This window comes from Haloarcula sp. H-hyl2 (assembly GCF_056934385.1).
In genome coordinates, this window is the sequence record NZ_JBRIIJ010000001.1 from 1 (window position 1) to 57097 (window position 57097).

At 56.6% G+C, this 57097-nt stretch carries 53 protein-coding genes and 4 pseudogenes (1 of these 57 cut by a window edge); 23 read left to right on the plus strand and 34 right to left on the minus strand.

Annotation, left to right across the window (positions count from 1 at the left end; translation table 11 throughout):
• Positions 1 to 18: 18 nt before the first annotated feature.
• A pseudogene (locus Hhyl2_RS00005) lies at positions 19 to 564 on the minus strand (IS6 family transposase); the annotation flags it as partial.
• A gap of 233 nt (positions 565 to 797) precedes the next feature.
• Here Hhyl2_RS00005 and Hhyl2_RS00010 point away from each other — a divergent pair.
• Positions 798 to 1628 carry a sulfatase-like hydrolase/transferase gene (locus tag Hhyl2_RS00010; protein ID WP_483548660.1) on the plus strand — a complete coding sequence of 277 codons (831 nt, stop codon included), beginning with the start codon at positions 798 to 800 and terminating at the stop codon, positions 1626 to 1628.
• Here the strand turns inward: Hhyl2_RS00010 and Hhyl2_RS00015 are convergent.
• Positions 1625 to 2566 (minus strand): NAD-dependent epimerase/dehydratase family protein, encoded by a 942-nt coding sequence (locus tag Hhyl2_RS00015; RefSeq protein WP_483548661.1) that lies wholly within the window; start codon positions 2564 to 2566, stop codon positions 1625 to 1627. The two genes, Hhyl2_RS00010 and Hhyl2_RS00015, sit on opposite strands and share 4 nt — an antisense overlap.
• A 263-nt stretch (positions 2567 to 2829) precedes the next feature.
• Here Hhyl2_RS00015 and Hhyl2_RS00020 point away from each other — a divergent pair, with 263 nt between their 5' ends.
• Positions 2830 to 3945, plus strand: a complete 1116-nt coding sequence (locus Hhyl2_RS00020; protein ID WP_483548662.1) for a glycosyltransferase — start codon at positions 2830 to 2832, stop codon at positions 3943 to 3945.
• Here Hhyl2_RS00020 and Hhyl2_RS00025 read toward each other — a convergent pair.
• Entirely contained in the window at positions 3942 to 5414 is a 1473-nt protein-coding gene (locus Hhyl2_RS00025; protein ID WP_483548663.1) for an oligosaccharide flippase family protein, read from the minus strand. The genes Hhyl2_RS00020 and Hhyl2_RS00025 overlap by 4 nt on opposite strands.
• 129 nt (positions 5415 to 5543) lie before the next feature.
• Between Hhyl2_RS00025 and Hhyl2_RS00030 the strand changes: the two genes are divergently transcribed.
• A complete protein-coding gene (locus Hhyl2_RS00030; protein ID WP_483548664.1) occupies positions 5544 to 6470 on the plus strand; it encodes a glycosyltransferase in 927 nt (308 codons plus the stop codon).
• A gap of 138 nt (positions 6471 to 6608) precedes the next feature.
• On the opposite strand, the gene Hhyl2_RS00035 is transcribed toward Hhyl2_RS00030, so the two are convergent.
• The 4 genes from Hhyl2_RS00035 to Hhyl2_RS00050 all read right to left on the minus strand — a co-directional run bounded on the left by Hhyl2_RS00035 (position 6609) and on the right by Hhyl2_RS00050 (position 13339).
• The gene (locus Hhyl2_RS00035) at positions 6609 to 8000 is read right to left on the minus strand and encodes a sulfatase (RefSeq protein WP_483548665.1); all 1392 of its coding nucleotides are present in this window, start codon (positions 7998 to 8000) and stop codon (positions 6609 to 6611) included.
• A gap of 29 nt (positions 8001 to 8029) precedes the next feature.
• Positions 8030 to 10987 carry a LamG-like jellyroll fold domain-containing protein gene (locus Hhyl2_RS00040; RefSeq protein ID WP_483548666.1) on the minus strand — a complete coding sequence of 986 codons (2958 nt, stop codon included), beginning with the start codon at positions 10985 to 10987 and terminating at the stop codon, positions 8030 to 8032.
• Positions 10988 to 11133: 146 nt separating this feature from the next.
• Positions 11134 to 12294 carry a glycosyltransferase family 4 protein gene (locus tag Hhyl2_RS00045; RefSeq protein ID WP_483548668.1) on the minus strand — a complete coding sequence of 387 codons (1161 nt, stop codon included), beginning with the start codon at positions 12292 to 12294 and terminating at the stop codon, positions 11134 to 11136.
• A gap of 22 nt (positions 12295 to 12316) precedes the next feature.
• Positions 12317 to 13339 (minus strand): DUF2304 family protein, encoded by a 1023-nt coding sequence (locus tag Hhyl2_RS00050; RefSeq protein WP_483548669.1) that lies wholly within the window; start codon positions 13337 to 13339, stop codon positions 12317 to 12319.
• 121 nt (positions 13340 to 13460) lie between these two features.
• On the opposite strand from Hhyl2_RS00050, the gene Hhyl2_RS00055 reads away from it, so the two are divergent.
• On the plus strand, positions 13461 to 14453 hold the full coding sequence (locus tag Hhyl2_RS00055; RefSeq protein WP_483548670.1) for a transposase: 993 nt from the start codon (positions 13461 to 13463) through the stop codon (positions 14451 to 14453).
• Between the two features lie 1486 nt (positions 14454 to 15939).
• Here Hhyl2_RS00055 and Hhyl2_RS00060 read toward each other — a convergent pair.
• Positions 15940 to 16083, minus strand: coding sequence for a hypothetical protein (locus tag Hhyl2_RS00060; RefSeq protein ID WP_483548671.1), 144 nt, complete (start codon positions 16081 to 16083; stop codon positions 15940 to 15942).
• 523 nt (positions 16084 to 16606) lie between these two features.
• Positions 16607 to 16801, minus strand: coding sequence for a hypothetical protein (locus Hhyl2_RS00065; protein WP_483548672.1), 195 nt, complete (start codon positions 16799 to 16801; stop codon positions 16607 to 16609).
• A gap of 94 nt (positions 16802 to 16895) precedes the next feature.
• Between Hhyl2_RS00065 and Hhyl2_RS00070 the strand changes: the two genes are divergently transcribed.
• The 3 genes from Hhyl2_RS00070 (at position 16896) to Hhyl2_RS00080 (ending at position 19727) form a co-directional block, all read left to right on the plus strand.
• Positions 16896 to 18308 carry a DUF58 domain-containing protein gene (locus Hhyl2_RS00070; RefSeq protein ID WP_483548673.1) on the plus strand — a complete coding sequence of 471 codons (1413 nt, stop codon included), beginning with the start codon at positions 16896 to 16898 and terminating at the stop codon, positions 18306 to 18308.
• Positions 18309 to 18430: 122 nt separating this feature from the next.
• A complete protein-coding gene (locus tag Hhyl2_RS00075; protein WP_483548674.1) occupies positions 18431 to 18811 on the plus strand; it encodes a DUF8163 family membrane protein in 381 nt (126 codons plus the stop codon).
• Entirely contained in the window at positions 18804 to 19727 is a 924-nt protein-coding gene (locus Hhyl2_RS00080; RefSeq protein WP_483548675.1) for a DUF7982 domain-containing protein, read from the plus strand. Before Hhyl2_RS00075 ends, Hhyl2_RS00080 begins: the two co-directional genes overlap by 8 nt.
• On the opposite strand, the gene Hhyl2_RS00085 is transcribed toward Hhyl2_RS00080, so the two are convergent.
• The 3 genes from Hhyl2_RS00085 to Hhyl2_RS00095 are packed head-to-tail and all read right to left on the minus strand — an operon-like array spanning position 19728 to position 22115.
• Complete coding sequence (locus Hhyl2_RS00085; RefSeq protein ID WP_483548676.1) at positions 19728 to 20747, minus strand: AAA family ATPase; 1020 nt, start codon at positions 20745 to 20747, stop codon at positions 19728 to 19730.
• Positions 20748 to 21839 (minus strand): DUF4350 domain-containing protein, encoded by a 1092-nt coding sequence (locus Hhyl2_RS00090; RefSeq protein ID WP_483548677.1) that lies wholly within the window; start codon positions 21837 to 21839, stop codon positions 20748 to 20750. It lies immediately after the preceding gene.
• On the minus strand, positions 21840 to 22115 hold the full coding sequence (locus Hhyl2_RS00095) for a DUF8044 family membrane protein (RefSeq protein WP_483548678.1): 276 nt from the start codon (positions 22113 to 22115) through the stop codon (positions 21840 to 21842).
• Between the two features lie 87 nt (positions 22116 to 22202).
• Between Hhyl2_RS00095 and Hhyl2_RS00100 the strand changes: the two genes are divergently transcribed.
• Entirely contained in the window at positions 22203 to 22760 is a 558-nt protein-coding gene (locus Hhyl2_RS00100) for a metal-dependent hydrolase (protein ID WP_483548679.1), read from the plus strand.
• 4 nt (positions 22761 to 22764) lie between these two features.
• Here the strand turns inward: Hhyl2_RS00100 and Hhyl2_RS00105 are convergent, their stop codons facing one another.
• Complete coding sequence (locus Hhyl2_RS00105) at positions 22765 to 24873, minus strand: hypothetical protein (RefSeq protein ID WP_483548680.1); 2109 nt, start codon at positions 24871 to 24873, stop codon at positions 22765 to 22767.
• Between the two features lie 207 nt (positions 24874 to 25080).
• Between Hhyl2_RS00105 and aglF the strand changes: the two genes are divergently transcribed.
• Positions 25081 to 25836: a UTP--glucose-1-phosphate uridylyltransferase AglF gene (gene aglF, locus Hhyl2_RS00110; protein WP_483548681.1), complete on the plus strand. Its 756-nt coding sequence runs from the start codon at positions 25081 to 25083 to the stop codon at positions 25834 to 25836.
• Between the two features lie 81 nt (positions 25837 to 25917).
• On the opposite strand, the gene Hhyl2_RS00115 is transcribed toward aglF, so the two are convergent.
• From Hhyl2_RS00115 to Hhyl2_RS00145, 7 genes are read right to left on the minus strand one after another with little or no spacing between them, the layout of a single operon-like run.
• On the minus strand, positions 25918 to 26853 hold the full coding sequence (locus Hhyl2_RS00115; RefSeq protein ID WP_483548682.1) for a hypothetical protein: 936 nt from the start codon (positions 26851 to 26853) through the stop codon (positions 25918 to 25920).
• Entirely contained in the window at positions 26850 to 27632 is a 783-nt protein-coding gene (locus Hhyl2_RS00120; protein WP_483548683.1) for a DUF8168 family protein, read from the minus strand. Before Hhyl2_RS00120 ends, Hhyl2_RS00115 begins: the two co-directional genes overlap by 4 nt.
• Positions 27633 to 28496: a hypothetical protein gene (locus tag Hhyl2_RS00125; RefSeq protein ID WP_483550537.1), complete on the minus strand. Its 864-nt coding sequence runs from the start codon at positions 28494 to 28496 to the stop codon at positions 27633 to 27635.
• A 12-nt stretch (positions 28497 to 28508) separates the two neighbouring features.
• Entirely contained in the window at positions 28509 to 29150 is a 642-nt protein-coding gene (locus Hhyl2_RS00130) for a zinc ribbon domain-containing protein (RefSeq protein ID WP_483548684.1), read from the minus strand.
• Positions 29147 to 29464 carry a hypothetical protein gene (locus Hhyl2_RS00135; protein ID WP_483548685.1) on the minus strand — a complete coding sequence of 106 codons (318 nt, stop codon included), beginning with the start codon at positions 29462 to 29464 and terminating at the stop codon, positions 29147 to 29149. Before Hhyl2_RS00135 ends, Hhyl2_RS00130 begins: the two co-directional genes overlap by 4 nt.
• Positions 29461 to 29931, minus strand: a complete 471-nt coding sequence (locus Hhyl2_RS00140; protein WP_483548687.1) for a hypothetical protein — start codon at positions 29929 to 29931, stop codon at positions 29461 to 29463. Before Hhyl2_RS00140 ends, Hhyl2_RS00135 begins: the two co-directional genes overlap by 4 nt.
• A complete protein-coding gene (locus Hhyl2_RS00145) occupies positions 29931 to 30143 on the minus strand; it encodes a DUF8118 domain-containing protein (protein ID WP_483548688.1) in 213 nt (70 codons plus the stop codon). The genes Hhyl2_RS00140 and Hhyl2_RS00145 overlap by 1 nt, the downstream gene beginning before the upstream one ends.
• 207 nt (positions 30144 to 30350) lie before the next feature.
• Here Hhyl2_RS00145 and Hhyl2_RS00150 point away from each other — a divergent pair, with 207 nt between their 5' ends.
• From Hhyl2_RS00150 to Hhyl2_RS00165, 4 genes are all read left to right on the plus strand, one after another.
• The gene (locus tag Hhyl2_RS00150; protein ID WP_006167228.1) at positions 30351 to 30599 is read left to right on the plus strand and encodes a hypothetical protein; all 249 of its coding nucleotides are present in this window, start codon (positions 30351 to 30353) and stop codon (positions 30597 to 30599) included.
• Between the two features lie 49 nt (positions 30600 to 30648).
• Positions 30649 to 31071 carry an HNH endonuclease gene (locus Hhyl2_RS00155; protein ID WP_483550538.1) on the plus strand — a complete coding sequence of 141 codons (423 nt, stop codon included), beginning with the start codon at positions 30649 to 30651 and terminating at the stop codon, positions 31069 to 31071.
• Positions 31068 to 31442 (plus strand): DUF7718 family protein, encoded by a 375-nt coding sequence (locus Hhyl2_RS00160; RefSeq protein WP_483548689.1) that lies wholly within the window; start codon positions 31068 to 31070, stop codon positions 31440 to 31442. The genes Hhyl2_RS00155 and Hhyl2_RS00160 overlap by 4 nt, the downstream gene beginning before the upstream one ends.
• Before the next feature lie 177 nt (positions 31443 to 31619).
• Positions 31620 to 32417, plus strand: a complete 798-nt coding sequence (locus Hhyl2_RS00165) for an SWIM zinc finger family protein (RefSeq protein ID WP_483548690.1) — start codon at positions 31620 to 31622, stop codon at positions 32415 to 32417.
• 69 nt (positions 32418 to 32486) lie between these two features.
• On the opposite strand, the gene Hhyl2_RS00170 is transcribed toward Hhyl2_RS00165, so the two are convergent.
• Together Hhyl2_RS00170 and Hhyl2_RS00175 are read right to left on the minus strand one after the other, a co-directional pair.
• Complete coding sequence (locus Hhyl2_RS00170) at positions 32487 to 32639, minus strand: hypothetical protein (RefSeq protein ID WP_483548691.1); 153 nt, start codon at positions 32637 to 32639, stop codon at positions 32487 to 32489.
• A 119-nt stretch (positions 32640 to 32758) separates the two neighbouring features.
• Positions 32759 to 33103 carry a hypothetical protein gene (locus Hhyl2_RS00175; protein ID WP_324759626.1) on the minus strand — a complete coding sequence of 115 codons (345 nt, stop codon included), beginning with the start codon at positions 33101 to 33103 and terminating at the stop codon, positions 32759 to 32761.
• A 94-nt stretch (positions 33104 to 33197) separates the two neighbouring features.
• Here Hhyl2_RS00175 and Hhyl2_RS00180 point away from each other — a divergent pair, with 94 nt between their 5' ends.
• Both Hhyl2_RS00180 and Hhyl2_RS00185 read left to right on the plus strand, forming a co-directional pair.
• Complete coding sequence (locus Hhyl2_RS00180) at positions 33198 to 33515, plus strand: hypothetical protein (protein ID WP_483548692.1); 318 nt, start codon at positions 33198 to 33200, stop codon at positions 33513 to 33515.
• A gap of 150 nt (positions 33516 to 33665) precedes the next feature.
• Positions 33666 to 34974: pseudogene (locus Hhyl2_RS00185) on the plus strand (RNA-guided endonuclease InsQ/TnpB family protein).
• Between the two features lie 141 nt (positions 34975 to 35115).
• On the opposite strand, the gene Hhyl2_RS00190 reads toward Hhyl2_RS00185, so the two are convergent.
• A complete protein-coding gene (locus Hhyl2_RS00190) occupies positions 35116 to 35526 on the minus strand; it encodes a winged helix-turn-helix domain-containing protein (RefSeq protein ID WP_483548693.1) in 411 nt (136 codons plus the stop codon).
• A 273-nt stretch (positions 35527 to 35799) separates the two neighbouring features.
• Here Hhyl2_RS00190 and Hhyl2_RS00195 point away from each other — a divergent pair, with 273 nt between their 5' ends.
• A complete protein-coding gene (locus Hhyl2_RS00195; RefSeq protein WP_483548694.1) occupies positions 35800 to 36786 on the plus strand; it encodes an NAD-dependent epimerase/dehydratase family protein in 987 nt (328 codons plus the stop codon).
• Between the two features lie 3 nt (positions 36787 to 36789).
• On the opposite strand, the gene Hhyl2_RS00200 is transcribed toward Hhyl2_RS00195, so the two are convergent.
• The 5 genes from Hhyl2_RS00200 to Hhyl2_RS00220 all read right to left on the minus strand — a co-directional run bounded on the left by Hhyl2_RS00200 (position 36790) and on the right by Hhyl2_RS00220 (position 41134).
• Positions 36790 to 37755: an NAD-dependent epimerase/dehydratase family protein gene (locus Hhyl2_RS00200; protein ID WP_483548695.1), complete on the minus strand. Its 966-nt coding sequence runs from the start codon at positions 37753 to 37755 to the stop codon at positions 36790 to 36792.
• Complete coding sequence (locus Hhyl2_RS00205) at positions 37748 to 38683, minus strand: NAD-dependent epimerase/dehydratase family protein (protein ID WP_483548696.1); 936 nt, start codon at positions 38681 to 38683, stop codon at positions 37748 to 37750. The genes Hhyl2_RS00200 and Hhyl2_RS00205 overlap by 8 nt, the downstream gene beginning before the upstream one ends.
• A complete protein-coding gene (locus tag Hhyl2_RS00210) occupies positions 38680 to 39855 on the minus strand; it encodes an NAD-dependent epimerase/dehydratase family protein (RefSeq protein WP_483548697.1) in 1176 nt (391 codons plus the stop codon). Before Hhyl2_RS00210 ends, Hhyl2_RS00205 begins: the two co-directional genes overlap by 4 nt.
• Before the next feature lie 113 nt (positions 39856 to 39968).
• Positions 39969 to 40820 carry a TrmB family transcriptional regulator gene (locus Hhyl2_RS00215; RefSeq protein WP_483548698.1) on the minus strand — a complete coding sequence of 284 codons (852 nt, stop codon included), beginning with the start codon at positions 40818 to 40820 and terminating at the stop codon, positions 39969 to 39971.
• Between the two features lie 152 nt (positions 40821 to 40972).
• Positions 40973 to 41134: a hypothetical protein gene (locus tag Hhyl2_RS00220; protein WP_483548699.1), complete on the minus strand. Its 162-nt coding sequence runs from the start codon at positions 41132 to 41134 to the stop codon at positions 40973 to 40975.
• Between the two features lie 159 nt (positions 41135 to 41293).
• On the opposite strand from Hhyl2_RS00220, the gene Hhyl2_RS00225 reads away from it, so the two are divergent.
• On the plus strand, positions 41294 to 43090 hold the full coding sequence (locus Hhyl2_RS00225) for an ABC transporter ATP-binding protein (protein ID WP_483548700.1): 1797 nt from the start codon (positions 41294 to 41296) through the stop codon (positions 43088 to 43090).
• Between the two features lie 95 nt (positions 43091 to 43185).
• On the opposite strand, the pseudogene Hhyl2_RS00230 reads toward Hhyl2_RS00225, so the two are convergent.
• Together Hhyl2_RS00230 and Hhyl2_RS00235 are read right to left on the minus strand one after the other, a co-directional pair.
• Positions 43186 to 44005, minus strand: a pseudogene (locus Hhyl2_RS00230) (IS5 family transposase); the annotation flags it as partial.
• Between the two features lie 83 nt (positions 44006 to 44088).
• Positions 44089 to 45030 carry an alkaline phosphatase family protein gene (locus Hhyl2_RS00235; protein ID WP_483548701.1) on the minus strand — a complete coding sequence of 314 codons (942 nt, stop codon included), beginning with the start codon at positions 45028 to 45030 and terminating at the stop codon, positions 44089 to 44091.
• 502 nt (positions 45031 to 45532) lie between these two features.
• On the opposite strand from Hhyl2_RS00235, the gene Hhyl2_RS00240 reads away from it, so the two are divergent.
• Positions 45533 to 46417, plus strand: a complete 885-nt coding sequence (locus Hhyl2_RS00240; RefSeq protein WP_483548702.1) for an IS1595 family transposase — start codon at positions 45533 to 45535, stop codon at positions 46415 to 46417.
• 16 nt (positions 46418 to 46433) lie between these two features.
• Here the strand turns inward: Hhyl2_RS00240 and Hhyl2_RS00245 are convergent, their stop codons facing one another.
• The gene (locus Hhyl2_RS00245; protein ID WP_483548703.1) at positions 46434 to 47648 is read right to left on the minus strand and encodes a glycosyltransferase family 4 protein; all 1215 of its coding nucleotides are present in this window, start codon (positions 47646 to 47648) and stop codon (positions 46434 to 46436) included.
• Between the two features lie 160 nt (positions 47649 to 47808).
• Between Hhyl2_RS00245 and Hhyl2_RS00250 the strand changes: the two genes are divergently transcribed.
• Positions 47809 to 48846, plus strand: coding sequence for a glycosyltransferase family protein (locus Hhyl2_RS00250; RefSeq protein WP_483548704.1), 1038 nt, complete (start codon positions 47809 to 47811; stop codon positions 48844 to 48846).
• Between the two features lie 5 nt (positions 48847 to 48851).
• Here Hhyl2_RS00250 and Hhyl2_RS00255 read toward each other — a convergent pair whose 3' ends face one another.
• Positions 48852 to 49871: an NAD-dependent epimerase/dehydratase family protein gene (locus tag Hhyl2_RS00255; RefSeq protein WP_483548705.1), complete on the minus strand. Its 1020-nt coding sequence runs from the start codon at positions 49869 to 49871 to the stop codon at positions 48852 to 48854.
• 22 nt (positions 49872 to 49893) lie between these two features.
• On the opposite strand from Hhyl2_RS00255, the gene Hhyl2_RS00260 reads away from it, so the two are divergent.
• Positions 49894 to 50823, plus strand: coding sequence for a class I SAM-dependent methyltransferase (locus Hhyl2_RS00260; protein WP_483548706.1), 930 nt, complete (start codon positions 49894 to 49896; stop codon positions 50821 to 50823).
• Here Hhyl2_RS00260 and Hhyl2_RS00265 read toward each other — a convergent pair.
• Entirely contained in the window at positions 50760 to 51917 is a 1158-nt protein-coding gene (locus Hhyl2_RS00265) for a glycosyltransferase family 4 protein (protein WP_483548707.1), read from the minus strand. The two genes, Hhyl2_RS00260 and Hhyl2_RS00265, sit on opposite strands and share 64 nt — an antisense overlap.
• A gap of 159 nt (positions 51918 to 52076) precedes the next feature.
• A pseudogene (locus tag Hhyl2_RS00270) lies at positions 52077 to 52838 on the minus strand (IS1595 family transposase); the annotation flags it as partial.
• Positions 52839 to 52959: 121 nt separating this feature from the next.
• Here Hhyl2_RS00270 and Hhyl2_RS00275 point away from each other — a divergent pair.
• The 3 genes from Hhyl2_RS00275 to Hhyl2_RS00285 all read left to right on the plus strand — a co-directional run.
• Entirely contained in the window at positions 52960 to 53952 is a 993-nt protein-coding gene (locus tag Hhyl2_RS00275; RefSeq protein ID WP_483548670.1) for a transposase, read from the plus strand.
• A 743-nt stretch (positions 53953 to 54695) separates the two neighbouring features.
• Positions 54696 to 56525, plus strand: coding sequence for a hypothetical protein (locus Hhyl2_RS00280; RefSeq protein WP_483548708.1), 1830 nt, complete (start codon positions 54696 to 54698; stop codon positions 56523 to 56525).
• Between the two features lie 68 nt (positions 56526 to 56593).
• Positions 56594 to 57097, plus strand: partial view of an alkaline phosphatase family protein gene (locus Hhyl2_RS00285; protein ID WP_483548709.1) — the 5' portion only. The gene runs 1041 nt beyond the window's last position; only the first 504 of its 1545 coding nucleotides appear in the window; it begins with the start codon at positions 56594 to 56596; its stop codon lies beyond the right edge, outside the window.

Sequence of the window (57097 nt, forward strand, 5' to 3'; positions counted from 1 at the left end):
AAGACTAGTTGCAAACTAGGATGTTCGTCGTTTTATTTCCCAAAAGACACGTTCGATAGCATTCCGATTTCCATGTGCAAGCGTCTGAAATCGGTAGCCATCTTCAGCCAAAACCGGTCCAAGATAATCAGCATCGTCGACGAGAAATACAACGTCGTCAAGCTGATACCGGCGATGAAGCTCGGTCAGAAACCACCGCGTCGTCTGTTTCGTCGTCGTCGGAAAGAGGCTAAAATGCAGGATTTCGTTCGTTTTAGGATCGACAGCGCCGTACAGCCAAAATTGCTGCCCATGGAAGCCGATCATCTTTTCGTCGACTGCAAGCTGATCCGCAGTCACCGTCAAGATTGGCTGTAAATCAGGTTTGTGAACCCATTCGTGGATCGAGGCATGACTGCGTTGGACTCCCAACTCCTCAAGAAACTGACTGGCATCCCGAAGTGACATACCCGCCAGATGACATCGGATGCCCACTTCAATCGCCCACTCGGGAGTCCGCTGTCGCTCCACAAACGACAAGTCGATCCACTCGATACATCCACTGAGACGGTCGAATTCGGACATAATCACTCAGAACTCGTCCGCCTCATTCTCTAACTTAACGCGACCGAGGAGATATGGTAAAATACTATATCCGGCTACTCCTTGACCCTACAATGGAATTTATCCGACGTACTAAAAAGTTGTTGTCACAGACAGGGACTCGGTTGAAACACCATGGTCCTCGTACTGCTACTGAGTTTGCAGCAGTACATCTCAGATACAATCTGTTACAGCGTCAAATTTTCGGCAGAGACGTGTTCACTGGACGACTCCCTTACGATAGAGACTGGGACCTTCTTGTCGTTCTGGATGCATGTCGTGCGGACCTATTCAACGATGTTGTAAACGATAATGTGTATGCATACGTTGATGACACTGACACGGTTCTTTCAGTTGGTGGAAAATCGGCAGAATGGATGCGAGTAATGTTTGATTCAGAAAATCTCTCTGAGGTCAACGATACGGCTTATGTGACCGCGAACCCACATACTGATATTGTCTTCTCGGAGAAAGCGACAGCGTCAAAAGACGACTTCAAACTTCTTGACGAAGTCTGGAAATACGGGTGGGACGATGACATTGGGACAGTGTTGGCTGAGACCATCACAGATCGAGCGATAGATGTAGGGCGCTCTACCGATGCCTCACGAGTTATCGTTCACTATATGCAACCACACTTCCCTTCAGTTCCGCGTCCAAGTCTCGGCTCAAAAATTGATATAGAAAAAGTCGGAAATACCTGGCCGGACTCAATTTGGGAGCAAGCAATTTACGGAGAGGTTTCGGAATCGGATATCTGGGATGCTTACGTTGCAAACACTGAATACGTAATGGACAGTCTTGAGACACTCCTAACGAATTTTGAGGCAGACGAGACGGTAATTACCGCGGACCACGGTAATGCAGTCGGCGAGAAGGGGTTTTACGGTCATGGAGGATATCCAGTCAGGGAGATACGGGAGGTCCCTTGGTGTCGTGCTTCTGCATCAGACGAAAATACGGTCCAATCAGAGATTAAGAAGGCCGAACAACAGATAGAGGATGACGTACAAACTCGTCTCAAGTCACTTGGATATGTAGATTAAATCGGGATATCCGTCTCCAAATCTACGTTATTCTGATACCACTTCTTGGTGTCATCGATACCGTCGCGTAAGTCGTACTTGGGTTCGTATCCCAATATCTGTCGGGCTTTGGAGATATCTGCAACGTAGCGGCTTACTTCGCCAGTCCGGTTTTCTTCCACGTGAATAGAGGAGTCGCTATCGAGGGAGTCGGTGATGATTTCCGCGAGTTCGATGAGGGATTTTCCCTCCCCGGAGGCGATATTGAACGTAGTACCCTTCGCTTTGTGGAAGTTGTCCAGTATTTTGAGTATCCCAGAGACACAGTCCGAGATATGAGTGAAGTCGAGGACTTTGTCTTCGCCGTAGACGGTAAGATCTCGGTCCTGCGACGCTAGAGCGAGGAACAGTGGTATCACACGGTCCGATACGTCGTACTTTCCGTAGACGTTCGAGAACCGCATAATTGCCATATCGATACCGTAGCACTCACTGTAGGATTTCAGCATAGCTTCGCCAGCGACTTTGCTGGCAGTGTACGGACTCTCGCACTTGTCGATGTACGTGTCTTCTTCGTTATACACCAACTTTCCGCTGTAGTTACCGTACACCTCACGACTACTGCTGAAGAGGACGTTTTCGACGCCGTGCTGGCGCGCATATTCGAGAACGTTGAATGTAGACTGGACGTTCTCGTGAGCGTCCTTCGGGTCCTTTACGAGGTCGTGCACTCTGGCGTTTGCGGCGAGATGGACGATAGTGTTGATTGAGTCCGGAATTTCCCCGAAGAAGGACTCGTCGGTGAGGTCCGCGGTTATACTTACATCCTCGACTTCTCTCGACCACTGGTTCGGTCTACTGTCGATACCAGTTACTTTTTCGTTTTGCTCGAGAAGTTTCTCAGACAGCAATGTTCCAATTGTCCCACTGGAACCAGTGACTAGGATTGGTCCGTCCATTATACGCACTCACTTGCGTTTGAAGTACTTAAAACCGGCGTGAGTCGGTGACAGCGGTTCGAGACCTTCGATGTCCTTGCCGACAGGGAGTAGGGGAGTTAACTTGTCTCCGAAGATGCGGACGGCAACCCTCGAACGAGAGACTACGGCCACGATGTTCGTCGGAACAGATACCGCTGTGCCAGTAGGATTATGTAGTGCGATTTCCGTGAGGACCGGTTGAAGCGACACAACTTTATCTTCCGAATTAAAACACTGCTTAAATGACTAATGTAGAGTCTAAGCGGATTGGCATTTTTCTTCCCGCATTAGTTACAGGCGGGGCCGAGCGAGTGATGATCAATCTCGCTAACGAACTGTCTTCCCGTGGACATGAGGTAAAATTCATCTTGGCACGGATGGAGGGGGACCTTATTTCCGATGTCGATAGCGGGGTGGAACTGGTGAACCTGGATTCCTACGAATTTCCACTCATCCCAACGGTAGGGGCGCTCGGCGACCTGACCCGGTATCTCCGGAAAGACGAACTTGACGTGTTAATATCAAACCTCTCGCATGTGAACCTCATTTCTATTATAGCGCATCGAATTGCGAGGAGCTCAATGGACCTTGTGGTCGTGGAGCAGAATACCATCAGTGCGCAGCAGGCATATAAAACCAAAATAGCGCTCCAAATGGCCAAATTTCTCTACCCGTATGCGGACGAGCGAGTCGGTGTATCGGACGGCGTCTCCGACGATTTATCCACCGCTGCGAACCTTCCTCGCGACAGTATAACAACCATCTACAGCCCTATCGTTTCACAGCAGGTCTACGACTTAGCGGGGGAGTCGGTGGACCATACCTGGTTCGCTGATGACGACATCGAAGTGGTACTGAGCGTAGGGAATCTTCGGAGGCAAAAAATGTATCCGACTCTCGTTCGGGCATTCGACCGCGTTGCGGCCGAGAGAAACGCGCGGCTTCTAATCCTCGGCGAAGGTGGAGACCGTGAGCGAATTGAAAGAGAAGTGGAATCACAAGGACTCGAAGACAAGGTTGAGCTTCCGGGCCAGGTCTCGAACCCGTTCAAGTATATGTCTGAAGCGGATGTGTTCGCACTCTCATCTGGATGGGAAGGGTTACCCACCGTACTGGTCGAAGCACTCGCATGCGGTTGCCCAATTGTCTCGACAGACTGTCCGAGTGGACCGGACGAAATCCTCAACGGTGGAGAGCTCGGGACACTCGTCCCGGTCGGTAACGAATCGGCTCTTGCAGAGGGAATTATCGAGGCGCTAAAAAGAGAGCACGATACAGAGATACTCAGGCGGCGCGGGAAGGACTTTTCCGCTGAAACTGCTGCGAAAAATTACGAAAACCTGTTATTCGAGCGCTAATCGCTCCGATAGCTCGCTACGATATTCCCCAGTTCCGAGAAGGTAACCGCTCCCGTGATAGAGGCGAGACTGACAAATATCAAAAATCCAACCGGCGGGACAATCAATAGCGAGAGGATATCTGACTGGAGATACGATGCGAGTCCGAATATTGGTATTGCCGAACCGAGAGCCGTCGCGAAGATACGACCGGGCCGAAGGTCAAGCAGTGGGTTAAATCCGATTTTGCGAGCCGCGATAATATGGAACAGCAACATCGATCCGTAACCGATACTGGTAGCTACGGCAGCCCCAACCATTCCGAATCTCGGAATCAGGAGTACGTTCAAGCCGAGATTTAGGATTGCTGACGCACCAGTCGCGACAATCAATACACGTAAATCCCCCTTCCCCTGCCCGATTGGGTAGATCTGCCGGATGAGTGCAAACCCAAACACTCCGGGAAGGAGTATCAAAAGTGGCACAACGCTGGCCTGAAATTCAGGGCCATAATACAGTGTCAAGAATGGTTCGGCGAGAGCAGCGAGCCCGATAATAAGCAAGGATAACACTAAGCTAGTGTATCTCGTGGACAAGCTCGATAGGCGCGTAATTTGTTCTGTGTCCCCCTCAGCCCAGAGCTGTGACGACTCTTGAAGAAAGACAGTTTGAATCGCTAATGGAACGAACCAAAGAAACTCACTCACGACCAAGGCAGCCTTGTAGTATCCGGTGATTTCACTCCCCTGAATAGGTTGGAGTAGTAAGATATCGGCGTGGTACATAGACTCCAAAAGTGCTGCGAGGATTATTGATTTAATATTGAAAGACATCATCTTGCTTCGGGATATCTCGGTTTTTTCTGATTTAATCGAAGTTTTGAAATTTATATACTCACGTACGATATAAAACGAAGCGAGTACCATCATGAGTAGACCAGCCAGGCGAGCGGCAAGCAAGCTACTCACTCCGAACCCCTGGAAAACCGCTCCGATGGCTAAAACTCCAAAAATAACTTGAGAAAGGGGCCGAAGCGGGTCTGCGTAATGCTCGAGGTTTAAACCATGGAGGGCGCTTCGGCAAAGAGAGAACAGTTGTCGCCCGAAAATAATCACACTCCCCAAGAGGAAATACACCCGAAACTCCCCGCCGTAAACTCGTGGTAGAATCGGACTGAGTGCAAACAGCCCAACGAGTATCGAGCCGATGAGACCAAGAGAGACACCATAACGGAAATACAGACCAAAAACCTCTGACCGCCACTGAACGGAGTCGGGATTCTCCGCAATGAACTTCCGTAGTCCGTCGAATATACCGCCATCTATGAAAATAAAGACGAGACCGATGAGAGACGTAACGACTGCGTAATCACCGTATTGCGCACTCCCAATCTGATTCACGATTATTGGCGTGGCAATCAACGTAACGAGGATGGCACCTATTTTTGAACCCGCAACGGCGATGACCCCCTGAATAACGCTGCGTGCCATGGATTATGGAAAAGGGTTTGAGCGTAGTGGTATAAAAATGGTAGAAGTGATGTTACGGCGAATCAACCGCTCTCGGCGGATAGCGTTAGTTACAAGCCGGTCAGTATCAGAAGCAACATTTACTGAATGATGGCAGGAGATGACGTTTCAATCATTATTGCGACGAAAGACAGGGAAGCGGATCTCCGGGAGTGTATTGACTCAATCGGGGCACAGACAACTGCTCCAGCAGAGGTAATTATCGTCGACGATGGGGAGTTATCGGAGGAGTACATACAATCACTCCGTCAGAAGTTGGATAGGCAAACGGACCTCGTGCACACGGAATCGGATGGGTCACCCGGTCTTTCTGTCGCGCGAAATACCGGGATACGGCGGGCTGTGTCAGCAATAACCCTTGTTCTGGACGATGACACGAAAATCGGGCCAACGTATCTTGAACAACTTGTCTCGTGGTATCGGGACATCGACGACTCTGACTTCATCGGGGTTGCTGGATACGACGACAGCCAGCGGGACCCGTCACGGGTAGAACTGTTGTTTCGACGAATATTCAATCTGGGAACCGGTCACTGGACGATTAACGGAGTCGGTATGCAGTCGTACGTGGCCAACGACGAGCCAGTGAAGGGACACTGGATGCCAGGATACAATTTTTCACATCGGCGGGATGTAATCCGCGAGCATCCGTTTCCGCAGTACAATGGTGGTCGCGAATCGCTGGAAGACATCGCTGTCGGCTGGGAGCTCAAGCAGGATGGAAAGTACTGTATTATCGACCCAGACTTGCCGATTGAGCATAACGAATCTGTCATCAACGAGTCCGGCTTCGGTGTCGGTGTGAAAAACGGCCGAAACCGCGTTCGGTATTTCAGGACATACGGCGAGAGGTACAGATGGCCACTGTTCTTGTGGGCGATGTTCGGCGTGATATTGCTCCAATTTGCGGTTCCGCTCGTTAATAAGCGGTTCTACTATCATTGGACGAAGTCACTTGGAATAATGACCGGGATGATAAGACAGATTCTCGCCGGTGAGGAGAAACCGGTGTACTGACGTCAGTTCGGCCAGCTGTCGGTGAATACTGTGGTTAGAACGGATAACAGTAGAAGAGATTCCGTAGGCATATATGTCGGTATCCAGTGACGATACCGGTACGGGAGAGTGACAGAGCAATAGCGCAGACGGTGCGAGTTATAGATATCCCAATTCGCTCAGACGTTCCTCAGTTTCCTCGTCGACCCCCTGCTCCGAACGGGGTGCGACAGCATCTGTCGAACGATACCAGTTCTGGAACAGTTCACGGAAGCGATCTTTAAGAGCCTCGTTTGTGTCCCCGATGTCTGTATCTTCAGCCTGTACGTCAAACAGTTTCTCACCACCGTTGAGCAACCGTACCAATTGTAACGCCATCGCCCGGGTCGGAAACAACCGGAGGTTCTGCCACGACGGCCGGTCGCCGGTCAGTCGCACGTACTTGTGGTTCTCGTCTCGTACGGAGTGATATCGGACATCTCCGCCGATGACAGAACTCGTGGAGTAGACATAGTCGTTGACAGTCTCGCCGTCAAGTGTGGGGAGTAGCGACTGTCCCTGGGCGCTCCCCCACGTCTCATCTAGAGCCACGTCGACGACTGTCGGGCCCACGTCGACGTTCTGTGCGAGCGCGTCGACGCGTTCGCCCGCGTGGGCCTGCTCCGGAAGCTTCAGCACGAGGGGCACGTGCAGGAGTTCGTCGTAGGGCAGTACTGCCTGGTGTCCGAGCCAGCCCTGTGGCTCAAACAGACGGCGCTGTTTCCGAATCGAACCCGGGACCACCGTCTCCAGTAGGCGACGGGTGATCCCATCGACGTGTTCGAGTCGCGCGTGTTCGTCGAACAGTTCCCCGTGATCCGACAAGAGGGCCAAGAGCGTTTCGTCGTAGATGTCGTTCTCCCGCAGCACTTGGAGGATACGGCCGAACTGTGCGTCGTTGTAGTGAATTGTGTTGTCGTAGAGATCACGAACTGCCTGGGCCTGGGCCGAGTCGGCGTCCTTCAGTGAGGGAATCGAACCAAGTTCTTGCTCATCCGGGTCGGCGAATCTGTTATGTGCCGGCGTCTGGTACGGGGTGTGTGTCCCGCTCGACCAGACAAACAGGAAGAAATCCCGGTCCGCGTTGGTGTCGAGCCACTCAACGACCTGGTCAGTCACCACTTCCGGCGCCCGCGAGTCAGTGGGCGACTCCGTCTCGAACAGGGTGATGAACTCGTCGAACCCCTCGTCGTAGCCGCCCTGTTGGCTGACGGTGGCCATCGTCGAAATCGCACAGGTGTGGATGCCCGCGTCCTGGAACGGTGTCGCCATCGTCTCCGCACCATCCGCCAGGCGGTCCTGCCAAGACAGCCGCCCGTGGCTCTCGGGGTATCGGCCAGTGAGGATAGCGCCCGAAGACGGCGTCGTCCAGATCGCCTGCGAGAATGCCTGCTCGAAGACGACGCCTTCCGAAGCGACAGCGTCGATGTTTGGGGTTGTCTGTCTCGTGTGGCCGAACGAAGAGACGTGATCCGCTCGCAGACTGTCGAAGACGAAGACGATAGCTTTCATACAGACGTAATATACTTTTATAGAGTGGCTTACTCGCTCTTTGTGGTTTCGTTTTCACCTTTCGGGCTCCCAAAGCTGACTGAATCGACGGTGCCAGTGAAGGAGTTGTCGCCTATCCGTTCTGCCCCGATGACAAGTGACGAGTCCACGGCCGGATCTCCGGCAATAGATGCGGAGTCGACAGTCTCGCCGTCGACTGTCAACTCGGCCCGGGACCCGTCCCAGACAACCGAAACGCGATACCACGTGCCGTCCGTCACTGGCGGTCCCCGGAGGATCTCAGTCTCCTGGTCCGTCCCGACGACAGCCCTGATTTCCCCGTCAACAATGGCCAGTTCGTAGCCGCGTTTCTCGTTCAACGGTGCCTTCGGGGCGTGAGACACTAGCCGGGGCGTGAACGAACTGTAATCCACAGACTCGTTGGCTCTGAACCGAATAGCAAGTTCGAATCCGTCGGTGCCGTTTAATGCGCCCGCCCGGTGAACCTCGACAGAATCACCCTCGTCGAATCGGAGGCCGGACCCAGTATCGTGGGTCGTCCACTCCGCGCCGGTGATGACACCATGGTTCCCACCCTCTGTGTCGAACGCAACATCTCCGGTGCCGGCATTGAACGGCCAGTTGGCCTGTGGCCGGTGGTCCGTGACAAAGTACCCCTCCTGAACGTCACGCTCTGTAACGGAAACATCCTTTGGGCCGGTGTATGATCCCGGATATGGGACCGTCACGGAATAAAAGCCGTTCTCAGTCGGGCGACTGCGGGCCTCAAACTTGAACATCTGGTCGGGATGCGATACCTGCGTCGTGTAGTTCACCGTGTGGTTGGCCGGGGCGCGGCCCACGATTCGGGCGCCTGGTACCAGAGCAAACGTCCGTACCGAATCCCGCTCTGCACCCGAGATGGCTCGGTAGTGTCCGACATTATCTGTCTCGTCAGTTGCGCTGCCGTAGTTCCGAAACAGTCGGTTGTACAGTGCTTCTGAGTCGTTAATACCCATCTCCACTGTCAATACCACAAATCCGACGCGACCCGCCAGCTCATCGTAGGTACCAGCGGGGTCACGGCTGGTGATAACGGCACTATATCTCTCACGGGCGAACCTGTAGCGTTGGTACTCGTCGTGGACCAGATAATTGTACATACGGTTCTGCCCCCACTGGCTGAGGACATAGTTCTCCGGATACTCCAGCCCGTGTTCGACGGCGTACTGTTCCATCTGGACCCCCGCATGATAGGCGTCATTGCCGACAGATATCTGGCTCTGCTTGACCGGTGTCTGAACGATACCTATCCCTGACACTAAAAGAAACAGTAGTATCCAAGAGAGTGCGACACGCGGCTCAGGGAGGACCAGTGTAGGTGCTCGACGCTCCACGTTCGTGCCGCCGATGAACGTCACCGGTTCTGCGAGATCAACCCTATTGGCGAGAATCAGGAACCCGAGGCTCCCGAAGAGCGTCATGAATATGGAGAGCTGGCCGAGAAATCGAATCCGAACCAGCGAGAAGAAGAAAAAGTACCATCCGAACACGACAGGGGCAAGCCAGCGGGCGTCAGCCCACTTGGGGAGTCTAGCAGTGATATAACCAAGAATTGGCAGGGCCAGAAAAAAGACGAGCCCGACGAGTAGAATGGGCCCGAAGATGCTACCTAAGCCGTGTGAGAAGACACTCGCGTTCTCTGCGATACCCTTCGATTCTAGCAGCAGAAGAGCTTGGCTTACGCCGTTAGCAATCGGGGGGACTAGATTATAGAGAGCAGTTGCCCCTGCAAACCCTACCACCAGTAATCCAGCCCCGGTGGCGCGAGCAGAGACACCGTACCGGGTGGCCCCTTCGGACAGTAGTGCCACCGACAGGCCACCACCAAGCAGAAGAGCAGGAGTGACCGTCCGCAACGGTTGTACGAGTCCAAACTGAGTTCTAAATCCAGCGATCATGGCAGCCGCAAGCGCGAATCCGACAAGCAAGGGAGCGGTTGATTTGAGAGGCGACCGGTCGCGTTGAACAGCAGTGAGAGTAAGGAGGGTGAGATAGGGAACCAACGGCAACAACATTAGTGGCGCACCCCGCCAAGAGAGCAGCTGTGCGACGATAGTGATTGCAAGTAGAACTGAGTACCCAAGCGGGAACTCAGAAATGTCGCCTGTTTCGGATGTATGAAAGTGGATGGCAAGTTTGACCAAGCAAAAGATGAGTGCGGAAAGGATGGCGTAATCCAACGCGTGGTGGTCTGTAAATCCCACACTGGACCGGTATGCGTGGTACGGAATTACCGCTAGAAGAGCTATTGCGACGTACCCAGTGCGGCGGTCGTCTGTGAGCAGGATCGCGGCCCGGTAAACGAACAACGCGGTCACCAAGGCAGCTAGAACTGGATACCACGCCAACAGCAATCGAGCAGTCTGTGTTGCCCCACCCAGAAGCGACGTTATCCACCAGATCCCTATGATGAGTAACGGATCGCGTCGGCGAACCGGGGCTGGTAATTCGGACAGCCCCCCGATATCGAACGCAGGATATGTCCCAAGCAGTTGCTCGATCCAGTACAAATAAAAGTAGGAATCGTTTCCCAGCAGTACAACGGCTTGGTCCCTGAACACGCTTCCATACGTGAGCGCCCGCATTAGTACTACAAAGAGAGAGAGTCCGACAAGGACGCCAATATGTCTCCGCGAGAGAACGTCGAGTTTCACCCGGTACGATGCCACGTACTCTCGGACGGTAAGCGACCCGTTTGTAGTCCGGGTAGGCTCAGTGTCGGTGACGGCGCGCCTGACCGCTTCGGGGTCGGTCAGCCGGTACGATTCCCCATCTTTCTCTGCGACTCCTCGGGCGACAAGTTCACCAAACCGGCCGGAGTCAAGCGAGGTGTCGCTGAAATCCCACGGCCCCTGCTCGTCCAGAGAGAGAAGTTCCAGAAGATGGTCTTCGAGACCGGGGTACTCCGTAAGGAGTTCTTCGACATTCTCGCGTGCGTCATCCATATTCGTATGCGGAGATAGCGGACTACAAAAAAGTATCGTCACTGAAATATGTCTTGTCCGGTTGTATTGAAAATCAGCACCTATTCATCAGCGTTCTCGAATTATTTCAAGACCATCAAGAGCAGAAGAGGGGCTGTCAAGTATATCTATGTTGAAGCAGCGACAGTTGACTCCAGAAGCAATTCGGTTTCTTCTGCGACTACTGCCCACGAGAATTCTTTCGCGTCCGCCCGGTTGCGTGATCGAATTGACTCAATGGTGTCCCGGTCGGCAAGGAGGGTCTTAATTGCGTCAGCGAAAGCCGAGGGGCTGTCGGAGACGAGCTTCCCGTTCTCCGGACTGTCGAAGAAGTCAGCATACACCGGCAGTTCTCGAGCGACTACGGGGAGCCCTGCAGACATCGCCTCCAGCAGGACGATTCCGAATCCTTCCTGTTTCGAAGCGAAGACGAACAGGTCGGCCTCATTTAACAGCTCAATCTTCCGGTGTTCGCTGACATATCCATGGAAAGTGACAGCATCTTCAATACCGAGGTCTGAGGATAGTTCACGGAGATCACTCTCCATGGGCCCTTTACCTGCTAAATCAAGATGGACAGCTTCGCCCCGGTCCCGAAGTGTCGCCACGGCCCTGAGGAGCAGACCCTGATTTTTCCGTTTCGTTAATCGGCCTAGTGTGAACAGACGGCCGGGTGTGCGGTTGGTTGTCTCAATCTGGTAGTCATCGTACCTAACACCGTTCGGTATGACACACAGCCGGTTGGAATCGAATCCCGAGTTGACGAACTGTTGTTTGATGTGGCTAGATGGGACAACAATAGCCCGATAATCAAAGTTACGCACGAACGTCTGGAGACCCAGCAAGATAGTAGCAGTCAACGGGTCGTACATTTTATATGACTTTCTGTCGAAAAACTCGTGTTGTACGGCGACAATCGGGACTGAACAGAGTTTGGCAACAGCAATCGCCAGTGTTGGGTATGGGGCCATATTTTCAACAATGATGTCGACATCGTGGCGGACAACAAGCGAAAGCAAAATTGGGAAGCTAAAGAACGGAAAGAGGTAGCGTGTCAGGAAAAACGATAGAGTCTCGAACCGAAAGGCAGCCTCAGGAATAATGGAAACATGCCGAATCTGGCGACTATCCCTGTCGGACCATTTTGATAGCTCTGGTGCAGTCTTACCTGTGATGACGATAACATCATGACCCCGGTCGGCCAACCGTTTCGTGACGGCATCGGCGCGCTCCTCCCCGCCACCGCCCCCCGCAAGTGGTGACGCCTTGATTGTATAAATTATATTCATAGATATATCTGAAATGTAGAAGTTAGCGTATCCATGTTACAACGATGGTCCGTAACAGTCCAAGAGCGTATCCAACTTGTGGCTTCTTTGTTTCACCTGCCTGTCGCTCCTCAATAGTAATTGGTATTTCTTTAACACGAAGATCGTTCTTCCGTGCCTCAATAATCAGTTCTGGTGCACTGAACCGTTCCTCCGTCAGACGAAGCTTCGATAGCTCTGACCCACGAATTGCCCTATAGCCGTTTGTACAATCGGTTATTTCAGACTTTGTCAATATATTGATTAGGAAAGTAAAAGCATGTATGCCGGACTGACGGGCGAACCCATTATCCGTATCATCCACACCCTTGTGGCGAGATCCCATCACATAATCAGCGTCACCACGTATGATTGGTTCAACCAAGCGTTCTAGCTCTTTTGCCGGGTGTTGTCCATCAGCGTCCATAGTAACCACAATGTCTGCTCCGTTCTCCTGTGCAATCTTGAACCCGGTCTGGAGGGCACCGCCCTGACCCTGATTGATTGCATGCTCAACAACAACGGTGTTCCCAACCTGTGCTTGAGTCGCCGTATCATCCGCTGAGCCGTCAGAGACTACGATTGCACAGATTTCATATCCTGATACCCTTTTTGGTAGCGATTTGATTACGGACTTGATAGTGTCTGCTTCGTTGTATGCCGGAATGACGATATTGATGCTCTTATGACCACCATCAGTCACCGTTGCTTGGTCAACCGACAACGTTCTAGTTAGTCTAGATATCATCTTCTTATTGTTTCGAATAGAAGTTATGAGATAGAGGATGATAACAAGAAGTCCGATGTTCGCAAACAGCGATATCGCGATGGGACGCCGCTGGATATTGAAAAAACTCCCTAGAGAATCGTACACTACCGGGGCAAGGACTATCAGTAAGAGTCCGCCTGCAATCAGAAACGAAAACACTAGATCAACTTTGGCGAACCGGGTCCGGTACCGCTCAAATCCCCAGAGTAGCACACCAGCGGCAACAAGTAATATCAATCCCGAAAATGTTAAGTCCATACTTGATAGCATGAATTGCGAGTTGTTTGACTGATTCGGTTAAGGGGTTATAATTCTATCTTTTTGAGAGGGTGTCATAGAACGAGTAGCACACCAAAGAGCAGGGTGAACGCTGAGGTGGATGAGTTCAGCGACCCTGCAAGATGATCCTTCGGTAGAGTCGTTCTTCAATGTCGCGGAAACCGAGACGCTAGCGTTGTTTGAGCATCTCTCCTTTGAGTTTCTCGAAGAGTTCGACGTGTTCGCCCCGGCGCAGACGGGGCGAACACGAGATCACGAACCACCAGAGCTGATGCGTGGCTTCCTCCATTGCTACTACCACGACATCTACGGCATTCGTCCCGTTGAGCGAGAGCTTCGGAACACGGTCGTTTGGCTGAGCTGTGGGTTCGATCGACCGCCGTCGAGAGACGCGGTCGATCGCTTTCTCACCGACCTCGAACACGTCGTCGACGAGGTCTTCGACCGACTCGTCGAGCAGGCCGCCCGGCGCGGCCTGCTCGATGTGACCTACTGTATCGATTCAACTGACGTGAGAGCGATGCCCGCCGATCAAGACGCGTCGAAGTGCTACGATCCAACCGACGACGAGTACTACTACGGCTACGGTTGCACGATCGTCTCGACCGGGCAAAAGATCCCGATTGCAGCCGAGTTCACAGAGAGTAAGCAAGCACCAGAGGAGACGGCGATGCGCGTCACACGTGACGCGCTCGCCGTCGCCAAGCCGATCTGGATGGTCGGTGACAGCGCCTACGACACGCTCGACTGGCACGACCACCTGCTGGCCGCAGGGGTCGTGCCAGTCGCCCCGTACAACGCACGAAACACTGACGACCCGAAAGACATCGAGTACAGGGTCGAAGACCGCATCGAACAACACAGCGAGGACGTTCAGCTGAAGCAGTCCACGTTGGATGAGACGTACAACCGCCGTACTGGAGTCGAACGAACCAACGAATCAGTGAAGGACTGCGGCCTCGGGCGAACGCACGCCCGAGGCCGCGTCCATGCACGAGCACAGGTCTTCCTCGCTCTGTGCCTTCGCCTCGTTGTCGCAATCACCAACTACGAACGCGGAGACAATCCGGGAAGCACGATCATCACGGTGTGACAAGAGTTCTATGACACCCTCTTTTTGATTCTATTGGTCCATGGTTAGTATGGGTTTCTGCCTACAGCGATATCTTCTATTTTAAATTGTGATATTTATTTTAATAATATTGCCTACATATTAAAATTAATATTTTATAATAAATGGGTAGACTAGTAATTATACAGCAATCAGAGATGGAACGGAATATTTGCTACAAAATTGATTTACTATCTCAAAATTGCTCGGTTGATATGAACTGGTCATGACTAACATTGTTCACGGTATGGGGCGGTGATAACACCGAATCGATCTCGGCGAGGGTCGTTTCAACGACAACAGCTGACACCGACCCATCTCCGGATAATCGTGCCTGCTCGTATAGTTCCGTCGCCCACTGGAGTGTCTCCCGGGTCGTCTGGTCGATATCATCGTCGGCATACTCCTGATAGAACTACCACGTAGTCTGGCCCGGAGTCCGCCCGATATCGGCACTGAGCTGCTACCGGAGGACAACATAACCAACTCTCGCGGCTGCCGCAGACTGCTGTACGTCGAGATAGCCGCGGGCAGTGTTCGAGCAGCGAGACTCTGTTCCCACGCGAGTCGATGTAGACGGCCGGTTCGGGGACACATTCCCAGCACCCAGAAGGCAGTTTCCTGCCGATGACGGCGATACCGGCGAGTACCACGACTAACCCCGGCACAACCCACAGACGAGCCCCCAGTGGAGCGTCGGGAGAATAACAGTCGCCCCAGTCCGTGCGCTCTGGGGGTTCGTCGCACTCCCGTCGTAGCGGAACTCGATTCCTATCGGGAGTGAAGACTCGAACACACCAGTTGACCCGACGCTCAGGGGGCAGTCAACGTCGTCTCGAAGGTTCCGTTGGGGCCCGTCGAAACCATCTATAGGGTCGTACAGTTGGCCGCCGTGGAGATGTCCTGATCGATGACCGACTGGCCGCTGTCGGTCAGGAGCGATCCGAATACCCTGATGGACCGGTCTGTTACGGGACTGCGTTCACATTGAGCGTCTTTGCCGTCTCCTGCAGGTCGATTGTCTTGGTCCGGTTCGCGCTCAGAAGTGCCTACCCGTCGAGGGACACGTCGACGCGGACCGGTCGGTCCCCTCCGAAACGGATGCGGGGACTGCCACAGTCGAGTTGTACGTCCCGTTCCTGTCGGTGGTTCCGGTCGCCAGTACCCGCCCGTCGAGCGAGATGGGATAGGGAATCCCGGCCGCACCGCCTGTTCAGCCCCGATGCGCCCCGAAACCGCCATCGTGTCACTGTATCGGACCGGCATCGGTGTCGCGTCGACGCTCATGTTCGGTCGGACGGGTTCGATACAGGTCGGGACGGTCCGCTGGGCACCGAGGTAGACTGATTCGTTTTCGGGGCGATACCTGACCGTGAGGTTCAACATGTTCGCGGCGACCGTCGTCGCCCGGTAGTTTAGGTCGAAGTGCCCGGTATCGGACAGTTGGTTCGAATCGTCTGGTTGCCGACTATGAACCGAACGGAGCGGTGAACACGGTACCGCCCGACGCCGTCGTCAACCGCTCCTCGATACCGAGCGGGGGCTGGAACGAGGCCCGTGTCCCGTTGGCCTCGATAGTAAGATTCTTGCCGACGAACTGGCCGTCACGCATGTCCTGCTGCGCCGCTTCGATCTCCCGACTGACGAGTTGACGCTGGGCAGTGACGCCGTGACGTTCTTGTCTGTCCTGTTGGCAAGCTCGCGCTGGGAGCGGACGAAAGACACATGACTTTCGTTGACCGTCTCCCACTCCCGTTCGAGATCGCGTGCCAGTGCCCGTTCGTCCGGGTCCGTCAAATTGAGTCTGGTGTTCAGCAGTTCAGGCGTGATACTGTCGTTGTGGAGGTCCGCTTGGAGCATGTGTGTCTGCAAGTACGTTTCGGCAACAGCAAACCTGAATAGCTCGTATGTCTCCCAGTAAGCCTCGACAGCGGGCAAAAGCGCTATCTGGTCGTGCGTACACGCTGGAACGCAAGCGCCCGTTCGCAATTGCCCGTCTCGGCGGCTTCGCCGTATTCGTCCAGCAGCGGCGAGTACTCGGAGTTGTTGAATGTCTCACGGGTCTGCTGGGCGTTCTCGCGGCTGATGTTCAGCGAACCACCTCTAGCTCGCGAAGCCAGCCGCTCGGCCAGCTTTCATTTGAGCGCGCTCAGGTCGCGCCCATCGTCGACGCTGTCGGGCTCAGCGTGGGCGCCCGAATCGCCGTCGACTCTACCGACAGCGGCACCAAGCACGACCGTCCCGAACACCGTGCCGGTGACGACGAGGAGGATACTCACAGCGACAAAGCCAAACAGGACACGGCTGCCGCCAGGGTCAGTTCCTCTCACGACAGGAAATCGGCCGGAGCGGTATAGACCCTATTTTCTTCCATCAAAAGTCAGACCGCTACCTTCAATTGCGGACCGCTGTTGGCAACGAGCAATGGAGATCACGCGGCGATTCACCGCGCTCGCGGGGACCGGACTCACGCTGGCAGCGCTGGCGCTATTGTTCGAACGTCCGGTGTTGCTCGTCGGATCGGCCGGTATCGGTGCTATCCTGCTGGCTGCCAAGCTGCTGTTCGTCGGTCGGCTTCGACAGCTCGAAGCGAGTCTCGCCGTCAACCTCTCGGTGCCACGGACGACCCTAACAGCCAATGAGACGACCTCAGTCACGCTCAGCGGTGCGGGGGCCGAGACACTGTTAGGAGTTACTGTAACGGCGACGGTGCCGGCCAGCGCTGAGGGTCCCGACGAGAACGCTCTGCAAATCGAAATTGACGGCCTCGAGCCAACCACGACGACCTTCGATACCAAGTGGCCGGTCGTCGGCCGGGCACGGTTCGACGAACCGACAGTGCGTGTGGCCGACCCGTACGGCCTGTTTAGCGAATCGTTCACGCGAGGCCCGGCTCCCGAGATCCGCATCGAACCACACGTCACGCGGACGCTCCACGTCGGGCAGGGCGGCGAACAGGCGGTCGCGACGTTCGGCGAACACGCGACCGGCGAACTCGGCGAGGGACTGGACCCAGCCGAACTCCGCCAGTACGTCGCCGGCGACTCTGCTGGAGACATCGACTGGAAAGCAACGGCCCGGCTCAACGAACCGTACGTCCGGGAACACGAGGTCGAGACCGACCGGCAGACAGTGCTGCTGATTGACCACCGCGAGCGGTTCGGCGAGGGGCCACCGGGTGAGACAAAACTCGATTATCTCAGGGAGGTGGCTCTGGCGCTCGCGGCACAGGCCAACGAGTACGGTGACCCACTCGGACTCTACACCGTCGACGGCGCAGGATTGAACACGGAGTTCGCGCCGTCGATGGACACGAACCAGTATCGAACAATCCAAGATACCCTATACGACCTGCGTGCGAAGACGGACGAACCAACCAGCGAGCGGACAGTCACTCGAGGACCGGGTGACGTACAGCGAGCGGAAGCACAGTTATCAGGAGACGGCTCCGCGTTCGGACAGACGCTCCGCCCGTTCTTCCGAGACACTGGCGGGCACGTCAAACGCATCGAGGGCGACAGCATGTTCAAGACGGTCGAGACGTACCTCTCTCGGTTGGATGGGACATCGTGGATACTGCTGTTTTCCGACGACCGAGACAAGACTGCGCTGCGTGAGACGGTCAAGTTGGCCCGAAGCGACGGCGACCACGTCGTCGTCTTCCTCACGCCAGACATTCTGTTCGAACCGGGTGGACTGGCAGACCTCGGCGACGCCTACGAGCGCTACGTCGAGTTCGAGACGTTCCGGAAGGAGTTGGCGGCGCTGGATCGAGTCACCGCCTTCGAGGTCGGTCCCGGTGACCGACTCGATGCCGTGCTGTCTGCCAGTCGCTGATCGGGAACTGTCCACGTCTCTGAGCATGACCAGCGGCAGAGACTCAGAACAAGGTATATTCGAAGAACCGACCGCATCGAGAAACAGAAGACGTAACACGCCGAGCGACACCACAACCGACAATGGCAGAGACGAGAGAGACCGATTCGATCGGCGGGTTCGCTCCGCCCGTTCTCGCTGTCGGAGCAGTCGCTGCCGTCCACGTCGGTTCGCTGGCCGTTCTCCCCGAATTTCCGCCCCTCCAGATCGTTGCGCTCATCGAGGGACTTGGTCTGTTGGCCGTGGTCGGCACTACCGTCCTGAGTGAGGGTATCGGCCGTCCGCTCGCTGTCAGTGCCGTGCTGTACGCGGTCGTGACGGGTGGCACGGTTGCGCTGATCGTCCTTGGGACAGACCTACTGGTCGCCACCGCCGTCATCGGTTCAGCACTTGCGCTCGTAAGCTACGGGCTGCACCGCTACGAACTGGTCATGCTCGGTCTCGTGGAGGCAGCCGATGAGTAGCAGTGACTCGGCCGAAGCACAGCGAGAGTACTCGACGACTGGCGACAGCCAGCGCGACGACAAGACCGAGCCGGAGGCACTCCGGACTCGACTCGAACTCCTCGAAGAGGAGAACCAGCGCCTCCGCGAGGAGTACGCCCGTGCACGGCGGACACGCTACCGTCGGACGGCCCTCTCGCTCGCGGGCCTGGGTGCCGTCGCAGCACTCGGTGGGCTCCTGTTTCCAGCGGCACGGACCGTCCTGTTCGCGCTCGCCGGGACAGGTGCGTTCCTCGGGCTGTTGATCTACTATCTCGCACCAGAACAGTTCCTTCCGGCCTCGCTGGGGGAGACAGTGTACTCCGCGCTCGCCGACAACGAGAGCAGTCTGGTCGCCGAACTCGGACTCCGTGAGACTCGCGTGTACGTGCCCACGTCCCAGAGCGTCCGACTGTTCGTCCCGCAGCACGAGGAGTACGAGGTGCCCAGCACGGACGACCTCGAAGACGCGTTCGTCGTGACCAGTGCCACAGGGACCCGAGGCGTTGCGCTGGATCCGACTGGAGACGGTCTCGCCGACGAGTTCGAGCGGGCCGTCACTGGCGTCCCCGACGATAACCCGGAAAGGCTAGCAACACAGACGACCGATGCGCTGGTCGAGCAGTTCGAACTGGTCGAAACGGCCACGGCGGACGTCGATCCGGCTGGCGGTCGCGTCACGGTCGCACTCTCGGGAAGTACCATGGGCCGTCCGGATCGGTTCGACCACCCGGTCGTCTCGTTCCTCGCGTGCTCGCTGGCGAGACGACTGGACACGTCTGTCACCGCCGATGTCGAAGCAACACCCGACGGACAGTACGACTATCGGGTGACGCTACGATGGGACGAGAACGGCGAGAGCGACGAAGAGACCGACGCGGCAGCGCCGGCTGGCTGATTACTCCTCAGCAAACTCGTCTTCTAACTGTCCGCCGTCGGCTGTCGCTGGCTCGGTTTCATCTGTGGCATCGAAGCTACTGCCGGGCGGTTCGACACGGCCGACGATATCCGTGATGACCTCGCGGGCCGTCCGGTCACTCAGTTCGGCATCGGTACTTAGTCCGACCCGGTGGGCAAGGATCGCGACAGCCAGCGACTTCACGTCGTCGGGGATGACGTAGTCTCGGCCCTCGATCGCCGCGCGGGCCTTGCTGGTATCGAGGAAGGCAAGCGACGCACGTGGCGAGGCACCGTGGCTGAGATCCGGACTCTCGCGCGTTTCGGCAACGATATCGAGGATGTACTCCTTCACCGTCTGGTCGATGTACACGTTCGAGGCGATCTCCTGTGCTTCGGCCACCGACTCGCTGTCGACGACCTGCGTGACTTTCGAGGGATCGAGATCCGGCTGTCGGTCGAACCGATCGAGCAGTTCCGCTTCCTCGTCGCGCTCGGGAATATCCGCGGTGAGTTTCAACTGGAAGCGGTCGCGCTGGGCCTCCGGCAGTTCGTAGGTTCCCTCCATCTCGATGGGGTTCTGTGTCGCGACGACCATGAACGGGTCGGGGAGGTCGAGCGTCTCGCCCTCGATGGAGACGGTCCGTTCCTGCATCGCCTCCAGGAGCGCGGACTGGGTCTTCGGCGTCGCGCGGTTGATCTCGTCGGCGACGACGACGTTGGCGAACACCGGCCCTTTCTGGAGTTCGAACTCGCCGGTCTGCTCACGGTAGATCGACGTCCCGGTGATGTCCGCGGGGAGGATGTCGGGAGTCATCTGGATACGGTTGTAGTCGAACCCCGTGACCTCGGCAAACAGGTTGGCAACGGTCGTCTTGGCGACACCGGGGACGCCTTCCAGGAGAATGTGGCCGTCGGTCAGGATAGCGATTGTCAACCCCTTGACCAGCTCCTCTTTGCCGATGAGGACCTGGCGCATCTCGTCGCGGATATCAGCGTAGAGGGCGGCAGGGTCGGTCATCTACTCTGATTCGTCTCGCCGGCGTATAATGTGTTGCGACACGCGCTCGACACGATCGGTATCCCACTCGGGGTGGCGGTCGCGGACGTACGCGACGATATCGGACTCACTGAGCCCGGTTGTCGTCTCAGGTGGCTCCGAACCCCGGAGTCGACTTAGCGTCGCAGGGATCGGTATCGACGGCCTGCGTGCCCACAGTGCGATTGTAGCTAGCGCAGCCGTCGCGATGAGGGCTTGCAGTACCGGGGTTCCACGGACGACGAGCAACGCGTATGTCAGCGGCGGCAGCGGTGGTCGGTGCGAGTAATCGAGCAGCGCCACCGACGCGTTCTGACTCACGCCGCGGACGAACGCTACGTTCCCCTCACGATCGAGCATCGAGTTCGTGAAGACGCTCGCGTCGCTGACGACGACGACACGGCCCTGGCCGACAGATTCGACCGTGGCGACGGGATACGAGCCGATCGGTTCCTCGTCGTCGAGCGTATAGTTGCGGTTGCGGTCGAGATAGGACGCCTCGGTTGTCCGGACGAGCACCTGCACGTCGCGCTGGTCCGTCCCGAACTCCCTGTCTGGGACATCGAGGACAGTCCCTCGGTTCAGCGTGAGTCCGTCGGTTCCGGCGACGAGCGGGTGGTCGGAGACGTTCGTCGCCACCGGGAGCGACGCGTTCCGGTAGCTGTTCTGTTCGTCCAGGACGAGTGTCCCGTTCACTCGCGTCTCGACGTCCAACTCGGCGAGCAGTCGATTCGTCGCGTTCGGCGATCCGTTCTCGCCGGCGACGACGACAGTCCCGCCGCTCGACGCGAACTGTCGCACGCGAGCGGCGTCCCGCGCGCTGTACTCGCTCGTCGGAGCGAGGATAAACGCGACACCCTCACCCCGTGCTTCGACGTACGGGTCGGTCGTCCGGGTCAACTGTGGGGCCGCGCCGGCCGTTTGCGTCGTCTCCCGCAACTCTGCACCGCCGTTCCAGTCGCTGTTGTAGGGGCCGTAGGCGACGCCGGAGGTACTCATCGCGACGACCAGCCCCAGGTTGGTCAACACCAGCAAGACGACGAGGACGACTCGTGGGTAGTCCGTCCAGTCCATCTATATCAGCCCCGAAGGGAGGATCTCGAGGATGCGCCTGATGACGATATATGCAAACCCGAGCAATCCGACGAGAATCAGCCACTTCAGACGGGCACGCCAGCGCGGGGTGACGTTGATCGGTGCCGTGAGTTCGACGACGACGAGGAAGCCGATGAGCGAGACGACGAAGAACAGATCGAGTGTCAGCGAGTTCAGCGCCGCCAGCACCAGCACTGTCCCGAGCATCCAGAGGGCTTGCCCGTGGACGAACTGCTGGCGGCGCCTGGTAGTCATCGTGGCGAGGTTGCCGACCGAACCCTTAGAAGGTGTCGACATACGGGAAGCGACAGACACAAGCGGCCCCCGACGAACTCGACTCGTATGTGGCCCTGGGGACACGCAGCGGTCGGGTACATCGCATACTCGTTGTACGTCCGTAGCCACGGTCGGCGACCGACCGCGGTGGCAGTGGTTGCCCTCGCGATCGGAACGCAGTTCCCGGACCTCGTCGACAAGCCCCTCGGGTGGACACTCGGTGTCCTGCCGGGCGGCCGAACACTCGCTCACTCACTACTGACGTTCGCCGTTGTCGGAGCCGCCGTGTTGTACATCGCCCGTCGATATCGCCAGCGACCACTCGGCGTCGCCTTTCTGGTCGGGTATCTCTCGCATACTCTCTCAGATGGTCTGTATTCGGCGGTTAAAGGAGAGTTCGCAGATCTGACCTACCTGTTGTGGCCGGTGCTCCCGTTGCCCGAATACGAGACAGCACAGAGCTTCCTCGCACACTTCCGAAACCTGGCGCTGGATTCGTCACTCGCAATCGAGTTCGGGTTAGTTGTACTCGCGGCGATCCTGTGGGCACTCGACGGGTACCCGATGCTGGCTGCGTTCCGGACCGCGATTCGTGATCGAGTATGGCGTACGGATACGAGGTGACGTCTCAGTCCCCCGCTGGCGATGACCCAGATGCGTCGCCCGCCTGTTCGACCGACTCGATGAGTTCCTGCACGGCCTCGGTCGCCTCTCGCTGTGATGTCGACGCGAACTGCACCTGTTCGTACAGTTCCGTGACCCGCCGAAGCATGGCGACATCCGTCTCATCCAACTCAGCGATCTCCTGACAGTGGCTGTAGAATTCCCACGGCGTGGCACTGGTGTCGTGTCCGACACGCTGTGCGAACTGCTGCCGGAGCGCCAGATAACCGAGACTCGCTGCTGTTTCCGGCGCGTCTGCCGCGAGTCGGTCGCGGGCTGATTCGAGGAGTGTCTCCGACTGCACAGTCGAATCTGGTTCGGTACCGAACGAAGGCGTCTCACTCCCAGACGGCCCGTCCGAGACAGCCGAACGCCGTCGTGCGAGAAGTCGACGGCCGACAACGACTCCGAGGCCGAGCAGGAGAAGTACACCGACCCCGCCAGCGGCCCACAAGCCGACAGGTGTCGTCGGAATCGTCACACTATCCGTAGTGGTGGCCTCACCAAGATTTGTCGTCGCCCCGCTGTACTCGATGGTGATTGTGAGCCCAGCGAGCGACTCGAACGGGCCGCTACTCCCGACATCTGCTGGGAGCGTGAACGTCTGTTCGAACCCGCCGTTCCGACCCGTCGAGGCCGTCCCCAGCGCCGTTTCGTTCACGCCGATACTGACCTGTTGCGCCGGGACTGGTTCACCGTCCTCCGTGGTGAGAGTGCCGCTGACTCGAATCGTCCGATCGGAAACGTGGGTGGCCGACGACGACAGCGCTGTTCGTGTCTCCGTAACGGTCAGTGGTGCTGACCCGTTGGCAGACCGCAGGGCCTGGTCCTCGAAGGGGACGAAGACGCGGACCGTGCGTTCTCCGTCAGGGACCGATGCCGAGATGGTGATGTTCTCCTGATACCGGCCTTGCGCGTCGGTTTCGTTCCGCACGGTCGGTTGTCCGTCGACCAGTACGAGATACGAGACGTTCGCAGCGCCTGCCTGCCCCCCGACGCGACCGGAGACGGTGACTGTCTCGTTGTATGCACGACGTTGCGGCTGCACGTCGACGGAGACCGACGGTCTGACCGGCTGGATATCGGTATCGATGGTTGCAGCCGAGCCGAGGTAGACCGACTCGTTGGACGGGAGATAACGGACCGTGACGGTCGTCGTGTTGGCGGGTATCGTCGTCGGCCTGTACGTTAGGTTGAATCGGCCGTTGCGGTCTGTCGTCGTCTCGAGGGTCTGGTTACCGACAGCGAATCGGTGCTGTCGGTTCGCGACCGGGTCACCGGTGTCGAGGGAGACTGTGCCGTCGATCCGAAGTGGATCTATGAAGGAGATCTCACTGTCGGTTGTCGAAACGGACAATCGAGTCGGTGTGAACTGTTCGTCACGCACAGTCTGCTGTGTCATGTTGATCTCCCGAACCGACTGGTTGATCGACCCGAGTTCAGTCGCGTTCTGGCTGGTTACGTTTGCGAGCTGCCGGTTCGAGTCGACGACCGCCTCGTGTCGGCGGTCAACACGCTGCCATTCTCGTTCCAGAACGCGTGCAGTCGCTAGTTCGCTCGTCGGCAAGCCATCTCCCTGACTCGCCATCCGAACACGTTGCTGGCGCGTTGCTGTCCCGTCTGCGAGGGCACGGTACCAGTCGTAGGTAGTCCAGTACCGCTCGATAGCAGCCGCAAGCACCACCTGGTCTGCTTTGACCGCACGGAACGCCATTGCCTTCTCTGTCTGGCCGGTCTCTTCGGCGACGTCCGCGTATCGGTCTAGCAATGCCTCGTATTCTGAACCGTTCAGCGACTCACGAGCCTGTCTGGCCTGGTCCCGGCTGATGTTCAGCGAGCCACTCCGAGCCCGCTCTGCCAACTGCTCGGCCATTCGGCGTTCGGTCGCGCTCAGATCCCGGTTGCTCTCGACTCCATCAGGATCAGTATGTGAGGTATTGTCCTCGGTGGTGACTCCGATCGCTGCCCCAGGAAGAACGGCACCAACGACTGTCCCGACGAGTAACAGGGAGAGAGTGACGCCGACGAGCACGAGGACGGCAAATCGCCCGCGGTCAGTCTCGGTGCCAGTCACGCGAAGGGATTGTACCGTGGCGATATATACGCTCTTCTGTTCACGCGGTCCCAGGCGCAAGAGAGTACTGCGGAAGGAGTCGAGTCAGTTAGGGCGGTAGAACTTGCGAAATCAGCCATAGCGACAGCAGGACAACCCTCGACACAGACAGCACCGCGAATTCTGAACGCACAATAACTTTGTACACCCGTCAAGTAGAGCGGTAGTATGAAAGCTGTCGTACTCGCCGCTGGCGAAGGCACTCGACTCCGCCCACTCACAGAGGACAAACCGAAGGGGATGGTCGAGGTCGCCGGCAAACCGATCCTCGCCCACTGTTTCGAGAAGCTCATCGACCTCGGCGCCGACGAGTTGCTCGTCGTCGTCGGCTACAAGAAACAGGTCATCATCAACCACTTCGAAGACGAGTTCGAGGGTGTCCCGATCACCTACACCCACCAGCGCGAGCAGAAGGGACTGGCCCACGCGCTGCTGACCGTCGAGGACGAGATCGACGAGGACTTCATGCTGATGCTGGGGGACAACATCTTCGAGGCGAACCTCCAGGACGTCGTCAACCGACAGCGCGAGGACCGCGCCGACGCGGCCTTCCTCGTCGAGGAGGTTCCCTGGGAGGAGGCCTCCCGGTACGGCGTCTGTGACACCAACAAGTACGGCGAGATCACCGAGGTCGTCGAGAAGCCCGAGGACCCGCCGTCGAACCTCGTGATGACCGGCTTCTACACGTTCACGCCGGCGATCTTCCACGCCTGTCATCTCGTCCAGCCCTCGAATCGCGGCGAGTACGAGATCAGCGACGCCGTCGACCTCCTGTTGCACTCGGGACGGACCATCGACGCCATCCGGATGAACGGCTGGCGCAACGACATCGGCTACCCCGAGGACCGTGACCAGGCCGAGGAGCGCCTCCAGGGCGAGGTCGACCCCGAACTGGCTGCCGAGAACCTGGCAGCCAGCGAGTAACAGTTGTTGGAAATGTGATCTACTTTATTCAGTCAGACCGACGCGGACACTGCGGAATCCTTGCCGGTCATTGTTCGTTTGTCAGTGCTCCGACTTCGGCTTTTCTATCTGTTTCTTGACGTTGGTTTCATCTGGAGTGACTGGTTTCACTCGAAGCTCTCCGAAGCCGTACTTCGAGTGGTTCCCGACGCGGGTGAGCCCGGAGATGGCGGTCTCCACCGGACGGTCGCCATCGTAGCCGACGACCACGCCGTGATCGACGGCCTCCAACTCGTACGTGTCGCCGCCCTCGATGACCTTCTCCAGCCGGTGGCGTAGCTGCGCTTCATCGTCTACGCTCCACCACCACGGCACGCCCACGTTGTTCGCCCTCGGGTACTCCGACCGGAGGACGAACGGCGTCACGAGTTCGAGTATGAACGCATCGCCGTCTTCAAGACGCGAGTAGTCCAGTACCTCCAGGTCAACGACCTGCGTGTCTTTCAGCGTGGTCGTCCCGTATCCGTAGTTCCGTTTGCCTCCGAACTGGAGGCCGTCAAGCACATCCTCGCTCAGCGGCAGGAGATCGGGGTCATCGGCGTGCAGGTAGGCGTTCACGTACCAGCGCGTGGTCTGCTGCTGTTTCCGAGCGTCGTCCGGCCGGCCCATGATGGTCTCGTGAGCCAGCGCCGGCATCCCGCTCTGGAACCGGATGTCGTGGGCGTTCAGCCCGTCGCGGGGTCGGGTATCGAGGAGCCACGGGTGGTCGGAATGCCGGAAGAGGAACAGGTCGTCGTAGCTCTCCACGTCGGGGAGCAACGACCCCATGTACGGGCGAATCCCGCTCTGCGAGTGCTCTTCGGGGAACGTCCCGAACTGGCCAGGGACAAACATCCCGTGGCTGGCGTTGATCTGCTGGTGGACATCGTGCTCCAGCTGCATCCCGAGCGCGTGGTAGATCGCGTTCCCCGAGACGTAGTACGGGTGCCCGAGGTAGTCCATATCGAGTTCCCAATGAACCTGCTGGATGTGCGTCACGCGTTCTCCCTCCGAGTTTCGAGATCTTCGATGTACTGTAGCGCGGTACTCCAACTCCAGATCCGCCGGAGGTTGGCATCGAGGGTCATGTCGTGCTTGTCGTGATTGACATCGAGCGGGTGCGCGGTGAGGCGCTTCCACGCCGACGCCCACGACCGCCACGGGCGGCTTCCAAGGCGCGCCCACGGCTGCCCGTTCGTGTTCTCGTCGATTCGGAGCGCAAAGCGGTCGCCCGCGTAGACCGTCCGATGGGGCACGACCTCCCCGGCGTCGTCCACGACCAGGAGGAGATCGGAGAACTCGTGACCGGCGAGGTAGTTGTCCAAGAGCGCCGCCACGAGTAGCGTGTGGTACTTCAGGCTCGTGTACGCGTAGTAGATGCTCTCGTTGAACCCGCTCGCTACGTCCGACGTGAGCCACGCCCGATGCATCGCCTCAGGGTCGGAGCCCGTCAGCAGGTCGTTGATGGCCTCAGAGAGGCGCGGGCGTGAGAACTCCTCCGGGTCGTAGTGGGAGTCGCCTGTCAGCAGCGACAGCCGGTAATGCGTCTCGTGGTTGTCCACAGTCTGCTCGGGCTTCCCGTCGGGCCGCGAGAGCGCCGACGCGTCGCCGTCCGCGCCGTGCGGGACGGTCTGGTTCACCGGGACGCCGTGGAAGGTGTCCGGGGCGTAGTCGTGCGTCTCGCCGTTCAGCTTGTGGGCGTCGTGGCGGTAGGCCGCGACCATCACGTCCTGTCCGGCGTCGCCCTGGGAGTCGCTGAGAGTGACGTTCTCTCCCATCTACGGGCCCTCCTCGATGCGCTCTTCCAGCGCCTCCACGAACGCCGGGCGGTACTCCTCGGCCCACTGGTCGTCTTTCTCGTCCATCTTGTTCGTGTTGCCCTTCCCGCGGTCGAAGACGCGCTTCAGTTCGCGTTCCTCGTAGAGCGGATTGATGAGGTGGCAATCGACGATCCCCGCGCCGAAGTTCCGCGCGCCACCGAGCTGGTGCATGAAGTCCGTCTTGTGCCCATCGAGGAAGTCGATCCCCTCCGCGAGCAGGCCGATGAACTCGGGCTTTGTCTCCCGGAAGGAGAGATGCCAGCAACCGTCAAGATTGGCGACGGCGTCCACCTCGGCGTTCCGCAGCGGTTCGCGGTTGTCCTCCCGATTCCGGGAGACGATGTTCCGGTTGAGCCGGCGGTAGTGGCCTTCGGCCTGTCCGCGTGTGTAGTCCACGCTGGAGCGGACGGGATTGAACTTGATCGGGCGACGCATCACCTTTCCCGGCTGGTTGCCGAAGCCGCCGAAGAGGTCGAAAATCACGCAGCCGTGGTCTTCTTTCGGGTATTCGACGCACGCACCCTTCTCATGGTAGCCGTCTTCGAGGTCGCGCTCGTAGATGTCTTCCTTCATGAAGTTCGCATTGGCCTCGCCGGGGTGGCAGGCGGTGCCGTCGTTCTCGGAGACGACGCGCTCCATCCCGTGGCGGAGCCAGCCCGAGAGCGGAAAGGCGGGGATGATGCCGCCGATCTGGTTCTGCGGGTCGTCGTCCTCGTAGTTGCCGTTCGAGGCGTGATGCCGGTCGGTCATGATGCTGTCCCCGACCACCAGTAGGTCGGTCTGAATCCGTACGAACACGTCGCGGTCGATGTCTTCAATCATCTGCATGTTAGGTTAGTTCGGTTTTTCAGCGAGATCGGCTCGCTGTGCGATACTGAGGGCGGCGCTCCCGTCTCTGGAGACCGTGCCGACAGGACAGTCTTCAGTGGTGCATTCCACAGCATCCTGGCCGACAGAGCCGAGGTCGCCGCAGACGTGGCACTGCTGAGTTGTGTACTTCGGATCGATGTACATCACCGGGATTCCCGCATCGCGGGCCTTCACCGCGATGGCGTGCTGAAGCGCCGGGACCAACCACGTCCCCACGTCCGAGGCCGTCCGCCGCTCCCACAACGAAGCCCCACAGAACGACAGGTCTTCGAGCACCAGCACCGGGCCAGCGAACTCCTGAGCGTAGCGAACCACGCGGACAGCCGCGTCGTAGACCTGCGGGCGGATCTGGTGCCAGAGAGCCGCGAACAGTTGGATCTGCCCCTCGGTACTGTCGAACTTCGCGCCCTGGAGCGCTCGCATCGCTTCTACGAGCGCCTCGTGGCGCGTCCGGATGTGGCTGCCCTCGATGGTGAACGCCGACTCCACGTCGCCGTCCTCCGGGGCTGCCGCGATGAGGTTCTTCACGCCGACGTCCACGCCAACGGACGTGAACCCAAGCGGGCGGCGCTGGCCGACCGTCGCCGGGAGTGGCGTGCTGCTCATCGGCTACTCACCCACTCGTCGCGGTCGGTCGGGTGGTAGGCCACAATCTCGTCAAGGAACTGTTCGACCTCGGGGATCGTCCGAAAGGCGTTGAGATTGACCGTCTTGACGTAGTTCTTGTCTGCGATGTAGACGTCGTAGACGCGGACGCCGTTCTCGTACTGGCACCGACTGTACAGCTTCAGCCCGTGGTAGTCCAGAACAACGCCGTCCGGGTATGCGCCTTCCATCATCTCCTGGAGGAAGTCCGAGGTCTCGTAGGGCAGATCGTCGCCACGCGGCGCGATTACGTCGGTCGGGTCGGGGAGCGTCATTCCGACTCCTCCAGTTCGTTCATCCGCCGCGTCTCCTCGTCGATGATGGTGGTCAGCTGGTTGCTGGCATCTTCGTCGGCGTCGATGCCGTTGTAGTTGATGTCGCAGGCGACCCACCCGGCGCAGTCGCTACAGAGCTGGCCCGCGAGCATCCCCGGGAGTTCAGCCGCGCCGAGTGGGAACGCCACCTCGAAGTAGTAGCCGGGCGAGACGTCGTCGCCACACTGCATGCACTGCCCGTCGCCGTTGTCGTGGTCTTGGACGTGCTGGCACGCCCGGCAGATGTCGGCTTCGAGCGGCGCAATGGTTTCGACGATCGTCCGTTCGACCATCTCAGCGGGCTTCTCGGCGCCACAGATGTCGCACACCTGCGTGTCCGGAGCTTCGTCGTCGGTCGGGGCTGCCGCTTCGACCGTCGGGAGCGTCGTGAGCGCCGCCGCAGCGCCGAGGAACGTGCGGCGCTGCATCACTCCCACCCACCGTTGCACTTGCACCTGCCGTCGCGGAGATCGTGGCGGCGCATCGCTTCGACGCCACAGCCGGTGCACCGGAAATAGTCGTGGCCGGTGTAGTCGTCGTAGCGGTCAAACTCCGGGATGGGGCCTTCGATGGTCGGTTCGTCGTCCGATTCGTCCGTCGTGCCGGAACGCTGAAGTCCGGCAGATTTCTTTATCGACATGGGTTCTCTGGCCATTTCCGAGAACCCGAGGCGTCGGTGCCTTGAACACCGGCCGCCTTCTGCGGCGTGCCTCGTGTTCTCAACTACACCTACAACCGGGTACTACTTAGTCTTTATGCTTAGCAAAATGCTTGGCCATATGTTGAGAAAATCATTAGGCGTATGGCTGAGAATTATGTCCTGTGAAGTAGAATGGTAGAACACACGATGGTCAACGAAAACTACGAACCGAATGATCGGGAGGAAGACGTCCTCAAGCAGTTCAAAGAAGGGCGTGATTCTGGCGACCCGTGGGGCCGTGTTAACCCTCTCTACTTGCGAGAACACTCTGAGTTGGACAAAGGACAGGTGGAGTACGCACTCCGGAACCTGAAGAATGCCGGATGGGTGGAGCAACTGAATCGAGGTGGACTCTACGAACTGGTCGAAGACCCTCGGGAGGAGGAAGATGAGTGAAATAGAGTGCCCATCTTGCAACAAAGACTGGTTCGATTCCGAAGCTTCGATGCGACAACACCGTGCGCAAGTGCATGACAAGAGTCTGGCTCAGACGCTCACATTCGTGTGCGAATGGTGTGGAGAGGAGTTCGAGCGCACTGATACTCAAGCAGATGGTGCCCGCTTTTGCTCTCAAGAGTGCAGTGCAGAGTGGCGAAGGGCCGACGGAGACTGGTCGGCACACAGCGAAGACGGGAGAGATGAAGCACTCGAACGCGACAATCACGAGTGTCAGAGGTGTGGCGAAGACACCGACATCGAAGTTCATCACCTCATACCACGGTCAGCAGGAGGCCCTGACAAAGCGGAGAATCTCGTTACTCTGTGCTCAAAATGTCACTCGTGGGTTCACGCCGCGGGGTTTTCACAGCTGCTTGAGGAAAGGAGCGATCTGTACGAGGAGCTGCGAGAGGCCGTGTGTGACGAATGACGGACCACGAGGTGACGCCGCCGCCGGATCGGCTGGCCGACCGCGTGCAGCTTCGTACCGCGTTCTCAACGGAGCGCGGCGAGGTGACGCGCTTCATGATCCAGTTGGAATACTGGCTGGAGGGCGACTGGGGTGAGGTCGTCCGCTACAATCACGACCGCGACGCACCCGGTGGCCACGACATCACCGAGGAAGGCCTGCATCGAGATATCTACCGCGACGGCAAGAAAATCCCGTCGGAAGATGTCTCGTCCCCGATTCCAGCGAACGAGGGGTTCGATGCCGCCGAAGAAGATTTACGCGAGAACGTCAAAAGAGTCATCAAGAGGTTTGAGAAATGGCACGGAGTGAAAGACAGGAGCGACCTGTGAGCGACGAAGAGTTCGAGTCGATGCCCGAGCGCATCAGCAGCCACTTCGACCGGGTACGCGACCTGGTGGAGCAGGAAACCGACGACCCCAACGACTCCGACGCCTGAGCGCGGCTTTTTTATAATATCACCCACATTTCCAACAACTAGTAAGCGAACTCCTTGTCCGCGATCAGTCATGCGAATCGACGAGTCGGGAATCCGTGAGCGCTGTACCGAGGCCGTCTTCGAGCGCGGACAGAACTACCGGCGTGAGGGACGGGTAAGTCGGCTCTCTCGATTCGAGGACCGGGTGACTGCCGACGTCCGCGGGTCGAAATCCTACGACGTGACGATCGACCTATCGACCGAGGCGTTCGAGGCGACCTGTACGTGCCCATACACCGGGCCGGGCGTATGCAAGCACGTCGTCGCTGTACTGCTAGAAGCCATCGAGGACCCACCGACGGACGAACGCGACCGGATCGACGAACTGCTCGACGAGACGTCGGACGACGAACGCCGGAGCTTCCTCCGAGAAGAACTCGCCCGCAGCCCCGAACTCCGCGATCGGTTTCAGGTACGGTTCGATGACACAGCACCCTCCGTCGAGGAGTACCGCGCCGAGATCGACGAACTGTTCGACGAGCACACGGCCGACTACCCCGTGGTCACAGAGGCGATCGACTTCTCTGACGTCTTCGAGCAGGCCGAACAGTACCGCTCGCGCGAGCGATACCGTGCGGCGGCGACGGTCTACCGGGCAATCGCCGAGGGAATCGAAACCAACGAAGGGGTCATCGACGCGGCATACGACCACTATGCGCAGGCGTTCCAGCGGGCGCTCGATGGGTGGGTTAGGTGCATACAGCAGGACGGGGTAGCTGAAGAGCACCGTCGTGACGCCATCGAAGCACTCTCGGCACGTCGCTCCGCGGCCGTCGGCCCGTATGCCGAACGATACGAGGAGGCGATCAGGCAGCTCGAAACGTCTTGATTTTCGTTGTGTGAAACCACACCGTTGCGGATTTGATAGTTTACTCTGAGAGTCAAGCGCGTATCGACTCTACACCCCTTCTTCGCGGAACCTGAGCAGGTCGATATTCAGAGATAACTCGTCGAAGTCATCGTCCGTTCCCGCAACCAGTGTTGCGTCACGTTCGTCGGCAAGCGCGACTGCGTACGCATCGGCCAGTGAGATGCGTCCGTCGGCTTTCACTGTTCCTCGCCGTCAGTCCACTCGTGGCGGTGGTGGTGGCCTGCGCCGTGGGTCAGTATAAACAAGGACGTCGCCATCCGCCTTCGATATTATAGGATACAAGCCTATAGGACATAAACCTATTCGCCGGCGACGTTGAGCGCGCTGTTGAGTTCGAAGAGTTCCTGGACGACGTCGCTCTTGGCGACGCGATACCGGCGGGGCGAGGTGTTTGGAACTTCCTCGACGATCTCGGTTTCCAGCAGGAGGTCTATGTAGTTGCTCACCGTTTGCCGGGTGACACCGGCGTGATCGGCGAACTCGGTCTTGTTGAACTCCCGGCCCGGAGGAAGGGTGAGGACAGCATCGATGAGGATCGGGACGCTCTCGTGCTGGAAGAGGTGAAGGACGCCGCTCGGGTTCTCAAGACGGGCCTCCTTGGTGTCTTTCTCCTCCGCGGGGTGCGTTGGCGTTGACTCACTCATACGTCTAGTGTGCCGATCAGCGTATATAATTGTTTCTTCTACCGTAAACAGCCGTTAACGTAGCCTTATAAGCGAGGGGTGAAAAGAGAGGCATATGCGTAAGCCGTCGGTGAAATGCGCTCTCCTCGCGGCCATGATAGCCGAGCACCGGTGGGGATCGCCGATCGTCGAGGAAAACCTCCTCTCCATCTCCGCTATCGAGCCGGGCGACTATCCGACCGCGAGCGAACTCTTCGATGGACTCCGCAGCAAGGACTATATCACATCGAAGGGGAGCCGTGGGATTATGCTGAACAACAGCGAGTTTGGAGCGCTCGCTGATGTGCTCTACGACGAGTGTGAGTGGGAACCGTTCGAGATCCGGAGTCGTCTGAAGCACTACGAAGGATGGGACCAGCACGAATGGGCGTGAGGCTCAGGAGACGCCCGATTCAACTGAAGCGGTAGCGCGGAGTCCCCTTCCTCAAGGAGCGACCGAAGGGTGCGAGTAGGGAGGAGAGGAGCGCGTTCGTATAGGCCACAGAAACTAATTTATAAGTAGCCACAAAATTACATTGAAGATGTGGCAGACGACTACGTGCGCCGGACAGCAATCACCCGCCTCTCGGTAGATAGCGAGCAACGCGAGTTGCTTGAGAAAACCATTGCTGAGTGGAAGTATGGTTGCCAGATTGCCACGGACATGGCGTGGGGCAAGTGCAACGCCAAGAGCGATGTGCAACCCCTCGCCTACGACGACGTGCGCGAACACACCGACCTCGGGAGTCAGCACGCGATTCTCGCCACGCACCAAGCCGCCCAAGCCATCACCGGCTGTATCGAACGCCGCGCCAAAGGCAAGAAGGTGAGCAAGCCCACCTTCACTGCACCCACGGTGAAATACGATACCCGGACCATGACGCTGTTTGATGATGATACGGTGTCGCTCTCCACAACGGAGAGTCGCGTCCGGTGTGACCTTGCTCTCCCTGACGCCGACGGCGGCTACCAACGACAGTACCTCGACTCTGACGAATGGAGCGTTACGGAAAGTACCCTCACCGCCCGCGACGGCAACTACTATTTACACATCGGCTTCCGCCGACACAAGACCGACACCGAACGGAATACCGCCGAGGACGGAACGGTTCTCGGGGTTGACCTCGGTATCGAAAACCTCGCCGTCACCAGTACCGCCTCCTTCGTCAGCGGGCGGGAGCTAACCCACGACCTCCGCGAGTTCGAGAAGGTACGCGCCGGACTCCAACAGACCGGGACGAGAAGTGCCCACCGAACGCTGGAACAATCGAGTGGCCGGGAACTTCGCTACGTCCGTGACGTCCACCACCAAGCGTCGAACGTGATCGTCGACGAAGCACTCCGATACGAGTGCGACGTGATCGCGTTCGAGGACCTGACGGACATCCGCGACCGAACGGGCGCGTCGTGGGGCCACAAGTGGGCGTTCCGAACGCTGTACGAACAAGTCGAGTACAAAGCCGAAGCGGTCGGCATCTCGGTGAAGCAGGTGGGTTCGGCGTACACGTCCAAGCGGTGCGCCGAGTGTGGATTCACGGCAGACGAGAACCGTCCGACTCGAAACGATTTCTGCTGTCAGAAGTGCGAATCGGAAGCGAACGCAGACTACAACGCGGTCGTCGGATTACATCCGACGGGCAGCAAAGTCGCGTGACGACTTTGCGACGGCGAAGAACATCGGAATGCGGTACGTCCGTCGGGGCCAACAGTCGTCTCGGCGGACGGGCAACAGTCAGCTTGCCCTACAGTCTGGAACGGTGACGCCGAGTGGCGGATTTACCGCCCACCCGGACGGGTTCGAGGTCGAGGACACGGACAAGCCCCACCCTCAACGAGCGAAGTCGTCAGACTGAGCGAAGTAGGGTGGGGTAGTTGACAGCCCGTCCAAAAGACTCGTCCAGAAGACAGTGAATCAGAGAATCGTTCACGGGAAGTGCTTTCACCAACAGTTGCGCCGAAATAGCCACTCAGTGTATCATCTGTACTGACTCGGATCATTCCGCTGTGCTGTCGTACATTTGGTCGAACTTCTGTTCGCCGCGGATCAACTCGTCGACACCCTCAGTGAGCGTCACTGTTCCGGATACAGTCGCCTGATAGTACGTGTACAGTCCATCCTGTCCCCGCTCTGTCTGCTGGCGCTTCTCGACGAGACCGACATCGACGAGCTTGTTCAGGTGGTAGTGGAGCGTACTGTCGTCGACCTCCATCGCGTCTTCGAGTTCAGCTGGGTTCATCTCGCCACTGCGGACGAGTCGGTAGAGGATCTCGTATCGGGTACGGTGGCCGACAGCAGCGTGCATACCGAGATACTCGTCCAGTGAGAGGATGCTGCTGTCTGGCAATAGATCGGCTGGGTCGGCGGGCAACTCTCTCTCAGAAGGCGCTGGTGGATCTGTCGGCATCCCATACTAACACCGACCGTACGGATACTTAATCAGTTCCGAGCCAGGAACTCTCGAAAATTCGGCGTTTTATAAGTATCAGAAGCAGTGCGCCGTTATCTCGGATATCGCCTGTGGTTTGGTCGACATGCTCTGACGATTCACAGGCGGCCTCATATACCGGAAACCTCGCGGTTCGTTTTAGTGGCTACATCAAGCAGTTCAATTTCAACATGGCTGACCCAACAGCCGAACCCGACGGCTTTTTGTCGCTTCCCCGACCCGCTTGGGGTAATGAGAATCCTCGTGACTGGCGGTGCGGGCTTCATCGGCGGCCACCTCGCCGAGCGGTTCGCAGGTGACGGCCACGACGTCGTCGTCCTGGACAACAGGGACCCGTTCTACGACCTGGACATCAAGTCCCACAACATCGAGACCGGACGGGCAGCCGCCGACGCCGGCGACGGGAGCTACGAGTTCGTCGAGGGCGACGTCCGCGACGCCGACCTCGTTACGGACCTCGTCGCCGACGCCGACTACGTCTACCACCAGGCGGCCCAGGCCGGCGTCCGCCCGAGCGTCCAGAACCCCCGGAAGTACGACGCAGTCAACGTCGACGGGACACTGAACCTGCTGGACGCCTGTCGCGACGAGGGCATCGAGCGGTTCGTCATGGCTTCGTCCTCGTCGGTCTACGGCGTCCCGCAGTACCTCCCCTACGACGAAGAACATCCGACGACGCCCGTCTCACCCTACGGCGCCTCGAAACTGGCGGCCGAACGGTACGCCTGTGCGTACAGCGAGGTGTACGACTTCCCGGCAGTCGCACTGCGGTACTTCACCGTCTACGGCCCGCGAATGCGCCCGAACATGGCCATCTCGAATTTCGTCTCGCGGTGTATGAACGACGAACCGCCGATCATCTACGGTGACGGCACACAGACACGGGACTTTACGTACATCGAGGACGTCTTGGAAGCCAACACCGCGCTGCTGGAGGAGGACGCCGCCGACGGCCAGGCAATCAACATCGGCTCGACGGACAACATCGAGATCAAGACGCTGGCCGAGGAGATTCGCGACCAGCTGGCGCCCGACCTCGACCTGGTCTACGAGGAACGCCACGACGCCGACGCTGAGCATACCCACGCTAGTACGGAGCGTGCGAGCGAACTGCTGGGCTACGAGGCTTCGCACACGATTCGGGAGGGCGTCTCGAAGTTCATCGACTGGTACCGGGAGAACCGCGAGTGGTACGAACCGCTGGTGCGGAACTCTTGAACGCTACTGGAACGCTTCTCTGACTGTTTCTTCGATCGTTCGCTCAGCTTCCCAGTCGAGCAGGTCACGAGCCCTGCTTGTGTCGACTGTGAACGACTCGACGAGCGTCTCGTCGTCGCCACGGGGGTTCTCGACGAGTTCGACCGGAACGTCGATCCCGGCCTGCTCGATGGCGATGTCCCGGACGAGGTTCGCCACCGAGTGGACGCTCGGATCCTCATCGCTTGCGAGTTCGAACTTCTCGACGCCGGTCTCGTCGGCTGCTCGCTGTTCGAGCAGCCGTTCGGCGCTCCGGACGTAGGCCTGTGCGATGTCTTTCACGTGGACGAAGTTGCGAGACTGTGTCCCCGGTTCGTACACAGTCAATGGCTCCTCTGCCAGCGCGCGCTGAACGAAGAAGTTGATGACGGTGCCCTTCGAGATGGTCTCACCGTTGACCTCGTGACTCCCGTATAGGTTCGATATCATGAACTGGTGGGCGGGGAACGCATCAACGGCGAACCCGTCAATGGCGCGTTCGCCGAGCAGTTTTGTCCGTCCGTACCAGTTCAGCGGGCCACGCGGCTGCTCGACGGTGATGGGGAACTCCTGGGGGTCGCCGAGTACCGCCATCGAGAAGGGAAAGGTCATGCCGGCGCCGGTCTTCCGACAGAACCAGGCGACGTTCTCTGTCCCCTGGACGTTCACCTCGTAGGCGAGGTCCTGGTGCTGGGTGCAGTCGTCGACGCCCGAGACTGCGGCCAGATGGAGGACGACGTCGGCGCCCGAGAGCGCTGCTTCCAGCCTGTCGCGGTTCCGGATGTCGACGTGATCGATGTCGATGTCGCCGACAGAGCGGGCCTTCGCCGCGTAGAAGTTGTCGATAGCGGTTATTTCCCAGTCTGGATGCTGTGCTTGCAGTTCGCCGAGGATGCGGCTGCCGATGTAGCCGGCCGCACCCGTGATCGCGATGTGTGGTGTCTCAGTCATCGGTGAACCTCGCTGCGATGTCGCGGACGCCCTCGCGGAGAGTCGTCTCCGGTTCGAACCCGGTCGTCGCCAATCTGTCGAACTCGACGTGGTAGGACGGGCCGGGGTGTTCGTCTTCGAGATAGGTGATGTCGACCGCGCCGACCTCCTCGTCGACGATCTCGGCGATCTCCGAGATCCGGTAGTTCTCGTCCGTGCTTCCGACGTTGTAGACGCGTTCGTCCCAGTCGTCTGGGGCGAGTGCGGCGTGCTTGTAGGCGCGAGCGGCATCCGAGACGTGGATGAATGGCCGCCAGTTCGAGCCGTCGCCGTAGACGGTCAGCGTCCGACCAGTCAGCGCCCTGAAGACGAAGTAATTCACGACGAGGTTGAACCGGACGCCGGGGGAGTAGCCGAAGTTCGTCGCCATCCGCAGTGCGGTCCCGTCCATCCCGAACTCCGCGCAGTATTCGGTAAGCAGCGTCTCCGAATCGAGTTTCGTCTCGGCGTAGGGGTTGATCGGGTCCGGATCGACCGTCTCGTCGATGTGCGTGCTCGTCGCCCGCCCGTAGACGTTACACGAGGAGGCAAAGACCACGTTCTCGACGCCGAGTTTCCCGGCGGCGTTGAGGACGTTCTCGGTGCCGTCGTAGTTGACCGCGAACGTCTCCTCGCGGCGGTCATGAGTACTATCAGCGCCGGTGATGGCTGCGAGGTGGACGACGGTGTCAGTCCCGCGCATCGCGCTCTCGACGTCACCATACTCGCGGACGTCGCCGCGCCGGAACGTGAGGCTGTCGTCGACGGCACCCATCAGGACGCGGGGCGACCCCGACGTGAGGCTATCGAGGACGACCACGTCGCCGACCCGGTCGTCGGCTTGCAAGCGTGGGATCAGATCGCTCCCGATGTACCCACAGCCGCCCGTGACCAGGACGTCGGTCGTCATTCGTCGTCGACGAGGACGCCGGGCAGGAACCGGTCTTCGTAGGATGCGATGGTCTCGTCGTAGCGGGTCAACGTCTCGAAGATGTCCCGAACTCCCTCCTCGAAGGTCTGGTCCTGCCCGCCGATGAGGTCGGCATAGCGGTCGTTCTCGATCTCCATCTTGTGGGTCTCGTCCTCATCGCGCGGATTCTCGAAGTGCTCGACGGCCACGTCGAGATCGAACTCCGAACCCACGTCGGCGATAGTTTCGGCGATCTCGACGATACTAATCGCGCGGGTGACCTGGTTGTAGACGGTCAGTCCTTCGGGCCGGTCGTCGGGGTCTTCGAGCGCGACCTGTGCCAGGCCCTCGACGGCGTCCTCCAGCGAGATGAACGGCTTGCGCTGCTCGCCCTTGCCGTAGACGGTGACCGGGTAGCCCGCGACCGCCTGTGCACAGAAACGGTGCCCCACGGTCCCGAAGTAGTAGTCGAAGTCGAATCGGGTCTTCAACCGGTCGTCCTCGCGGGTCTCGACAGTCTCGGTCCCGTAGACGATGGCGGTCCGGACGTCCGAGATCGGGATATCGAACTGTTTGTGTGCCAGTCGGAGGTTCGCCGCGTCGTGCGATTTCGTGAGGTGGTACCAGCTACCTGCCATCGCCGGGAACGGCACGTCGTCGGCTTCGCCCTGGTTCTCCATCGTCGCACCGCCCTCGGGGATGGGGAACTCCGGCGCGCCGTAGACGCCCGTCGTCGTCGTCTCGACGAAGTGTGTGTCGGTGAGGTCGTGTTCCTCCAGGCCCCACAGGAGGTTCCGTGTGGCCTGCATGTTGTTGTGCTGGGTGTAGTTGGCCCGCTCGCCGTTGATCTGGGAGTACGGCGCGGAGGGCTGGGCCGCAGCGTGGACGACGACGTCTGGTTCGTGGACCGCCAGTAGTTCGTCGACGAACGACTTCTCGACGAGGTCGCCCTCGACGAACGAGAGGTTCGAGAGCCCGTGGACCTCGCGCGCGGCGTCGAGACGCCGATCGATGCTGGAGACGGGAGTCGCGCTCGTTGCGCCGACTTCCTCGACCCACTCGCGGCGAGCGAAGTTGTCGACGAGGATGACTCGGTCGTCGGTCCGGTCTGCGATCCGCAGGGCCGCCGGCCACCCGAGGTAGCCGTCGGCACCAGTGACGAGAATTGACATCGGTTACTCAGTTTGTGAGTAACATTCCTCAGTTAAATATCTTCTCCCACCGACATGTGGATTCGGCTCAATGACAAGTGAGAGCCGAACGGATTACTGAGATTCTGGACGCCTCACTGAGCCTGTTCGGTACTCTCGTACTCCCAGATGAGGTCGAAGTACCGCTGTAGACCGGCGACGAACGAACCGTTCTCGGTGACTGCGGCCTGGCGCATGTGGAGCGGAATATCTTTTTCTTCGACGAGGAGGATCGCCGTCCCCGTCTCGTAGTCCATACTCGGGTCCGCGAGCGTCCCGCGCCAGGGGAGTTGTTCCTCGCTGAATCGGATTCCGACGGCAGGGTACGACGACCGGATTCGCTCGACGATCCGTTCTTGGATGGCTCGGTTCTCTGGAGAGAGGTGGTCCGGATGGAGAAAGAGAACGTCGATGTCGACATCCCGGTCGAGTGCATCTGCGAGCGCCGTCTCGACGGCGTCAAAATACTCGAAGCTCTTGGTCAGGACGCTGACCGAGTGGTCTGCGTCCCGGTACACTGCCCGTGTCTCTGTCTCGCTGGGCTCGCCCACGTCGACGACGTAGAACAGTTCCTCGGTCGGCGTGACATCCTTCGCAGCCTCTCGGTAGCGCGGCTCGAACGTCGCCAAGAACTCCTCGGACATCGCGTCGATGTCCGCCCGGTACTCTTCGAAGGACTGTCGGCGGTGTTCGACTGCCCGGTCGAGAACCTCTTCGGGTGGCTTGGGCTGGTACTCTTTGGGCCGCCCTGAAATCACCTTGATGAAGCCCTTGTTGCCCAGGTTCTCGAGGACGCCGTAGATGCGGGCGTTTGGAATCCCGGTGGCGTCGACGAGGTTCGGCGCCGTCGACCGACCGTGGGTAAGCAACGCCTCCAGTGCGGTGGCCTCGTACTCTGTCAGGTCGAGTCGTTCGAGGAGTTGGTTGGCGTCCGACTCAGTGGCCATAATCCCGATTCTGCAGCGGGAGGTAAAATACCTCTTCTGATCAGCCGGTCGTAGACTGATTGTGTGCAGCCTCATCCCGACAAGACAATAGCCGAGAAGATATCACGATACGCGTCCACGGCGTGATCCATTCTGTAGTGCTATTCGAAACACTAGCGGGCGTTCGCCCCAAGTGACGACGCCCGTTCGGGGTCCTCGGCCCAAGATTTGAGAACAGCAGTGGCCTGTTCGGCCACGCCAAGGCTGACGTGTTCACCACACTCACATTCGGCGACTGTCTTCGCGACCTCGTCACCTTCACCGACGACCGACAAGACAGGTATCCCAACGCCAGCGAAGGGTACAGTTTCAAAGAGATACAGGTCCCAACCATGTTCCCCTAGAACCATCTATCTGGCTCTGTTCGCGACGCGTGATTGGGGGTAGCTCAAGGAACCACACTGTTTTTATTCCTCTCCGCGAAAGTGTACTCAGTGAGCGACAAGGCGCCCAGTCTTTCTCTAAGCGAGCAACTGACTGCACTCTATCACGTAGCCGCGTATCGCCCCGCGTTCGCCCTGGGTATCACTGTCTTGAGTATCTTTGCTGCCATCCTTGAAGGAGTCGGACTGGGTTTTTTGATTCCTGTCGTCGAAATTGCCCAGGGCAACACAGATTTGGAGACAACGAGTAGTGTCGGGCAAGCGTTTATCTCTGTCTACCGGTCCGTTGGCGTGCCGTTCACGATGGAAACCGTCATCGCTGGGGTGACCATCGTGATGATCGCGCGGTACACGTCGAGTTTTCTGGTTAACTGGCTCCAAGCGGCGCTCCGCACTGACTACGTCCGGCATCTCCAGACGAAGGCGTTCGATCATGCTCTCAATGCAGAGATCAGGTACTTCGACCAGCAGGGCTCTGACGAGATACTGAACGCCATCGTCACGCAGGCTGGGTACGCCGGTCAGGCGATCCAACGAGTCGTCAAGTTCGTCCAACAGGGCTTCCTCAGCTTGATGTATCTCTCCATAGCGCTGTACCTTGCACCGCTGCTTACCATTGGTGCGGCGGTGCTCCTTGGGGGGATCACTTATATTCTCCGTAGTGTTCTTGAGTCGGGTTACACGATAGGTGATCGCGTAGCGAACGCGAACGAACGGCTACAGGAGTCAGTCCAGGCCGGCACTCAAGGGATTCGTGACGTGAAACTGTTCGGAATGACTGGAGAACTGTTCTCGAATTTTATCGATGCGGCCGACCAAGTCGCTGCTTCCAAAATTAAACTCCGCCGGAACGAGGCGGCACTAGACAATTTTTACCAGATGTTGACTGCGATTACAGTTTTTCTACTCATCTACGTAGCATTGACTTTCGCCTCTCTCTCGCTGGCGTCATTAGGTGTCTTCCTCTTCGCTATGTTTCGGCTTGCTCCACGTGTAAGTACACTCAATAATATCGTTTATCAGATCGAGAGCGACCTTCCACACCTTGTACGGACTCAGGAGTTCATCCAAGAAATGCGCATACGAAATGAGGATTCTCCAGGGAATGCCGAGGTCCCGATCCCTGTTAAACGGGTCGTGTTCGACGACGTCTCGTTTGCTTACGACACCGGCGAGAAAATCTTCGACGGTCTCTCGTTTTCCGTTAAGCGTGGCGAGTTTGTGGCCTTCGTTGGCCCTTCGGGAGCCGGGAAGTCGACGATCGTCTCACTGCTGACCCGGATGTACGAACCCGACGACGGCCGGATCCTCGCCGACGAGCTCCCGATCAACGAGATGGACATCGATGAGTGGCGCTCGCGGGTATCCATCGTACGACAGAACCCGTTCATTTTCAACGAGACGCTCCGCCGCAACATCACCATCTCCGACCGTGAGGCATCAGATGACGACGTTGAGCGGGTCTGCGAGATCGCCCAGGTGACGGAGTTTCTGGAGGACTTGCCCAACGGCTACGACACAGTACTGGGAGATGACGGCATTCGCCTCTCGGGCGGCCAGAAACAGCGTGTCGCGCTAGCGCGGGCCCTGCTGAAGGAGGCTGACTTCCTCGTGCTTGACGAGGCCACGAGCGACTTAGACTCGAACATCGAGGAGACGGTCCACCGGGCAATCGAGGCGATGGAGCGAAATTACGCGATACTAGTGATTGCCCACCGACTGTCGACAGTGGTCAACGCAGACCGGATTTACGCTGTGGAGGACGGCGAAATTGCCGAGACTGGGTCCCATAGTGAACTCGTCAAGCGGGACGGAATCTACGCCGACTTGTACACGACGCAGACGTAACGTGAACAACGAATATGTACCAGCTGCCGGGAACAATAGCACATAAGATCCTTCGGCTCTGTGGTTTCGATACACTGCGCTGGATTTCGCGGATATCGGACGCTCCGGCGAAGGTTGTAGACGGTCGCTTTGAGGATAATTTCACGGAATTCAAGCCACCAGCTTCGCGCACGCTCGGCGGTGTCGTGCGTGCGCTTGATCGTGGAGAAGACGGTTTCACACATCGCTCTCAGGCGGTATCGAGGCCCATCGATCCGCGCGTTGTGCGCGTGATCGATGGGCCGGAACTCTCGGTGTTTGATCAGCGGTCTTACGCCTTCTTTGCGGAGTTTTTCACGTAACTCCATCCAATCGTAGCCTTGTCGGCGACGAGGCTGGCAAGGTCGCCCGCGTTGCGGAGGGCGACCTGCCAGCCGAGCTGTGTGTCGTGACGTTTCTCGGTCGTACAGTGAACGTCCAGAATTGCTTGGCTTTCTATATCGACGAGAGCAGTTGTTTTGAGCGTCTGAGCGCGGTAATTCGTCCGACGGCAGTAATGCTTGCTAGCGTTTTCGCGGTCGAAGAACGTCGCGTCGATCGCGGCGTGACTGCTCGGGTCGTGCAGCTGCGCCGAGAGACGCAGCAGCACTCGCCAGAGTGCCGTCTTGATTCTGTCAAACCACTTCACTAGCGTCGAGTGGTGCGGGAGATCGGCCGGTTCAAGCCGATTTCCCCGAGAATATGTGGCATCTCGCTCAGCAGATCCAACTCCTCTCGATAGGACTTCTCCAAGTAAACCCGAAGACAATGGAGCGATACGACGGCATAATCGGCGAAGCCTCCATCCCCTTCGGGGGCGGCGACTTCGCCTCGGCCACCGACAGCATTTTTAGCTAACTGCACCGCTTTCTTTGTGAAGTGAGAGATCTTCGACATGGACATCGGCGGTTTCCCGCTTCATGCCACTAGTTCTGACGGTCGAAGACGATGCCTTCCAGCGATTCACCAGAGCCATGTGATTATACTTTATATCCTAAATGGCGCAATGTTTCATCTACAGATTCCTGTTCATTATCCTCCTGATTTGTAGGTCGTTCATCAATGATGGTTTTTCTATCACCTTGGTTCATTATACACCAGGGTACTTCAACTAAACTATTATTGTAAATTCCGTCAAAGTGACCATAATCTCGTATATTCGTATATGTATGCCTTTCACCAATCATTTCACCATGATCTGATGAAATTACTGTCTTTCCTTCCATTTTTTCCACCACTGATTTCGCTTCTTCAAATACAATATCAAAGCTTTCCGTGTATGCTTGTTTAACAATATCCCGGTTTACGCCTTGTGGCCTATATTCACCAACATCCAGATCCGAAAAGTATTTTCTAGCAGTTTCCCCGATAAATGGTGTATGAGGTGACGGATAATGAACTAATATTCGCTTGTTGGGATACTTTTTGATTGCTTCTTTCGCATGTTTTGACACTAATTCTATATGTGTCCGTTGCTTATTAATACGGCCGTCTGGAGTTTCTGGACTGCGAATAAAATCAATTGCATGTAACTCACCATCTAAATCATCCTTCATTTTATAGTACCACCCGTTTGAAGTTACATATACAACATCGTGGAGTTCCTGATCGAAATTTGCACGAACCCATTCTGGGCTGGCGCCTCCTTTAGATGTTTTCTTGTCTAAATATCCATATCCATTTCTTCTATCATTAAAAGTGTCATATCGAGTCGCATCTAAGATTATCAAATTGTCCCAGTCCTCGGAAAATACATTGATTCCATCTGTATTATATTTGTATCGACCGAATTGAGTATATATTGCTTTCTCAATATACCTGGCACCGAATCTTCTTTTTCTCAGTTTTCTGAGAGTTTTGTATAATAATGGTCCCGGTCCTTCCGATAGTAGGATACTTATTATCCGCTTAGATATCGACATACCCTGATAAGGACAGGATGGCTATTATATTTTTATTTAGGTAACCCAACAACTATTCGAGACTGTTTATTGGCTTGCGGTCAAACTTGGATCTTAACCTCTCCCTGAAAACATCGTATAGCCTATTGCATATCAAAAAGGTCATTTCACGGGGTTAGCGAAATAGTTGTTAGTACTCTCCTGTCGAGGGATGTGGACTACTGCTTTCTACTTCCTATAGCTGACTACTATCGTATCAGAAATACAGGAACTATCACTACCCCCAAATAGAGTGGACAGAAACCGTAAAGTCTCATTCGTTTTAAGGAGTGCTTCGGTTGATGATTTCAATCCTTAAAAAAGCGGCCTGATCGATCAACCTGTACTAAGTGTAGCTTCAGTTACTCACAGACAGATAGTCAGACTTGATTTCCTTCTACGCTCTTGGGAAGTAGATTGTTGATTGCGAGAGCTGCGGCTGAAAGTCGAAGAGGGCAAGGGCACCGCGCCAGCGGTGCCCGATATGTTCCCAGTGAGCCGATTTGTGTCGGAATCGGCTGCAGCGGACCTGCTGGAACAGGTTCGCTGGCGTGACGGCGTTGAGTGCCCCCGCTGCCGTTCTGACCTGACGGTCAGAAACGGCAGCTATCGGGTGTATCAGCGGTATTTGTGTAAGAATTGCGGTCGGACGTTCAACGACAAGACCGGCACGATCTTCGCTCACTCGAAGCTCTCGCTGAAAGAGTGGTTCTTCACGATCTACGTGTTCTTACGGTTTAACACGAGTATTCGGCAGATTGAGGCGGAACTCGATCTTTCGTACAGAACGGTGAGACGGCGCGTCGAGCGCTTCGCCAGAGCGCTCGACGCTCCTTCGATCACGCTGTCTGGACCGGTCGAAATCGACGAAGTGTATGTGTCTGCCGGTCTCAAAGGCCGCGAGCGCGACCAGGAGTCGCGCTCGCGTGGCCTGTCCACGCGCGGGCGTGGTTCGTACGACGGTGACAAACCGCCGGTGTTCACGCTGGTTGATCGTGGCTCGGACGATCGGTACGTCGTCCCAGCGAAATCCGCCAACGAATCGACCATTCGACTCCTGCTCGCCGACCACGAACAGGAGTCGCTGACCGTCTATACGGACGGATTTCGGGCCTACGAGCCGCTTGAAGAAGACGACGCATTCACCCGCAGACACGTCGTCCACGGCGACGGCGAATACGCCGACGGCGACATCCACGTCAACAGCTGCGAGAGCCACGCGTCGCTGACGCGACGGTGGCTCTCGCCCCATCGAGGGATCTCGAAAGACAAGCTAACACCGTATCTCAGAGCCTGTCAGCTCCGCTGCGAACTCTACAGAAAACCAGGTGACGAAGCACTCAAACATGCTCTCGACGCTGCTCTCTGAAAATCAACAACGTGCTTCACAAGAGCGTTCCTTCTATAATTTCCCTGATTTTGTCTTCATATTTTCCCCCCATAACTTCAACACTGAACTTATTCAAAACGTGGTTACGAGCTTGTCTCCCCAATTTCTCCCTCAAAGAATCATCAAAGTACAATTTAAGAATATGTTCCGATAGCGCTGCGACATCTGTTGGTTCGAACAAAAACCCGGTCTTTCCATTCTCGATTGCTGAGGGGATACCTCCTACCTCAGAGGCAATTACAGGGGTTCCGCAAGATTGTGCTTCTACCAAGGTAAACCCAAATGCTTCTATCAGCGATGGCAGTATATATAAATCACACAAATTATAATACATTGGAGTTTTTCTATGTTCAATACCGTCCGTGAAAATTACTTTTTCACCGACATCCAGTTCTTTGCAAATCTTTTTTAACTCCATTTTATAATCACCCGGTCCCGAAACAATTAATTTAACAGGTACGCCCTCGTCTAATAGTTCTGGGATACAATTGATCAAATATTTAATTCCCTTCTGCTTCGATATTCTACCTAAGTATAAAAGGACAAAATCGTCTTCATTCACATTAACTTGGGGCAATATGTCTGAATAATCAACCTCTGGATGGAATACATCAGTGTCAATTCCATTTTCAATCACACATAATGATTCATCTTGAATATATGGTTGCAATTGTGCAAACTGAGCAATGTGATCTGAAACAGCGATGTGCGCTTCGGATATTTTGTAACAATGTCTTATATTTGTGATATAAAATTTGGCATTTTTTGATATGTTGTAGCCAAATTTTAATACCGATCTGGGAGATGATAAATCCAGATTATTGAACTCATAATTTAATATTGACAATGGTGTATTATGCATAACAGAAACCATCGGTATCTCATGGCTCTTTGAATATTTGGCGTAGCCAGCTCCAGCCGCTGATTCGTTAACAATTATATCTATTTTATTAATTTTATTTATCTGTTTTATTTTTTTGTGACTTTCTTTATTATATTCATTTGAATATGTATCTGCAGGAGTGTTTGGTAAATAATAAGTTTTAATTCCTTCATCAATACTAATTTCAGTACCATCCTGCCTGCTCGTCGTAATAACAACGATATCGTGGCCGCGCTTCGATAAGGCACGCCCAAGTTTATTATGGTGGAATGCCTGCTCTCCACCCCGGTGTGCAGAGTCACTGCGTGTCAGAAAGCATATATTCATTGATTTTGTTAGATTGATTGGCCCCTATGACAATATATCTTATGAATATATTTTAGGTCAGGCTCTGAGAGTTGGGTACATTAATTAGATATCCCAGTGTGACGGACTCGGAATCTCTTTGTCATGATATTTATATCGATACCCTATCAACGTGGAGTGGATGAAGATTCTCTACCTCAGCAAGAATGTCTTCGACTACGGCGGTGCTTTCTATCAGCAGGACGTTATCAACTCACTCCAAAAACATCATGACTTGTTCCAATACGGACCAGGCCTCAACGAGTACGACAGAACGGACACTGTGACAGATATATTCTCGAAATGCCCGTTCATTCCTGATGTCGTATGCATCGGACACCAGTGGCTCGGTGACGATCCGAAGGCTCCGGTCGACCCCCATCCGCGACTCGACTTGAGTCAGACAGATATTCCGGCCACGATGATACTGAACAAAGAGTACAGGAATATTGATCAAAAACTCGCTTTCATCGAAAACAATGACATTGAACTTGTCTTTACTCACCACCACAACGCCTCAAAGTGGGAGGAGGAACACAATGCCGAGTTCGTGTTCTGGCCGTTTGCGGTCGACGACACACGCTTCCAGGACTACGGTGAACCAGATAAATTCGACCTTACCTTCTCCGGTATTCTTCGGAACCCAGATCGATCAGTCCCGCAGACTGACCTTCGGATTCGAGTTCAGAACCACCTCTTCTACTCCCTTGGAGAGTTCAAACTATTCAAGAAGCCACAATACAGAAACTACGACATTTTTTGGCGAGCCGAGCCTACAGCCCCGGCCTACCGCCTCGCGAACAGGATTCTCCACCGCGAGAAACGACTCTCCGAGAACGCTTACAAGAAACTGTACAACCGGAGTAAACTGTCGTTTAATACCCTCTCACCGATCGGCCTCGTCGGAACAAGATACTACGAGTCGATGGCCTCAAACTCGCTGACCTTCTGCCAGGAGTCCAGCATCTACTCTGAGTACAATCTGTTCGAACCCGGAGAGCACTGTATCACGTTCAGCGAGGATCTTTCGAACTTCGATGCCAAATTCAAGTACTGGGTGTCACACGACGAAGAGCGCCGAAAGATTGCACAGCAAGGCCACGACCACATCATGGAAAACCACACTTGGGAGACGCGGATTGAGACATTCACAGAGAAAATAAATCAGCGCTTTCTCTAATCGAGCTACCGTTCGTGGAGCAACTTCTCAAGGTTCTCTGAGACATATTCTTGTCCCTTCTGTTCTACATACCAGTTGATGGTCTCAGCCAAACCTTCCGAGAGAGACCACTCCGGCTCCCAGCCAAGCAGTTCTTTTGCCCGTGAGGTATTCGCTGCGCGGTGTTTGACGCCTACCGGCTTTTCTGCCTGATAGTTGATATCTGAGGGTTCCCAGTCCATGTGGTCAAATATTTCCTCCACAACAGTATTAATCGAAATATACTCTCTGATCCCGGCGTTGACTGGCGTCGCGTCTGTGATATGCTCGTTCGCGAGCAGGAGTGCATTCACGATGTCCGAAACATAGGTGAAGTTCCGTGTCTGGGCTCCGTCACCCCAGATTTGGTAGGGCTCTTGTTGGGCGAGTACTTTCGCTATAAGCGCGATTATTGCGTGGGTCTCGTTCTCTCGCGGACCGTATGCAGTAAATATGCGTACGATACTGGCATCAACACCATACTGTGTGTTGAACGCACGCAGAGAACGTTCACCCATAAGTTTTGCCCACCCATACGTTTCGTCGGCGTAGGCACCGCCACGTTCGTCGAAGCTGACCATTTCCTCGCGAAGTCTCTCTTTCTCCTGTTGGATGTCCGTCGGATAGACACAGGCACTGGAAGCGAACGTGATTGATTCGACGCCATTCTTGACAGCCGTCTCAAAGACTATATTGTCGAGTGCCATATTTGTCGCACAGTTCGCAGGGTAATTGGAGATGTAGCCCCGTCCGCCATGGTCCGCTGCAAGATGGAAGACAGACGTGACATCAGTTGTCGCTTTCTCGGCGAACGACATACGCCTAAGGTCACCTTCCAGTATTTCAATGTCGTCGATGACACCCGCGAGGTTCGCTTTAGTCCCACTTGAGAAGTCGTCGGCAACCCGGACCTGTGACCCCACTTCGACAAGTCGTTCCACAAGGTGAGAACCGATAAATGACGCACCTCCGGTGACGAGCACGCGACCGTTTTCAATGTTTGACATACTCCCCGTTCGATTGCGACATATGAATACCTCACGCCTGACCAGATCGCTGGCCGTCAGAATATCAAGTAAAGCAGACTCCTTTTATTCTTGCCACCGAATTGCGGCCATGGAAATTACACTGTACACAGAAGCCGACGATGTTTTCGATACTATCGGCCGCCCAGACTGGTATCCCGAAGCCGTGTCGTATCTGCGTGGAAACAAGGACGAAGGGTTATTTGGACTCTACCTCTATAATCTAATCCGCGACAATCCCTCGATATCGACAGTGATTAATATCGGGACTGCTCGAGGTCATTCTGCAATTTGTGCTGCCAAGGCGTTGCGAAAGACAGGGCGCTCCGGCATAGTCCACACTATCGACATTATTCATCCCGACGAATGTCGGAACTGGCATACGAATCACGCAGAGTCTGACCCTCTGGTCGATACGAAGACCTCTATGCGCAATCTCGTCAGTCGTTTCCACGACCCCGATTCAGAGACAGTGCCAATAGAGTTTCACACTAATGACTCTTCCATAGTCCTCGAAGAGTGGAATAGTGGCGCCCCCGATCTTGTGTTCCACGATGGCAAACACAACTACGAGACAGTAAGCAAGGATATTGCTTATGCCAATGCCATTGGTGACAGCCAACCGATACATGTCTTTGACGACTGTCATCTCCACTCCCCAGCATGGGTGTTTTGTCCGTTTGTTGATGGGATACCTAAATCCGTGTCGAAGATTCCGAAATTTAATGGTCTCGCAAATGTTCTCCGGCAGTTTCACCTATCGAGATATCCCTATCCAGGCGTCAACAAAGCGGTCGCGGAGGCAATGGATAAACGGACAAGTTGGGCACAGATAATCGCAGACGAGGATCACGCACCGATTACGACGCTCTACCCGGATAAGACAGAATCACGTTCGGACGCATCCTCAACCATTGCAGAGAACCGGTCATAGAAACGAGACTGAGAGTGCTCTTCTTGGGTACGTTCCAGACTTCGTTGCCCGAACCGGTCACGTTTGTCATCGTTTCCAATTAGGTCGTCAAGTTTGTTCCGTAGATCGTAATAGTTCCCAGATTCAAAGATGTACCCATTGTACCCGGACTTGACGTAGTCTTTCGTTCCATTAGCATCACTACAAATTACTGCTAAACCGTGTGCCATTGCCTCAAGATGTGAGATTGCTGCAGGTTCGTCGTCGCTGGGCAAGACAAAGATATCGTGGTTTGGATACACCTTTTGGACTGTGTCGTAGGAGACGTTAGACTCAATATCAACAATATCACCGAGATTATTGGCCTCAATGTACGATAGTATTTTTAAGTAGTATTCGTTATCATGCTCGCTGAGTGATCCTACGATTGTCGCTTCTAGTTTGTGCTCACGGACGAGGTCAGCGATACAACGCAGGAAGAGCAGGTGATTCTTCCGTAATTCGTGGAGTTTTCCGATCATGAGTACGCGCACAAGTTCGTTTGAGTTCCTGTCAGTTGGTGGGCTCAAGCTCATCGCGAATGGAATGTAATAAGAATGATACAATGGAATCGAGTCACTTGACTCGGCTTTGGCAGGGGAGTATCTCGTCGGCCGAGAATAAAAAATCATAATATGAATGAGAGCTACGAGTGTACGCCGCTTCCCCCAGCAACTGGTATTGGCTGGCGTCTGATCGTAATAAATAACAGTAATATTCAGTAGACGGGCATACAGGGTGGTGAGTAGGGTGGTCGCGGAGTAGTCACGAATCACAACATAGTCGGGCTTGGCGCACCGGAGGTACTGAAAGTACCAACCGAGGGAAGGGAAGCCATAGAGGTATAATATACGGTTAGTGAATGAATCCTCAAAGAGGTAGCTTATTAGCTGTGTAAGCAGTGAGAATCTGATCGCCTCGGGGTTGATGTACTGATTCACCTCACTTTCCCCCTTAGTTGATTCCCTAAAAACAAGCATGGAAACATTATGGTCACGTTTGATTAGGCTTTCAACAACTGGATGGAGGTTAGTATGATATCGAGGCTGTACGAATAGAACGGACTCATCATCCATGGTGAAACACGTGCCTCTATGGGTCTAGTCCACGTGGAATTAGAAATTTCGATAGTGCCGTCAGTGAAGATCGTACTCAGTACACCACAAAGCCAGCAAGTCAAGACATCTGAATGCCGAAGATATGTCCAGCGCTCTTGTGAAGCACGTTGTTGATTTTCAGAGGGCAGCGTCGAGAGCATCTTTGAGTGCCTCATCATCTGGTTTTCTGTAGAGTTTGCAGCGGAGCTGACAGGCTCTGAGATACGGTGTTAGCTTGTCTTTCGAGATCCCTCGATGGGGCGAAAGCCACCGTCGCGTCAGCGACGCGTGGCTCTCGCAAGTGTTGACGTGGATGTCACCGTCGGCGTATTCGCCGTCGCCGTGGACGACGTATTCGCGGGTGAATGCGTCGTCTTCTTCGAGCGGATCGTAGGCCCGAAATCCGTCCGTAGAGACGGTCAGCGACTCCTCGCCGTGGTCAGCGAGCAGAAGTCGAACGGTCGATTCGTTGGCGGATTTCGCTGGGACGACGTACCGATCGTCCGAGCCCCGATCGACCAGCGTGAACACCGGCGGTTTGTCCCCGTCGTACGAGCCACCCTCGCGCGTAGACAGGCCACGCGAGCTCGACTCCTGGTCGCGCTCGCGGCCTTTGAGATCGGCAGACACGTACACTTCGTCGATTTCGACCGGTCCAGACAGCGTGATCGAAGGCGCGTCGAGCGCTTCGCTAGAGCGCTCGACGCGCCGTCTCACCGTCTTGTAGGAAAGATCGAGTTCCGCCTCAATCTGCCGAACATTCGTGTTAAACCGTAAGAACACGTAGATCGTGAAGAACCACTCTTTCAGCGAGAGCTTCGAGTGAGCGAAGATCGTGCCGGTCTTGTCGTTGAACGTGCGACCGCAATTCTTACACAAATACCGCTGATACACCCGATAGCGCGGTGCCCTTGCCCTCTTCGACTTTCAGCCGCAGCTCTCGCAATCAACAATCTACTTCGCAAGAGAGGGTGTCATAGAACGAGTAGCACACCAAAGAGCAGGGTGAACGCTGAGGTGGATGAGTTCAGCGACCCTGCAAGATGATCCTTCGGTAGAGTCGTTCTTCAATGTCGCGGAAACCGAGACGCTAGCGTTGTTTGAGCATCTCTCCTTTGAGTTTCTCGAAGAGTTCGACGTGTTCGCCCCGGCGCAGACGGGGCGAACACGAGATCACGAACCACCAGAGCTGATGCGTGGCTTCCTCCATTGCTACTACCACGACATCTACGGCATTCGTCCCGTTGAGCGAGAGCTTCGGAACACGGTCGTTTGGCTGAGCTGTGGGTTCGATCGACCGCCGTCGAGAGACGCGGTCGATCGCTTTCTCACCGACCTCGAACACGTCGTCGACGAGGTCTTCGACCGACTCGTCGAGCAGGCCGCCCGGCGCGGCCTGCTCGATGTGACCTACTGTATCGATTCAACTGACGTGAGAGCGATGCCCGCCGATCAAGACGCGTCGAAGTGCTACGATCCAACCGACGACGAGTACTACTACGGCTACGGTTGCACGATCGTCTCGACCGGGCAAAAGATCCCGATTGCAGCCGAGTTCACAGAGAGTAAGCAAGCACCAGAGGAGACGGCGATGCGCGTCACACGTGACGCGCTCGCCGTCGCCAAGCCGATCTGGATGGTCGGTGACAGCGCCTACGACACGCTCGACTGGCACGACCACCTGCTGGCCGCAGGGGTCGTGCCAGTCGCCCCGTACAACGCACGAAACACTGACGACCCGAAAGACATCGAGTACAGGGTCGAAGACCGCATCGAACAACACAGCGAGGACGTTCAGCTGAAGCAGTCCACGTTGGATGAGACGTACAACCGCCGTACTGGAGTCGAACGAACCAACGAATCAGTGAAGGACTGCGGCCTCGGGCGAACGCACGCCCGAGGCCGCGTCCATGCACGAGCACAGGTCTTCCTCGCTCTGTGCCTTCGCCTCGTTGTCGCAATCACCAACTACGAACGCGGAGACAATCCGGGAAGCACGATCATCACGGTGTGACAAGAGTTCTATGACACCCTCACTAGTCTTAGCTATGTCGAGCTAGAGACAGCTCAAGAGTTGCTCGAAGCCTTCGCTGTCCACCACAACTCACGACAAAGTTAACGCGACCATCTCCTCTTGCGATGACGACTTTTCTGTGTCCTCATTACTGGGTGACTCCATGAGATCCCCGTTGAAACCCTAGGCGTGAAGTACGCCATGGAGTCCCCGAAGGTCAATCTATGATGTGCACCACCGAGTACGGGAGAATCACGGACCTCGGATGCGAAAGAACAGGAAGATTGGAATCGCAGCCACAACCGACTCGGTTGGCGGCGACTGCAAGCCCGCAGCGATGTCGTTCTGCTCACGCATTCAGGACTCCAAGAGATACCATGACCGCACCCACGCTCCGGAGTTTCGCTTGCTGGGGTAATGCTCCAGACTAAACACTATCGTCTGGTGGCAGCCAACTATGTCGGCAAAAATAGTACAAACGGTTCTTTTATTATCGCAGGTCTTTTTCTGCACCTCAGATGCTGCCCGTAGCTCCTCCATCGGATGATAGAACTCTCCTTTATTCCTCTTCTACCGACATCTTGAGCGTACAGCGTGCTATTGTACATTGTTCTCTTACGACACTACTTGATTTGAACCATCAGATTGGGTTGGAACGAAAGAAGATTCCGAGGAACCGATGAGAATGGTTGTACCCTATTTTAGGATAACTGGTGACGCCTGATCAAAGATACGCTAGACTAATGTCTCGGAACGAATCCCCACACCGGTTCTGGCTGCTCATGGTGGCCGCAATGGTACTTGCTGGAGTGGCATCTGCTTACTTCGTGCTCACTCAGGAGCGTATCTTCTTTTACCCGACTGTGGTCGTGTTCTTGGCGCTGTTCACGAGTTTGCTGGTACACCGATTCCGGACCGCCAGAGAGGGACTGGCACTCAAGATGAACCCGCGCTTGCTCGACATCGCCATCTTAGTCGGTATTATCCTAACTGTGGTCGCATCAAGGGCCCAACCAATCGGGTTACCGACTCTCTACTACGTACTGGTGACGCTCACTGCACTGTTAATCGTGGTTCGTATCCTGTTGCAGCCATCGCTGTTCGTCCTCGTTGAGACAGTCTTGCTTGGGCTGACGATCCGGGCCTCATTCTGGTACGCTGCCCCCGTCATCGGTCAGGACACGAAACTCCACTTGAGCATCGTTCGGTACGTGAACGAAACTGGAACTCTGGTTCCGCCGGACATCGTCTACTATTACTGGTATCCCGTCGCCCACGTTGTTACGAGTTCGCTCTCGCAGCTAGCTGGCTTCTCCCCTCGGATTGCCCAACTTTGGACTATTTCGGCACCGTCTGTCGTGCTACTGGTTCTGCTAATTGGCATTGCCCGCCAGTTGTTGGACAGTTCCAGAAGCGCCTATCAGGTAGGGATGCTCGCCGTCCTGCTAGTGGTGGTAAACCCACGCCACATCACGAGAACCGGAAGTCCGGTCCCGCAGTCACTGGCCATGACGCTGTTGCTCGTCGTCCTATTCCTGTTCATCCAGCGCAGAGACTATGCGAAGGCCGCCCTCCTATTCGGCTTCACCGTTATCATTTCCGCGACACACAACCTCACACCGCTGCTCCTGATGACGGCGATCTCCATTCTGTATCTCGGCGAGTGGGTTACGGCTCGAGTCACCGCGCTGCCGAAGCATATCGACATCTCGTACGGCCCGCTGGTCGGTATCGTCTGTCTCGCGATTACCATTCAATATTATATCGTCGCGTCGTACCTGTCACTCCAGGTCGGTCGCGTACTGGGGATTCTCTTTTTCAGGGGCGGCATCGACCAAGACGTAGACACTTCACTTATCGCTGCGGGTGGACAGATCGGGCTACTTGACCCACTGCTTCACATCGGTGCGGACCTCTTCGTCTATCTCTTCGCCATCGTGTTCGTGTTCACGATAACATTGCTGAAATGGGAAGGGGACACCGTAGAGCAGTTTGACCTGAGTTGGTACGCCATGTCCTCTGCGATGGTCATCACGGTTGGCACCGCAGTGTTCGTCGCTGGTTCTCAAAACACGGCTCGGGCACTCGGTGTTCTGGCGCTGCTTACGGCACCAGTTCTGGGCTACGTGGCACAGCAGAGCGCACGGATCCGAGGGGGGACCATACTCGCTGTCCTGCTCGTTGTCTCGTTCCCACTCTTGACCGCCGTGGCCGCGGATCAGGGCCTGCGAAATCCGGGAATGGCGCCGACCGAACGCGAAAACGACGTGCGCATCCACCTGACAAACGAGGAAGTCGCCGCCATGGAGTTCGTGCTAACGACCGGCCTGCGACCCCTGTCGGATGGGTACGTGGCGTCCTCTGCGGCTGTTCAATCGCTCCAGACCGGGTGGGATGGTCCAATCGAATCGATGGGGAGCGTCTCGGAACTGCCCGGTGACAGGACTATCTCCAGTGACCGTCCCGTGCTGTATCGTTCGTACGTCGAGGAGTACCGGAATATAACCTATTCGTCCGAGTGTTCGGTGTTCTATGATTCCGGAGACGCTCAAGTAATTAGGTGTGATCGCTGAACGCGGATGAGGTGGAATACCGCGACGTACCAAACAGATTAAAACCCCGTTTATCTTACCCACCGATAATGACTGAACCGAAGACAGTCGTCCTCGGGCTCGATGGCGCTCACTACGAACTCATCGAGCCTTGGATAGAAGACGGGCACCTGCCGAACGTCGCTCGCGTACTCGACGACGGTGTCACGGCCGACCTCCAGTCCGTCCTCCCGCCGGTCACGTCACCGAACTGGAAGGCCTACATGACCGGCAAGAACCCCGGGAAGATAGGAATCTACTGGTGGGAGAACATCGACACCGACGAGCAGCGGGTCTACTATCCTTCCGAACGGAAGAACGCGAACACAGAGTTCTGGGAGCTATTAGCCGACCAGGGTGGTGCTGGGGTCATCGGCACGCCGACGACGTATCCGCCGAAGTCGGTCGACGGGTTCGTCGTGGCCGGTGCTCCTGACGGCGAGAACGACGGGTACACTACCCCGTCCGACGTCGAATCGCTACTCGAATCCGAGTTGGAGTACCGTGTGACGAAGCGTCACCGCCTCAACGTAGACCGGGACGCCGCTGTCGAG

Coding starts and splice junctions, on each gene's coding strand:
- Hhyl2_RS00015 (WP_483548661.1), bottom strand. CDS start 2,566: ATGGACGGACCAATCCTAGTCACTGGTTCCAGTGGGACAATTGGAACA.
- Hhyl2_RS00020 (WP_483548662.1), top strand. CDS start 2,830: ATGACTAATGTAGAGTCTAAGCGGATTGGCATTTTTCTTCCCGCATTA.
- Hhyl2_RS00025 (WP_483548663.1), bottom strand. CDS start 5,414: ATGGCACGCAGCGTTATTCAGGGGGTCATCGCCGTTGCGGGTTCAAAA.
- Hhyl2_RS00030 (WP_483548664.1), top strand. CDS start 5,544: ATGGCAGGAGATGACGTTTCAATCATTATTGCGACGAAAGACAGGGAA.
- Hhyl2_RS00035 (WP_483548665.1), bottom strand. CDS start 8,000: ATGAAAGCTATCGTCTTCGTCTTCGACAGTCTGCGAGCGGATCACGTC.
- Hhyl2_RS00040 (WP_483548666.1), bottom strand. CDS start 10,987: ATGGATGACGCACGCGAGAATGTCGAAGAACTCCTTACGGAGTACCCC.
- Hhyl2_RS00045 (WP_483548668.1), bottom strand. CDS start 12,294: ATGAATATAATTTATACAATCAAGGCGTCACCACTTGCGGGGGGCGGT.
- Hhyl2_RS00050 (WP_483548669.1), bottom strand. CDS start 13,339: ATGGACTTAACATTTTCGGGATTGATATTACTTGTTGCCGCTGGTGTG.
- Hhyl2_RS00055 (WP_483548670.1), top strand. CDS start 13,461: ATGAGTTCAGCGACCCTGCAAGATGATCCTTCGGTAGAGTCGTTCTTC.
- Hhyl2_RS00060 (WP_483548671.1), bottom strand. CDS start 16,083: ATGCGTGACGGCCAGTTCGTCGGCAAGAATCTTACTATCGAGGCCAAC.
- Hhyl2_RS00070 (WP_483548673.1), top strand. CDS start 16,896: ATGGAGATCACGCGGCGATTCACCGCGCTCGCGGGGACCGGACTCACG.
- Hhyl2_RS00075 (WP_483548674.1), top strand. CDS start 18,431: ATGGCAGAGACGAGAGAGACCGATTCGATCGGCGGGTTCGCTCCGCCC.
- Hhyl2_RS00080 (WP_483548675.1), top strand. CDS start 18,804: ATGAGTAGCAGTGACTCGGCCGAAGCACAGCGAGAGTACTCGACGACT.
- Hhyl2_RS00085 (WP_483548676.1), bottom strand. CDS start 20,747: ATGACCGACCCTGCCGCCCTCTACGCTGATATCCGCGACGAGATGCGC.
- Hhyl2_RS00090 (WP_483548677.1), bottom strand. CDS start 21,839: ATGGACTGGACGGACTACCCACGAGTCGTCCTCGTCGTCTTGCTGGTG.
- Hhyl2_RS00095 (WP_483548678.1), bottom strand. CDS start 22,115: ATGACTACCAGGCGCCGCCAGCAGTTCGTCCACGGGCAAGCCCTCTGG.
- Hhyl2_RS00100 (WP_483548679.1), top strand. CDS start 22,203: ATGTGGCCCTGGGGACACGCAGCGGTCGGGTACATCGCATACTCGTTG.
- aglF (WP_483548681.1), top strand. CDS start 25,081: ATGAAAGCTGTCGTACTCGCCGCTGGCGAAGGCACTCGACTCCGCCCA.
- Hhyl2_RS00120 (WP_483548683.1), bottom strand. CDS start 27,632: ATGGGAGAGAACGTCACTCTCAGCGACTCCCAGGGCGACGCCGGACAG.
- Hhyl2_RS00125 (WP_483550537.1), bottom strand. CDS start 28,496: ATGATTGAAGACATCGACCGCGACGTGTTCGTACGGATTCAGACCGAC.
- Hhyl2_RS00130 (WP_483548684.1), bottom strand. CDS start 29,150: ATGAGCAGCACGCCACTCCCGGCGACGGTCGGCCAGCGCCGCCCGCTT.
- Hhyl2_RS00135 (WP_483548685.1), bottom strand. CDS start 29,464: ATGACGCTCCCCGACCCGACCGACGTAATCGCGCCGCGTGGCGACGAT.
- Hhyl2_RS00140 (WP_483548687.1), bottom strand. CDS start 29,931: ATGCAGCGCCGCACGTTCCTCGGCGCTGCGGCGGCGCTCACGACGCTC.
- Hhyl2_RS00145 (WP_483548688.1), bottom strand. CDS start 30,143: ATGTCGATAAAGAAATCTGCCGGACTTCAGCGTTCCGGCACGACGGAC.
- Hhyl2_RS00150 (WP_006167228.1), top strand. CDS start 30,351: ATGGTCAACGAAAACTACGAACCGAATGATCGGGAGGAAGACGTCCTC.
- Hhyl2_RS00155 (WP_483550538.1), top strand. CDS start 30,649: ATGCGACAACACCGTGCGCAAGTGCATGACAAGAGTCTGGCTCAGACG.
- Hhyl2_RS00160 (WP_483548689.1), top strand. CDS start 31,068: ATGACGGACCACGAGGTGACGCCGCCGCCGGATCGGCTGGCCGACCGC.
- Hhyl2_RS00165 (WP_483548690.1), top strand. CDS start 31,620: ATGCGAATCGACGAGTCGGGAATCCGTGAGCGCTGTACCGAGGCCGTC.
- Hhyl2_RS00175 (WP_324759626.1), bottom strand. CDS start 33,103: ATGAGTGAGTCAACGCCAACGCACCCCGCGGAGGAGAAAGACACCAAG.
- Hhyl2_RS00180 (WP_483548692.1), top strand. CDS start 33,198: ATGCGTAAGCCGTCGGTGAAATGCGCTCTCCTCGCGGCCATGATAGCC.
- Hhyl2_RS00190 (WP_483548693.1), bottom strand. CDS start 35,526: ATGCCGACAGATCCACCAGCGCCTTCTGAGAGAGAGTTGCCCGCCGAC.
- Hhyl2_RS00195 (WP_483548694.1), top strand. CDS start 35,800: ATGAGAATCCTCGTGACTGGCGGTGCGGGCTTCATCGGCGGCCACCTC.
- Hhyl2_RS00200 (WP_483548695.1), bottom strand. CDS start 37,755: ATGACTGAGACACCACACATCGCGATCACGGGTGCGGCCGGCTACATC.
- Hhyl2_RS00205 (WP_483548696.1), bottom strand. CDS start 38,683: ATGACGACCGACGTCCTGGTCACGGGCGGCTGTGGGTACATCGGGAGC.
- Hhyl2_RS00210 (WP_483548697.1), bottom strand. CDS start 39,855: ATGTCAATTCTCGTCACTGGTGCCGACGGCTACCTCGGGTGGCCGGCG.
- Hhyl2_RS00215 (WP_483548698.1), bottom strand. CDS start 40,820: ATGGCCACTGAGTCGGACGCCAACCAACTCCTCGAACGACTCGACCTG.
- Hhyl2_RS00235 (WP_483548701.1), bottom strand. CDS start 45,030: ATGTCGATATCTAAGCGGATAATAAGTATCCTACTATCGGAAGGACCG.
- Hhyl2_RS00240 (WP_483548702.1), top strand. CDS start 45,533: ATGTTCCCAGTGAGCCGATTTGTGTCGGAATCGGCTGCAGCGGACCTG.
- Hhyl2_RS00245 (WP_483548703.1), bottom strand. CDS start 47,648: ATGAATATATGCTTTCTGACACGCAGTGACTCTGCACACCGGGGTGGA.
- Hhyl2_RS00250 (WP_483548704.1), top strand. CDS start 47,809: ATGAAGATTCTCTACCTCAGCAAGAATGTCTTCGACTACGGCGGTGCT.
- Hhyl2_RS00255 (WP_483548705.1), bottom strand. CDS start 49,871: ATGTCAAACATTGAAAACGGTCGCGTGCTCGTCACCGGAGGTGCGTCA.
- Hhyl2_RS00260 (WP_483548706.1), top strand. CDS start 49,894: ATGAATACCTCACGCCTGACCAGATCGCTGGCCGTCAGAATATCAAGT.
- Hhyl2_RS00265 (WP_483548707.1), bottom strand. CDS start 51,917: ATGGATGATGAGTCCGTTCTATTCGTACAGCCTCGATATCATACTAAC.
- Hhyl2_RS00275 (WP_483548670.1), top strand. CDS start 52,960: ATGAGTTCAGCGACCCTGCAAGATGATCCTTCGGTAGAGTCGTTCTTC.
- Hhyl2_RS00280 (WP_483548708.1), top strand. CDS start 54,696: ATGTCTCGGAACGAATCCCCACACCGGTTCTGGCTGCTCATGGTGGCC.